Below are 54550 nucleotides of genomic sequence, written 5' to 3' on the forward strand. Positions count from 1 at the left end.
GGTGATGGACGGTGAGTTCGTCGCGCAGGAAGACACGCCCGTGGTGAAGGCCGTGGGCGGCGGCAACCTGCTGCTGCTGGCGCAGGGCACCGATGCCGCGCTGGCCGCCGCCGAGGCCGCGGTGGCGGCAATGAAGCGGCTGCCCAACGTGGTGATGCCGTTTCCGGGCGGCGTGGTGCGATCGGGCTCGAAGGTCGGCAGCCGCTATGCGAACCTCAACGCCTCGACCAACGATGCCTTCTGCCCCAGCCTCGTCGGGCTGGTGGCGCACAGCGAACTGGCGGGCGGAACTTCCGCACAGGAGATCGGCTGCGTGATGGAGATCGTGATCGACGGCCTGACCGAGGCCGACGTGGGCGCCGCCATGCGCGTGGGCATGGAAGCGGCCATTGCCATCGGACCGGCGGGCGGCCTGCTGCGCATTTCGGCCGGCAACTACGGCGGCAAGCTGGGGCCGTTCCATTTCCACCTGCACAAGCTGCTGGGCGCGGCGGGAGACGCGCCATGAGCGGTTGGCACTTCAGGCTGCGGCAGGCGCCCGCGCTGCGCGTCGATCTGCGCGGCATCACGCCGGCCGCGCTCGCGGAACTCTCGGCTGCGCAGGTCGGGCAGCTGCGCGTGGGCCATGGCAACGCGATGCTGGCGCTGGCCGAGCTGTTCGATGTTGCGCCCGGGACGGAGGAGGGCATGCTTCGCTTCGAAGGCGATCTCGGGCGCTTCGACCGCATCGGCTGGCAGATGGACGGCGGGCGCATCCGCGTCGAGGGCGATGCGGGCCACTATGCCGGCGGCTGCATGCGCGGCGGCGCGCTGCAGATCGATGGCAGTGCCGGCCTGCTGGCCGCCTGCGAAATGGCTGGCGGCAGCATCGACGTGAAGGGCGACGTCGGCGACTTCGCGGCCAGCACCTTGCCCGGCAGCATGGACGGCATGCGCGGCGGCACCCTCGTGGTCCATGGCCAGGCGGGCGAGCGCTTCGGCGACCGCATGCGCCGCGGGTCCGCGATTGTCCATGGCGACGCGGGCGCGTTCCTGGGCTCGCGCATGGTGGCGGGCACGATCGCCGTCGGCGGCAAGGCCGGCGCGCATGCGGGCTATGGCATGCGCCGCGGCAGCATCGTTTTTGCAGCGGCGGGCGCGAGGCTGCCGGCGGGCATCGAGGCGGCGTTGACCTTTGTGCCGAACCGCACCGCAACGCCGGCGTTCTGGGCCCTGCTCGCGCGGGATCTGGCGCGCCACGGCGGAGCTTTTGCGGCCTTGCCCGCACGCCGCATCGAACGCCACCTGGGTGATCTTTCAGCCGATGGCAAGGGCGAACTCATCGTGTGCCCGTGACCCGTCCCGGCCCTTTTTTTTCAAACCACTCCTGAATTCCTTTCCATGACGCATCCCTATCTTTTCCACGCCGGCGAAGCCACCGTCCTTGCCAAGGAAGGCCAGTTCACCGACGCCATGCCCGAGATCCTGATCGGCGCGACCGATGGCCCCGTGGGCCAGGCCTTTGCCAACATGATGGCGCAGAGCAAGGGCCACACCGCGATGTTTGCCATCCGCGCCTGCAACCAGCTCGTGCGGCCCGCGACCATCATGGTGCCCAAGGTCACGCTGAAGGACGCGGCCAACATCGACCTGTTCGGCGGCGTGGTGCAGAGCGCAACCGCCGATGCGGTGGTCGACTGCCTGATCGATGGCATCATTCCCCGGGAACATGCCAACTCGCTGTGCATCATCAGCCTGGTGTGGATCGATCCGCGCTGCGCCAAGGACCAGAACCTCGACAAGAAAGACATGTACCGCACCAACTACGAAGCCACCAAGCTCGCGATCCGGCGCGCGCTGAACAACGAGCCGTCGGTGGACGAGCTGATTGCCAACCGCCACCGCATCAAGCACGACATGGACGACTGGAGCTGACCTTGCCTTCGTTCGCGCTCCTCGACGACTGCGGCTCGACGCCCGCGCGGCCCACCAGCCGGCTGCACACCGGCTTCGTGCGCGAGCACCGCTGCGCGGATCCGGCCGAGCTCGATGCGGCCTGGGCGCGCGTCGATGCCGACCTGCGGCAGGGCCTGCACGCGGTGCTGCTGGCCGACTACGAATGGGGCGCCAGGCTGCAGCGCGCGGGGCATGCACGGCTTGCGACCGACGATGCCTCGGCGCTGCGCGTGCTGATGTTCCGCGACTGCGCCATGCTTTCGGCGGACGAGGTTGCCAGCTGGCTGGAGCAGCTCGAGGCGAGCGAGGCCAACCCGCCGCAGCCCGTCGGCGTGATGGACCTGCTGCCCAGCATCGACGCGCCGGCCTTCACCGAGGCCATCGCGCGCATTCACGGCGCCATCGCCGCGGGCGAGACCTACCAGGTCAACTTCACCTACCGGCTGCACGGCCAGGGCTATGGCTCGCCCGTGGCGCTGTACCGGCGCCTGCGCGAACGCCAGCCCGTGGCCTACGGCGCGCTGATCGCCCTGCCCGAAAGCAATTCAAAGGCGGGGGAGGGCGACGCCACCCACGTGCTCTCGTGCTCGCCCGAACTCTTCCTGCGCCACGATGCGGGCGTACTCACCGCGCGTCCCATGAAGGGCACCGCGGCCCGCGCCGATGCGCCCGAGGGCGACAGCGAAAGGGCGCGCCTGCTCTCGGTCGACACCAAGAACCGCGCCGAGAACGTGATGATCGTCGACCTGCTGCGCAACGACATCGGCCGCGTGGCGCAGATCGGTTCCGTCAAGGTGCCGACGCTCTTTGCCATCGAGCCCTATGCCACGGTGTTCCAGATGACATCGACCGTAGAGGCGCGGCTGCGCGCCGGCGTCGGCATGCCCGAGCTGCTGCGCGCGGTGTTCCCCTGCGGCTCCATCACGGGCGCGCCCAAGCACCGCACCATGGAATGGATCGGCGAACTCGAAAGCACGCCGCGCGGCCTCTACTGCGGCGCGATCGGCTGGATCGATGCGCCCGCGGAGGGCGCGGCCATCGGCGACTTCTGCCTGTCGGTCGCCATCCGCACCCTCACGCTGGGCGCGCAGCAGAAGGGCCTGCGGCCGCTGCGGCTGGGCATTGGCGCGGGCATCGTGCAGGACAGCATTGCGGCCGACGAATTCGAGGAGTGCCTGCTCAAGGCACGCTTTCTCACCGCGCTCGATCCGGGCTTCGAGCTCTTCGAGACCATGCTGGCCACGCCCGGCGAGGGCATCCGCTACCTGGACCGGCACCTGGCGCGGCTGGCGCACAGCGCACGCGCGCTGGGCTTCCGGCTCGATCGCGATGCCGCGATGCAGGCGCTGCGGGAGGCCTTGCCCGCGCTCGCGCCGGGCCAGCCTTCGCGCCTGCGGCTCGCGCTGGCGCACGGCGGGCGCATCGGCATCACGCATTCGCCGCTGCCGCCCTTGCCGCCGGGCGCAGTGAAGCTGCTGATTGCCGACCAGCGGCTGCCCAATGCGAACCCGCTGGCCGCCCACAAGACCACCGTGCGCCAGCACTTCGACGCCGGCGTGCGGGCGGCCGAACGCGCCGGCGCCTTCGACAGCCTGTTCTTCACCGAAGACGGCCGGCTCGTCGAAGGCGGGCGCAGCACGGTGTTCGCGCGCATCGGCGGACGCTGGTGGACGCCGCCCGTTTCCGACGGCGCGCTGCCCGGCGTGATGCGCGGCGTGCTGATCGAAGACTCGATCTGGGAGGCCACCGAACGCAGCCTGTCCCGGCAAGACCTGGAGGCCGCGCAGAAGCTGGTGGTGTGCAATGCGCTGCGCGGCGTGCTGCCGGCGCGGCTGGTTCAGCAAGCGCAGCCGCACGAGGCGGCCGCCGCTTGAGAAGCCGGGCCCGCGCCCCGCTCGACCGGGCTTGCCGATGAAGCTGGCGCTGTTCGACCTGGACCACACGCTGATTCCGTTCGACAGCGGCATGGCCTGGACGCGCTTCCTGGTGGCGCGCGGCGTGCTGCCGGCCGATGCCGAGACGGTCTACCTGGGCTACTGCCAGCAGTACGTGGACGGCACGCTGGACATCCATGCGCTGCACCGCGCGAGCGTGGCGCCGCTCGCAAGCTTCGGCATGGCCGCCCTGCGCCGATGGGCGTCGGAGTTCGAAGCCGAGATCGCGCCGCAGGTGCCCGAGCCGATGCGCGCGCTGGTGCGTCGCCACCAGGACGCGGGCCACGTCTGCGCCATCGTGACCGCCACCACCCGCTTCATCGCCGAGCCCTTCGGCCGCCTGTTCGGCGTGGCCGACGTGCTGGCGACGCGCTCCCTGGTGATCGACGACACGCTCGATGGCGCCATCGACGGCGACCCGTGCTACGGCGTGCACAAGCTGATGCATGTGAACCAGTGGCTCGCCACGCGCGGCACGCGGCTCGATGCACTCGAGCAATCGTGGTTCTATTCCGATTCGGCCAGCGACCTGCCGCTGCTGGGTGCCGTGTCCGATCCGGTGGCGGTGGCGCCCGACGATCGCCTGCGCACGCGGGCCGTCGAGGCCGGCTGGCCGATCATCGAACGGACGCCGCCCGGCGGCTAGCTAGACCTGGATCAGCCCCCAGCGCAGCGCCACCCACGTGAGCTCCGCCTGATTGGTGGCGCCCAGCTTCTGCTTGACGCGGTACAGGTGCGAACCCACCGTGCTGAGCGAAAGGTTCAGCGTGCTGGCAATCTGTGCCACCGTCATGCCGCGCGCGAGCTGGATGAAGACCGAGAACTCGCGCTCGCTGAGCAGGTCGGCCGGGTTGGCCTCGCCCTCGATCTGCGCCGTGGCCAGCGCCTGCGCGGTGTTGGCGTCGATGTAGCGGTCGCCGCGCGCCACGGCCTTCACCGCGGCAATCAGCGCATCGGGCGCACTGCGCTTGGCCAGGTAGCCGAGCGCGCCGGCGCGCAGCACGCGGCGCGGATGGATCGTGTCCTCGTGCGCCGACAGCGCCAGCACGCGCGCCTTGGGGTCGTGGGCCAGCAGGCGGCGCAGCGCCTCCAGGCCGCCCATGCCGGGCATCGACAGGTCCATCACCACCACGTCTGGCCGCACCTGCGGGTAGTCCTGGCAGGCCTGCTCGCCGGTGTCGGCCTCTGCCGCCACCTCGATCTGCGCATCGGCCAGCAGCATGCGAAAGCCCATGCGCACCAGCGCATGGTCGTCCACCAGCATCACTCGAATCGGCTGAATCGCCTGGGTGGTCATGTGTTCTCCGCAATGGCCGCCGGCAAGGGCAGGCGCACCGTCAATTGGGCGCCGCTGGGCGCGGCGGGTTCAAGGCGCAGGTCGCCGCCCAGGCTGTCGATCCGCTCGGCCAGCCAACGCAGGCCATAGTGCCCTGTGCTGGTTTCCCTGGCGGCATCAGGGCCGGGCAGGCCGCGCCCGTCGTCGGTCAGCGTGAGCTTCACCGTCTGTTCGTCGCCCTGCAGAGCCAGCACGATGCGCTGCGCTTCGCCATGGCGCAGCGCATTGGTGATGCCTTCCTGCGCGGCGCGGTACAGCACCAGCGCGGTGTCGGTGTCGAGCCGCAGGCGGTCGAGCTCGATCTCCAGGTGCCACTCGACCTGCACGCCGCCATGGCTGTTGCGGGTTCGCTCGACCAGGTCCTCGAGCGCGGCCACCAGGCCGAACTTGTCGAGCACCAGCGGCGTCAGGCGCGGGATCATGCCGTGCATGGCCGTGTAGAGCCGCCCCGATTCCTCTGCGATCAGCCGCGCCGCCTGCTCGGACTGCGGATCGAGCGCCTGTACGCGCTGCGCGATCGACAGGGCCATGCTGCGCATCGCGGTGACCGACTGGCCCAGCTCGTCGTGCAGTTCGCGGGCAATGAGACGGCGCTCCTGCTCGATCTTCTGGTCGACCCAGCGGCCCAGCTCGCGGCTTTCGGACAGGCGGCTCTCGGCGCGCACGGCGCGCCGCTCGGTCTCGATGTGCTGCTGCAGCATGCCGACCATGCGGTTGAAGGCGGCGCCGATGGCCGCCGCCTCGGTACCGGGCAGGGCGCGCAGAGAAACATCGAAGCGCCCGCTCTCGAGCTGGTTCAGTGCATGCACGATGTCCGCGAACGGGCGCGTCGCGCGGCCCACGAGCCAGAACACGCCCGCGTTGACGATCGCCAGCAGGCTCAGCGCGCTGAGCATGAGCAGCACGAAGTCGTCCCACGCGTCGAGCACGGCGCGCGACGCGTTGGAACTCACCATCAGCTTGCCCCCGGGAAAGGCAATCGACATTTGCGACGGCGGCGGCGAGACGAGGCGGTCGAACCAGTCGGGCGCATCGCGGCCCGCCTTGTAGACCGAGTTGGGCGAGCTGTAGAGCACATGCTCGTCGGCATCGAGCAGCGTGATGTCGTTGGAGCGCACACGGCCGACGCCCTGCAGGAACGACAGCATGGCCGGCGTGCCCTGGGCCGCGTAGAGCCAGGCGGTGCGGTTCAGCAGCTGCGCGGCCACGCGGTTGGCCGCAACGACTTCCTCGTGCACCGATTCGCGCATGGCGCGCATCTGCAGCGCGAGCATGGCCGCGACGAACAGCATCGTCAGCAGGCTGACGATCAGGTTGATCTTCAGGCGCAGCGTCATGGTGCGGATGCGTTGCCGAAATGGCCGTGCTGCGCGTAGCTGTCGAGCGCGGCGACCATGGCGGAGGCCATGGCCGGGTGCGTGGGGTCGTGGCCCGCGCCGTCGATCCATTGCAGCAGGCTGTGCGGAATGCGGTCGTGCACGGCCTGTGCGCCCTGCGGCGCGCAGATGCGGTCGTCGCGCGAATGCAGCAGCAGGGTGGGCACGCGCGGCAGCGCGGCCAGGCGGTCCAGCAGCGGGGATGAATCGAGCCAGCAGCGGTGCAGCAGGTAGTGGCTCTGCACGCGGTAGCGGTCGACCAGTGCGTCGAGCGTTTCGCCCTCGGGTTCGGCTTGGGTGGTCGGCGGCTCGCTGGTTGCGGCTCCCGCGCCGCGCGCCAGCGTTTGCTCCCAGCGCCACCAGGCGAGCGCGAGCTGGCGGACGCCATCGGCCGGCGCTTGCTGCAGCCCGCGGGCCAGGAAGCCCAGCATGTCATGGCGCTCGCCGGCCGGCGCCATCGAAGCGAAGCGCGCCCATGCGGCGGGTGCGCGGCCGGTGCTGTCCTGGAAGAAGGCGTCGATCTCCTCGGCGCTCGGCAGGAACACCGCGCGCAGCAACAGCGCCGCCACCGCTTGCGGTTCGGAGACCGCATGGGCCAGCGCCAGCGTGGCGCCCCACGAGCCGCCGACCACCAGCCAGCGCGGCACGCCGAGTTGTTCGCGCACGCGGCGCAGGTCGTCGAGCAGGTCGGCCGTGCGGTTGTGCACCGTCGCGCCGCGCGGGCGGCTTCGGCCGGCGCCGCGCTGGTCGATGCTGATCACGCGGTAGCGCGCCGGATCGAAGAAGCGGCGCAGCAGCGGCGAGCTGCCCGAGCCGGGCCCGCCGTGCAGGACCACGGCGCAGATGCCTTCCGGATTGCCACCTTCTTCTACATGCAGCACATGGTCATGCGGCACCTCCAATGCGTGGGTGCGCCAGGGAGGAGATTCGGGGTACAGGCCGGTGGGAAGCACGAGGCGATGGTACGCGGTGGCCCTGTTGCCGCTATTCATGAAAATCATGAAGTGCGAATCATGATTTCATGGCTGGGTCTGGCCGGTGCATGGGTTCAAGATGGGTACCGGAGCACACGAAGTTCCCGCAGCCGCCACGTGGCGCTGTGCAACCTTGCAGGAGACACCCTATGAAGTGGGAAACCCCGACGGCCACCGATCTTCGCTTCGGCTTCGAGATCACGATGTACGTCAGCGCTCGTTGAGCTGCGCCTCGCCGCAACCCGCCCCGGTACTCCCGGGGCGGGTTGTTTAGAGCCCCTGCGTTCTTCTTCTTTTTTCATTTCCCGATGCGCATCACCGTCCTGGGCTCGGCCGCCGGCGGCGGCTTTCCGCAGTGGAACTGCAACTGCCCCAATTGCGCCGGCGTGCGCAACGGCACGGTGCGCGCCAAGCCGCGCACGCAGTCGTCGATCTTCGTGCGCCCCGACGAGGGCGAGGACGGCGTGCTGTTCAACGCATCGCCCGACATCCTGGAGCAGATCCGCAGCAGCCCCATCTTGCAGCCGGCACGCGCGATGCGCGACACCGCGATTGCAGGCGTGGTGCTGATCGACGGCCAGGTCGACCATGCCACAGGCCTCTTCATGCTGCGCGAGCGCGGCACGCCGCTGCCGCTGTGGTGCACCGACCCGGTGGCCGAAGACCTGAGCGAGGGTAATCCCGTGCTGCGCGTGCTGTCGCACTACTGCGGCGTGGCGCGCCACGCGATCACGCTGGACGGCAATTCCTTCGAGGTGCCCGGCGTGCCCGGCCTCGTCTTCCGCGCGATGGCGCTCACCGGCAAGGCCGCGCCGTACTCGCCGCACCGCGAGCAGCAGGTGCCGGGCGACAACATCGGCGTGACCATCCTCGACCGCAGAAGCGGCAAGAGCCTGTTCTACGCACCGGGCCTGGGCGCCATCACGCCGCCCGTGTTCGATGCCATGGCCAGCGCCGACGCGGTCATGGTCGACGGCACCTTCTGGACCGACGACGAAATGGTCCGCCTGGGCGTGAGCAGCAAGCGCGCGCGCGAGATCGGCCACCTGCCGCAGTCGGGCGAGGGCGGCATGATCGAATGGCTGTCGAAGCTGCCCGCCACCACCGCGCGGCGCATGCTGATCCACATCAACAACACCAACCCCATCCTCGACGAAGATTCCGATGAGCATGCGGCGCTGCGGCGCGCAGGCATCGAGCCCTGCGAGGACGGGATGACGATCCAACTCTGAAAAAGGCACCGAGCCCGCCATGCACGCCGACAGGATCCAAGATTCACCGCGCCCGGCCACAGGCAGCGAGAAAGCCGGCCCGGCATGGAGCCGCGAGGAATTCGAAGCCAAGCTGCGCGAGCGCGGCCGCAGCTATCACATCCACCATCCGTTCAACGTCATGCTCAACAGCGGCCGGGCCACGCCCGAACAGATCCGCGGCTGGGTGGCGAACCGCTTCTACTACCAGATCGCGATCCCCATCAAGGACGCGGCCGTGCTCTCGAACTGCCCCGACCAGCAGGTGCGCCGCGGCTGGGTGCAGCGCATCCTCGACCACGATGGCTTCGAGCTCGGCGGCATCAAGGACGAAGGCGGCGTCGAAGCCTGGCTGCGGCTGGCCGAGGCCGTGGGGCTCACGCGCGAAGAAGTGCGCGACCTGCGCCACGTGGTGCCCGCGGTGCGCTTCGCGGTCGATGCCTACGTGAACTTCGCGCGCCGCGCGCCTTGGCAGGAGGCCGTGTGCTCTTCGCTCACCGAACTGTTCGCGCCCGAGATCCACAAGCAGCGCCTGGCCACCTGGCCCGAGCACTATGCGTGGATCGAGCCGGCGGGCCTCGGCTACTTCCGCAATCGCGTGAGCCAGGCGCGGCGCGACGTGGAGCAGGGCCTGGCCATCACGCTCGACCACTTCGACACCCGCGCGCTGCAGGAGCGCGCGCTCGAGATACTGCAGTTCAAGCTCGACATCCTCTGGGCCATGAACGATGCAATGGCGACGCGCTACGGCGTGAACGGCGCATGACCGCGAACAAAACCATGCTCAGCGCCGAAAGCAAACCCCGCGTCGGCCCCGGTTTCCGCCTGCAGTGGGAGCCGGCGCAGGAATGCCATGTGCTGCTCTACCCCGAGGGCATGGTGCGGCTCAACGGCAGCGCGGGCGAGATCATGAAGCGCTGCGACGGCGAGCGCAGCGTCGCGGCCATCGTGGCCGACCTGGAGCAGGCCTTCGACACCACCGGGCTCGAACCCGAGGTGCGCGGCTTTGTCGAAATGGCGGCGCAGCAGAACTGGCTGCGCTGGGACCCCGCATGAGCACCGCCGCGCCGCCGCGCCCCGGGCCGCCGCTCTGGCTGCTGGCCGAGCTGACCTACCGCTGCCCGCTGCATTGCGTGTTCTGCTTCAATCCGGTCGACTTCGCGCAGCAGGAGAACGAACTGGGCACCGAGGACTGGCTGCGCGTGCTGCGCGAAGGCCGCGAGCTCGGCGCGGTGCAGTGCGGCCTCTCGGGCGGCGAGCCGCTGCTGCGCGACGACCTCGAGATCATCATTGCCGAGGCCGCGCGCCTGGGCTACTACACCAACCTGCTGACCTCGGGCGTGGGCCTCACGGCGCAGCGCGCCGCCGCGCTCAAGGCCGCGGGCCTGGACCACGTGCAGCTGTCGTTCCAGGACTCGACGCGCGAGATGAACGACTTCCTCTCGCACACCAAGACCTTCGAGCTCAAGAACCGGGTGGCGAAGATCATCAAGGACCAGGGCTGGCCGATGGTGCTGAACGTGGTGATCCACCGCATGAACATCGACCACATCGACCGCATCATCGAGATGGCGCACGAGATGGGGGCCGAGTACCTCGAGCTTGCCAACACCCAGTACTATTCCTGGGCCTTCGTCAACCGCGACCAGCTGCTGCCCACGCACGAGCAACTGCGCCATGCGGAGGAGGTGACCGATGCCTGGCGCAAGCGGCTCGGCGAGCGCATGCGCATCTTCTTTGTGGCGCCCGACTACCACGAGGGCAAGGCCAAGAAATGCGTGAACGGCTGGGGCAGCATGTTCCTCACCGTGGCGCCCGACGGCACCGCGCTGCCTTGCCACACGGCCAAGATGCTGCCGGGCCTCGAATTCCCGAACGTGAAGGCGCACAGCCTGCGGGAGATCTGGTTCGATTCGGAAGGCTTCAACCGCTACCGCGGCACCGGCTGGATGAAGGAGCCCTGCGCGAGCTGCGACCAGCGCGAGCAGGACCTGGGCGGCTGCCGCTGCCAGTCCTACCTGCTGGCGCAGGACGCGGCCGCGGCCGATCCGGTGTGCGCGAAGAGCCCGGACCACCACCGCGTGGTCGAGGCGGTGGAGCGTGCGGCCGCGCGCGACCCGGCGGCGCCGACGGAGCATCCGCTGGTGTTCCGCGATCCCGCCAATTCGCGGCGGCTTTCCTCCGTGGCGCTCGTCACGCCGGACGCGTGAGGCCGCGCGGCGCGGCGCCGCGATCGGTGGCCTTTTCTTTTCGCTTCACTGGGCGCCGCGCACGCAGCCAGCCCAGATCCGGCGCGAAGCGCCACGCCAGCAGCAGCAGCGCCAGCAGCGCGGGAATCCACCGCAGGTCCGTATCCGCCGGCTGATACTGGGCGTAGCGGCGGTCCAGCATGGCGGTCTTCAGGGCCTCGGGCGTGTTCAGTCGCCGGTAGTTCACGCCGACCAGTTCGGCCAGCGCACGCAGATGGTCCTGCCGCAGCTCGGAAAGATGTTCGTGGTTCAGCGCGCTGCCGATGGCCGAGCCCTGCACCACCTCGTCGGCGCGCCAGTAGCCGGCGGGCTCGCCGTTGCTGCCGGTCTTGGGAATCGGCATCGGCACGTCGCCGCCCACGCCGATCAGCCAGCCCTGGACCTCGCCGGGCTTGATGTCCGTCATCGGCGGTGTCTCGTTGATGCGCAGCGGCGGCGATTCCTGCCCGTCGCTGATGAAGACGAAATGCGTGTCGGGCCCCACGCTGCGGGCGCCGCGCACGGCCCAGGTCACGCCCTTGCTCACGTTGCTGGCGTTGGCCCAGCGCATGCGGCCGTCGATGCGTTCGAGCGAAGCCAGCAGTTCTTCATAGTGGCTGCAGACCTCGACCGGCGAAAGGATCACCACCGAGCGGTAGTCCGCGAAAACGCTCCAGCCCACCTTGGAGCCGCAGGGCAATGCGCCCAGCACCTCGCGCATGGCGGCGCGCGCGAGGGTGAGGCGGCTCACGGCCGCGTGGTCGAGCTCCACATCCTCGACATTCATGCTTTGCGTGATGTCGAAGCTGACCTGCCAGTTGAACACCGGCCGCTGCAGCTGCACGCGCGGCGGCCAGACCGCGAGCGCCAGCAGCAGCAGGGCGAGCACCAGCGGCCAGCTGCCGGTGCTGCCGCCGATGCGCCGCCAGGCGGCGTGCCACTGCTGCGGCAGCGGCGGTTTCACGGCAGGTCCCCGGCAACGAAGCCCGGCACCCGCACGCGGCGCTGCTCGTGCGCCGGCTGCTGCTCGGCCGAGAAGGCTTCCTGGTCCTCAGGCGCGAGCCGCAGTGCGCGCTCCAGGTTGTAGCGCGCGTCCCAGTCCTCGGGCGCGGCGCGCAGCAGGTCGCGCAGCCGCTGCTTGCCGAGCTCGAACAGCGGCAGCGCACCGGCCTCCTGCGCCATGCCTTGGCGCAGGTACATGTTGCCCAGGTTGAACAGCGCCTGCCGCGCGACCGGGTCGCGCTCACCGGCCTGGATCAGGCTCGCGTAGCCCTTGAGCGCGGCGTCGTGCGCGCCGGCCTTCGAGAGCGCCAGCGCCTGGGCCAATTGCAGTTCGCGCGGCGCCGAGATCGGCGCAGCCGCCGCGTCCTTGCCGACCGGCGCGGCGGCGATGCGCGCGATCTCGGTGTTGAGGTGCATCGTCTGGCGCAGCCGCAGCCCGCGCTCCAGCGCCACGCCCACGCAGCACAGGCTCAGCACGCCGAAAACCAGGTGAACCGTGCGTCGCTTCATGAAGTTTCTTTCCGCCAGCTCTGCAGCTGCACGGCGCGGCAGGCGAGCAGGCCCGCGCAGCACAGCATGGCTGCCAGGTAGAACGCCGCGCCGTGGTCGCGCCGCGGCACCCGCTCGTGGATGGTGAGCGGGAAGTTCTGCTGCCGGTCGATCTCGGCCATGGCGGCGGCCATGGCATTGGAATCGTCCACCTGGTAGAGCCGGTAGGGCGTGCTCAACGTCTTGAAGAACTGGTGCAGGGCCAGTTCCTCGCCGAGGCCGTAGGCCGAGACCGTTTCGGTGTTGAGGTTGGGCGAATTGGGGCCGCTGCGCACGTAGATCCAGTACAGGCCGATCTTCTCGCGCGCGAGGCCGGCGTGGACGCGCTGGCGCGTCGGCTCGTCGAGCTGGGCCCCGCCGTCCGAAACGATCAGGATCACGCGGCTGCCCGAATAGCTGCGGCCCTCGAACTCCTCGATTGCCGCGAGCAGCGCCAAGCCCATGCGGGTTTCGGGCAGGCCGCGGCCGATGGCGGTGGCGGCAAGCGCAGCCTGCACGGTGTCGGCCTTCTGCGTGAACGGCACCACCGCGATCGGCACCGTGCTGAAGGTCATGAACGCAAAGCGGTTGTCCGGCCGCTTGGCGACGAATTCGCTCAGCAGGTCGCGCACGACCTTGGCCTTGGGCTCCTGCGACATGCGGCCCGCGGTCTTGAGGCCGTTGGTGTGCACCGTCGCATCCATGCTGCTGCTGCGGTCCATCAGGATCAGCACCTCGGCGCCGCGCCCGGCGCGCTCGACCACCGCGCCCGACTGCCCCGGCCCCGCGAGCCCGAGCACTGTGAAGGCCAAGGCGCCGACCGCGAACGCGCGCCACAGAAAGCCGACCAGGCGGCCGACGCGGTCAGCCGGCAGCCAGGCCACATACGAAAAACCCAGCGTGTCGCTTCGCTTGCGCAAGAGCGGCAGCAGCGCAAGCGGCAGCAGCGCGAGCATCCAGGGCTGGGCGAGGTCGAAGCGCATGGCTTTGTCCGCCGGTCAATGCCGGTGGCGTTTTTCCGCGTTGCGCAGCGCGCGGCACAGCGGCTTGAGCGGATAGGCGGCCTGGGCCTCGGCCGGTGCGGCCGTGCTTTCGGCGAAGAAGAAGCGCCGGGTCGACTCGCGATAGAAATCTTCCAGCCGCGGCTGCAGCGGGCGCAGGTAGGGTGCGTCGGCCAGCAGCTGCGGCAGGCTGGCGCCGTGCACGACGCGGCCGGCGCTCCGGTTGAGCGCGCGGTGCAGTACGCGCCATGCCTCGGGGCTCGCGGGGTCGTCGATGCGCTTGAGTTCGCGCCAGGCATGCGCGAACGGAAGCTGCTGCGCTTCGCGCATGTTGCGCCAGGCCCACCAGGCGAGCCAGGCCAGCAGCACCGCGAGCAGCGCAAGCAGCGAGAACTTCAGATGCTGTTCGATGGGGTAGGTCGCAAGTGCCGCGACCGGGCGGTCCGGCCGCAGCGGCTGCAGGTCGCCCTGGCCGAAGGCTTCCGCCGGCGCCAGCGGCCCAATGCTCACCGGCCAGGCCGGCAGCGCGAGCGCGGGGCCCGAGGCAGTGGCGATCGTCAGGGCCGGCAGCGAGATGGCGGCCAGCGCGCGCGGGGCGTTGATGACCTGGTATTCGACGGCGAGCCAGCGCTTGCCCTGCGCATCGGTCTCGATGCGCGACGGCCTGCGTTCGAGCCAGAGATCGATGCGCGCCGCGGTGGGCAGCGCGCCGGGCTCGATCGGCCGGCCCTGGTGTTCGAGCAGCACGCGCTGCGTGAGCACGTCGCCGAGCACATGGCCGAAGCTGCGCGGCTGCTCGATGGTGGCGGCTGTGGTCGCGGCTGCGGCGGGTGTGGCGGGTGTGGCGGGATCGGCGGCGCGCGCAGAACCGGCGGGCAGGGCGGCCAGCACCAGCGCCAGTACAGCGGCATGAACGAGGCTCATGCCGCCGTCTCCAGGAAATAGCGCGTGAGCGCCTCGGCCTCGAAGCGGCCCTGCAGGTGAAAGGGCGGCATGCCGTGCGCGTTGAACAGCGCCGTGAGTTCAGCGCGGCGCGCCGCGACCGATTCGCGCCACCGCGTGCGCAGCGAATCGCGCATCCACAGGCTGCGCCGCGCGCCGGTTTCGGCGTCGCGCAGCGCGACCAGCGCGCGGGCATCGGGCGGTTCGATTTCGGCCGGGTCCCAGACCACCAACGGAACGACGCAGGCGGGCGAGAACTGTTCGAGCAGCTCGCCGAGCGCGCCGATCGGCCAGTGGAAGTCGGACGCGAGAAACACCAGCCCGCCGCGGCCCACCAGCCGTTCGGTGGCGCGGCGCAGGCCGGCCAGCGCGCGGTCGTCCGTCGGTGGCGCGCTGGAGGCCGCATCGCATTCGCGCAGCATCCGCGCCATCAGGCTGCCGTTGCCGCGGCTGTGGCGCGCCGGCACGAAGAGGTCCTGGCGCTCGCGCTGGTCGAAGGCCAGCAGGCCGACCGCGTCGCCGGCGCGAAAGGCGCTGTAGCCCAGTGCCTCGACCAGGTCGGCCACCACGTCGAGCTTGCGGCGCTCGGCGCCGAAATGCATCGACGCCGACACGTCCACCACCACGTGCACGGGAATCGCCACGCGCAGCCGATGGATGCGCACCAGCCAGTCGCCGCGGCCCTCGCGCAGGCTCGCGCGCAGGTCGATGCGGCGCGGGTCGGGGTGGTCGAACAGCCGCCGGTGCGCGGCGAATTCCTGCCCGCTGCCCTGGCTCAGGCCGCGCTGCGCGCCCGGGCGCCAGCCGCCGAAGCGGCGCGGCAGCTGGTAGTGGAATTCGTCGACGCGGTCCATGGCGTCAGGGGGCGGCGATCTTGTCCATGATCTGCGTCACCAGCGCTTCCGACAATTCGGCCCGCCGCAGTTCGTACACAGGCGTGAAGAAGACGCGGTGCCCCAGCACCGAGGGCAGCACCGCCGCCAGGTCGGCAGGTTCCAGGTGCGAGCGGCCTTCGAGCCAGGCCACGGTGCGTGCCGCGCGCAGTAGCGCGCTCATGCCGCGCGGGCTGGCACCGGCCAGGATCAGGCGGTCCATGTCCACGCCGTCGAGCCGGATGCCGAACTTCTGCGGCGCCTCGGTGGCCTCCCACACGTCGAGCACATAGCGCTCGATGGTCTCGCTGGCGCGCACGCTGCGCTGCACCTGCGCGCCGATGGCGTTGAGCCGGTCCCAGGGCAGGATGGCGGGCGCCACCTTGTCGATCAGGCTTTCGGTGTCGTGGTAGGCGGTGTCGAACACCAGCGACTGTCGAATGCCGCGGTCGGCCGGCTTGGGCATGTTCAGCTCGAACATGAAGCGGTCGCGCGCCGCCGAAGCCAGTTCGAAGGTCTCTTCGCGCTCGACCTTGTTGCGGTCGGCGAACACCGTCATGTGCGGAAAGCTGTACTCGCGGTCGAAGGCCGACACCGTGCGCTCGGCCATCGCGCGCAAGAGCAGCGACTGCACCTGCGGCCGCGCCCGGTTGATCTCGTTGAAGAAGAAGGTGACCAGGCGCTCGCCGTGGCGCAGCAGCGGCCCCGGATCGATGCGCGGCCGGCCTTCGGCGTCCACATAGGTGTGATAGACCAGGTCGCCGGGCATCAGGTCGACCGTGCCCTCGACGCGTTCGAAGTCGCCGCCGATGGCACGCGAGAAGGCGCGCAGCACCGTGGTCTTGCCCACACCCACGTCGCCCTCGAGCAGCACGTGGCCGCGCGCGAACAGCGCCACGTTGATGAGGCGGATCGTTTCGGCCTGGCCGATCACCGCCTTCGCGACTTCGCTTTCGACGCGCAGTGCGAGGCGGCGCCAGTCTTCGAGTTGTTCTTCGGTGCCCATGGTGGTGTCCGGTGCCCTGGGCTACTTCGACTCCATCATCTTCTTGAGGTGGGCGAGCCCGTCGCGGTAGACGCCGGTCACGGCCTTGATGGCGGCTTCGTCGTTCTTGTCCGGCGGCGGATCGTTGTTGGGGTAGCCGCGGTAGAAGGCGCCGCGCCATTCGACGACCGACTTGCCGCCGTCGGCCACCACCGAGAGCACGGAGGTGTAGTTGGTGACCGGCAGCGCGCCGCCGTCCTTGGCGCGGTAGTTGTATTTCATCTTCGCGTCGTCGTAGCCCTCGAGCGTTTCGACGAGCATGCCCCCGTCCTTGAGCTTGACGGTGCGCACCGAGCCTTCGGCATTGCCCTTGTCGGCCGCGCTGTCGGCCACCGCCGGATGCCAGTCCTTCAGCGCGTTGAAGTTCTTGATCTTGGCCCAGACGGCATCGGCCGGGGCCTCGATGGTGACTTTCTCGCTCACCTTCTGGCGCGTGGGCCCGTGGGCCTGGCTCGGGGCCGATGCGGCAAGCAGGATCGATGCGAGAAGAACGGAGAGCGCCCGTCGGCCGGAGGGATGTGTCAGCATGGAAATATCCGTGATGAGGTGGGAAGAAGAAAAGGTCGGTTCAAAAAAAAACAGGTCAGGGCTCCATCGGCGCGCCGATGAAGGCGCCGAAGCCGCGGCTGTTCTGTCCCGTGGCAATGGTCTTGAGCTTCTGTCCGCTCGCGGCGTCCAGCACCTGCACGTTGTCGTCCATCCAGTTGACGACGTAGACCCGGTCGCCGTGCGCGGCAATGCCTTCCGGGTAGGCAAAGCCGGGGAGGGTGCGCAGCAGCTTCAGCGAGGCGGCGTCGATCACGGTGACCGAGTCTTCGTGCTGGTTGGTCACGTAGAGCAGCGCGCCGCCCTCGGCCAGCGCCGCGCCGTAGGGCGCCTTGCCGACCTTCACGGTGGCAATCACGGCCGGGCGGACGATGTCGCGCATGTCCACCACCGAGACGTCGTTGCTCTGCACGTTGAGCGCGTAAAGGCGCGAGCGCGGCGCGTCGTAGAACAGCGCGAACGGATGGCTGCCGACGCGCACGCGCGCCAGCACGCGCTGCGCGGCGGTGTCGACCACGGCCACGCTGTCGTCGTCGCGCTCGGCCACGAAAACGGCGGCGCCGCCGGGATGCGCGGCCACGCCAGCGGGCGCGCGGCCGACCGCGATCGAAGCCAGCGGCTTGGCGGCGCCGGCGGCCTGCGCATCGAGCACCAGCAACCGGCTGCTGTACCAGTCGGCCACGTAGAGGCGCTGGCCGTCGGCCGAGATGTCGATGCCCACCGGCCCGTCGCCGGCCGGCAGCGTGTTCACGACCTTCTGCTGGCGCATGTCGATGACCGAGATGGTCTTGCTGTCGGGGTTGGAGACGAAGGCCCGGCCCGCGCGGCTCGACGCCACCACGCCGGCCGGCGAGCGGCCCACGGGCACCGTGGCCACCACCTGCTGCGAGGCGAGGTCGATCACCGACACGTCGTGGCTGCCCTGGTTGGTGATGTAGGCGAACGGCGAGGCCCAGGCCGGGCTGCACAGCAGCAGCATCGCGGCAAGCCCGGCGTGCACAGGTGTCGCGGTACCTGTCATGGCGCTGTGCCCGGGACGCGGCTCAGCGCGCGGTCGGCGGGCCGATGAAGCAGCCCTTGTTGGCCTTGGCCTGCAGCGCCTTGTAGCGCTTGATGTCGGCCTGCAGCTTTTCCGAATCGCGGATGTAGCCGCCGCGCTCGCCGCCGATGGTGGTGGCCTTGGCCGCGGTGCTCAGGTCCACGTATTCCGAGTATTTGATTTCCCTGGCCAGCGCATCGACCGCGCAGGAGCACTTGCTGGCCATTTCGAAGTGGCCGGCATCAGGGTGGGCCGCGATGCATTCCTGCACGTACAGCACGCGGTCCAGCGTGGGAAAGTCGTTGGCATGCGTCGCGCCATGCACGGCCATCGGCAGGCCGAGAAGACAGAGAAGAAGACGGACTGTTTTGTTCATGGCGTTCGCTGGAAGAATTTCTGGGGCGGCAACAGGCACCTAGCGCGCCGGCGCCTTGGCCCCGTCGATCAGGAGCTCCTCGACCATGAGGGGCTGGGCCGCGGCGCTGTCGCCCGGAATGGAGGTGCGAATGCCGTAGACGCCGCCCGGCACCGCGTCGGACAGCGTGAAGCGGTAGGTCTTGGTCGCGAACTTTTCGTACTTCGGCCGGTTCGGGTCGTCCAGGAAGGGACTGAAGACGATCTCCTTGCCCTTGATGGCGCGGCCCTGGTAGCGCAGCGCCACGTCGCGCACTTGGGCGTCCTGGTAGATCCCCATGCGGATGCGCTTGCGGAAGTGGTATTCGGAGCCGCGCGTGAGGCGCTTCATCTCGCGCACGTCGTGCTCCAGGAAATAGAGGATCACGGGATTGCCTTCGGCAGCCGGCACGTCGGGCACCGGGAGCTTGTGCGCACCGCTCAGGAACACGCCCTTGGCATCGCAGCAGCGGCCGTCTTCCTTGGCGCTCAGGGACACCGTCACGCTGTCGGCAAACGCTTCCTCGAAGCTGCCGGTCTTGCCGAAGGTGTAGCGCAGCAGCATGGGCGCCTGCAGGTCCTTCAGCTGCGGCGTCATGAACAGCAGGCGTTCGGCGGGCGAGAAGTCGCGCTTGTCGGGCTCGGCCTGCGAGGCCGGGGGAGACAAGAGAAGAACGCAGAGCGAAGCGGCGATGGCGAAGCGCATGGGAAAGAAGAACGAAGAGCGGCAACTCAGTTGGTGGGAACCCCGAACGATGCATCGACCACCGGCACGCCGAACTCCTTCAGGATGGCCTGGATCTCGGGTGCCTTGGACTCGATCAGCCCTTCGACCTGCTGCTTCCATTCGCGCTCTCCGTAGCGCACGCCCATGGCCATCTGGTAGTCGAGGCGCACGCCCTTTTCGGACTTGAGCGGCACCACGACGAGGGCCGGGTTCTTGACGCGCCGCGCGAAGTAGCCCGCGATCGGGCCCCAGACCACCACGGCATCGAGCTTGCCTTCGGCCAGGTCCTTCTCGACGATCTCGCCCGGGTACTGCGCGGGGTCGGCGCTCATGAGCTTGTAGGGCACGCCTTGCTCCAGCAGGCCGTGCTTGTTGAGCCATTGCGAGGCCGGCGAGCGGTCGTAGATGCCGATGCGCAGCGACTTGAGCTTGGCCGCATCGAGCTTGAGGAAGTCTTCCGCCGAGGCCACGTTGTCCATGCCCTTGCCCTTGGGAAAGACCAGCGCGTAGGTCGAGCGGTAGTAGGGCTTGGTGACCGAGACTTCGTCGAGCCCGACCGGCACGCCCATCACGATGTCGCAGGGATAGTCCTGCCCCGGCAGCTTGAAGCGCAGCGTGTTGCGGAAGAAGGCCAGCCGCTGCGGGAACGAGTAGTAGGTGACCGGCAGGCCGAGCGCCTTGCCGAACAGCTCGGCGATGCGGTTCTCGATGCCTTCTGCCTTGGTGTTGGAGAAGGGCATGTTGTTGGGGTCCTGGCAGACGCGCAGCGCCTTGCGCGGCGGGGTCTCCTGGGCCGCGGCCGGAACCAGCGCGCAGCAGCAGGCTGCGCCCAGGAGGCCCGCCCGCAGGCGGGCGCCGATCGAAAGGGGCTTGGCAGCACGCTGCCGGGTGGTCATTTGTTTTCTTCCACTCGGGCGCGGGTGATGGCGCCGTCGGACCGGCCCTTGAGGTAGGCGTAGAGCTGGTTGATGTTCTCCATCACCGCCGGGTTGTTGCCGAAGCTCTGCATGCCCTTGTCGAGCCTGCCGTCGCGCACGGTCTTGATGAAGTCTTCCTTCTTCATCGTCTTGAGGCTGTTGATGAGGGACGGTCCCACCATGCCTTCCTGGTTGGGCCCGTGGCAGCGGTCGCAGGCCGCGGAGCGCCAGGTGCGGAAACCCTTCATGGTTTCGGGATCCACCTTGTAGCCGTCGGTGACCTTGTAGGGGGCGGGGTCTGGCGCGGCAATGGCCAGTGTGCAGGCCACGCCGGCAAGCAGGACGAGGGAAGGCAGCAACGTTGACTTACGAAATTTCATGGCTCCTGGGTCTCCGGTATCTTTTGAAAGTGCGTGGGGGGAGAGCCCTCGAGCGAGTGCTCTCCCGGTTCGCATGTTGCGTCTATCTGTGCAATGGCGCCTCGGTAGTAACGCCTCAGTTGGGCAGCGCGAAGACAGTCAGCGAGCCGCCGAGCTCGGTGTACTGGGCGAGCTCCTTGTAGCCGCCGACGGCGCCGAGGCCTTCGGTGCTCTTCTCGGGGTCGATGCCCGCAGCCATGCCGATGCCGGCCCAGCCGCCAATGCCCGAGAACACGCCGACGTACTGCTTGCCCTTGTGCTCATAGGTGAACACGTTGCCGATGATGCCGGACGGGGTCTTGAACTTGAACAGTTCCTTGTTGATGTCCTTGGCATCCACGCACTTCAGGTAGCCTTCCAGCGTGCCGTAGCAGGAGATCCCGCCCGCGGTGTTCAGCGAACCGCTCCACACCGAGAACTTCTCGGCCTTGGTCTGCACGATCTTGCCGGTGCCCGCATCCCAGGCGATGAAGTTGCCCATGCCGCCATGGCTGCCCGGCGTGGGGTACATCGACAGCGTGGCGCCCACGTACGGCTGGCCTGCCGTGTACTCGACCTTGAACGGCTCGTAGTCCATGCAGACGTGGTTCGTCGGCACGTAGAAGAGCTTGGTGTTGGGGTCGTAGGAAGCCGGTTGCTGGTCCTTGCTGCCCAGCGCCGCCGGGCAGATGCCCTTGGTGTTGACGTCGGCGCCGTTCTGCGCGGTCGAGTACTTGGCCACCACCTGCGGCCGGCCGGTCTTCATGTCGACGTGCGTGGCCCAGTTCACCTTGGGGTCGTACTTCTCGGCCACCAGCAGCGCGCCGGTCACGCGGTCCAGCGTGTAGGCGAAGCCGTTGCGGTCGAAGTGCACCAGCGCCTTGGTCGGCTTGCCCTTGACGTTGATGTCCGCCAGGATCATTTCGTTGATGCCGTCGAAGTCCCATTCGTCATAGGGCGTCATCTGGTAGACCCAGTTGACCTTGCCGGTGTCGACGTCGCGCGACCAGATGCTCATGGACCACTTGTTGTCGCCGGGGCGCTGCGAGGGGTTCCAGGTCGACGGGTTGCCGGTGCCGTAGTACACGGCATTGGTCGCCTTGTCGTAGCTGTACCAGCCCCAGGTGGTGCCGCCCCCGATCTTCCACTGGTCGCCCTTCCAGGTCTTCAGCGAAGAGTCCTTGCCCACGGGCGCCATCTTGCCGTCGGTCCAGGTCATGGTCTTGGCCGGGTCCATCAGCATTTCTTCGTCGGGGCCGGTGCTGAAGCCCTTCCACGCCAGCTTGCCGTCCTTGATGTTGTAGGCCGCCAGGAAGCCGCGCACGCCGAACTCGCCGCCGCTGATGCCGGTGATGACCTTGTCCTTGAAGACGTGGGGTGCGTTGGTGTTGGTGGCGCCGACCTTCGGATCGCCGTTCTTCACCGTCCACACCACCTTGCCGGTCTTGCTGTCGAGCGCCACCAGGGTGGTGTCGGCCTGTTGCAGGAAGACCTTTCCTTCCGCATAGGCAAGCCCGCGGTTCACCGTGTCGCAGCACATGACCGCGATCACCGACTGGTCCTGCTTGGGTTCGTACTTCCACAGGATCTTCTGGGTCTCGACGTCGAGCGCGAACACCTTGTTCGGGAACGGCGAGTGCAGGTACATGACGCCATCGACCACCAGGGGCGAACCCTCGTGGCCGCGCAGCACGCCGGTGGAGAAGGTCCACGCGACCTGCATCTTGCCCACGTTGCTCTTGGTGATCTGATTCAACTTGCTGTATCGCTGGTTGAACATATCGCCCGCTTGCGTGGCCCAGTTCTTGGAGTTGGCGATGTTTTTCTCGACGTCGGCATTGGCGAGCGCCAAGGCCGGAAGAGCCAACATCGCGACGCCGATATGCCGTACGAGACGGCCGGCGATCTGCCTGGAAAACTTCATAGATGTCTCCTCACATTTCAGTGGGTTTTGAACATGGTCAATGGCGGCAGCCTGCGGATCTTTCGATCACCTTGGCGAATGCTGCGGTCCGCAACATCCATGCCTGCCGGTTCCAGCGTGGAGCACTTCGGCAGCCGATGCGCGCTCCATGCAAAGACAGGCGGCTCCACTCGGAAGAGGCATGCACGCGGCGGCTTTCGCACAGCACGCGGCGGCGTGCGGCAACGCGGTCCGGACCTAGGGAAATCCCGAGCGTTCGGTGCGCTGGCCGGGGCCGCCCGCCACGCATTGCCGTGGCCCTGCATCGTGTGCGCATCAAATTTGACGCAAAGTGTCTCGCACGGCGTGACGGATGTCGTGCGGGCATGGCCTGCATCGGGCTGCGCAGGCCTTCGCGCGGGCCAACGAATGGCAATGCATCACAGTGAAAACCCTCGACTTCCAGAGGCACGGAATTTGCGGCTCGAAGACAAACGGCCCCTACCATTGAGACACCCAAAGCCCGGCGAATCCCATCGATCTACATGCTGCGAACCATCGACTTAACCAAGCGCTATGGCACGCGCACGGCGCTGCAGTCGTTGTCGCTGCATCTGCCTGCGGGCCAGTTCGTGGCGCTGCTCGGGCCCAACGGCGCGGGCAAGTCGACGCTGTTCCAGGTGCTCACGGGCATGTTCGCCGCCGACGAAGGCGAGGTCGAGGTGGCCGGCCATTCGCTGCGCCGCTCGGCAACGGCGGCGCTGCGGCACATCGGCGTCGTGTTCCAGCAGATGTCGCTCGACCTGGACCTGAGCATCCGGCGCAACCTGCTGTTCCAGGCCGACCTGCACGGCCTGCCGCGCCGGCTTGCGGCCGAGCGCATCGCGTCGGCCTGCGAGCGCCTGAACATCGACGCCAATCTCGACCGCAAGGTGCGCGAGCTCTCGGGCGGCAACCGGCGCAAGGTCGAGCTGGCGCGCGCCGGGCTGCACCGGCCGGCCGTGCTGTTGATGGACGAAGCCACCGTCGGGCTCGACCCCAGGTCGCGCCAGGACCTGCTGGCGGCCCTGCATGCGGACGTGCGCGAGCGCGGCGTGTGCGTGCTGTGGGCCACGCACCGGGTCGAGGAGGCCGAGGAGGCCGACCGCGTGCTGGTGCTGCACAAGGGACAGCTGCTGGCGGACGGCACGCCGGCGCAGGTGGGCCAGAGCCTTGGCGGCGCCACGCTGGAGGCGGGCTTCATCGCGCGCACCGCCTGAACCAAGAACGATCCGAGCCAAAAAGAATGGAGACATCGCATGCCGCAACCCTTCCTGCCCCCGCCTGCGCGCACCCTGGTCCGCGCGGCCGCTAGCGCGCTCGCGCTGGCCGCCGCGAGCGCCGCCGCGCTGGCGCAGGGCACCGCCTATGTGTCGAGCGAAAAGGACAGCGCGCTGACGATGATCGACCTGGCGACCCTGGCCGTGAAGGGCACGATCCCGACCTGCAAGCGCGCGCGCCACATCCAGCTGACGCCCGAGCGCCAGATCATGGTGGCCTGCACCGATTCCAACCAGGCCGACCTGATCGACCCCGCGAGCGGCAAGTCGGTGCGGCGCATTCCGCTGGGCGACGAGCCCGAGGCCTTCGACCTGTCGCCGGACGGCAAGGTCATCTATGTCTCCAACGAGGACGCGGGCGAGGCCAGCTTCATCGACGCGGCCAGCGGCAAGAAGCTGCGCTCGGTCAAGGTGGGCGCGGAGCCCGAAGGCGTCAAGGTCAGCGCCGACGGCAAGACGCTGTACGTCACGTCGGAGGTGGCGAGCCTGGTGCACGTGATCGACACGGCCAGCGGCAAGGTCGTGAAGAACATCAAGGTCGGCAAGCGCCCGCGGCGCATGGCCATCACGCCGGACGGCAAGGAGCTCTGGGTCACCAACGAACTGGGCGCGAGCGTCAGCATCGTCTCCACCGCCACCCACGAGGTGATCGACACGCTCAAGTTCGAGGTGAAGGGCGCGCGCGCCGAGGACATCACGCCCGTGGGCATCCAGATGACGAGCGACGGCAAGCGGGCTTTCGTGGGCCTGGGCCGCGCCAACCACGTGGCCTTCGTCGACGTGGCCAGCCGCAAGGTCGGCTCGCTGGTGCTGGTCGGCAAGCGGGCCTGGAACGTCACGCTCGACAAGGCGCAGGCGCGGCTCTACGTGGTCAACGGCTTGAGCGACGACGTGACGGTGGTCGACGTGGCCGGCGCCAAGGCCATCAAGAGCGTTCCGGTAGGGCGCGTGCCCTATGGGCTCGTGATCGTCGAATGAGGATGCGCGCAACGGCTTCCTGGCTGGCGGGCGCGTGGTGGATGGCCGTGGCGCTCGTGGCGCCGGCGGCGGCGGGCGCGGCCGTGCTCAAGGCCACGCTGATCACGCCGGACGACGATCCCCGCCTGGAGCGTTCCCGCGTGGAGCGTGCCTACCTGGGGCACCCGGGCGGCCCGCTTTCCGATGGGCTCGAAGTTGCACTCGAGGAGACGAAGTTCGAACTCGAGGCCGCTGGCGCCGAAGTGGCGCTGGCCAGCGCGCCGGCCGCGACCCTCGAGGCGGCGCGCGCCGCGGCGGTGGCGGCCGAGAAGAGCGGCGCCGCGGTGCTGCTGACCGACCTGCCGGCCGAATGGACGCTGGCCGTGGCCGATGCCGTGAAGCTGCCGGTGCTGAACCTGGGCGACGCCTCCGACCGGCTGCGCCAGCAGGATTGCCGCGCACGCGTGTTCCATTTGATTCCCAGCGAACGCATGCGCAGCGATGCGCTGGCGCAGACGCTGGTGTCGCGCAAATGGAGCAAGCTGCTGCTGCTGGTGGGCGGCAGCCCGCAGGACGCGCTGCGCGCGGCCACCGTGCAGGCGTCGATCAAGCGCTACGGCCTGCAGGTGGTGGCCAGCAAGCCGTTCAAGCTCTCGGCCGATCCGCGCGAGCGCGACCTCGCCAACCCGCTGCTGCTCACGGCCGGCAACAACTACGACGCCGTGTGGGTGGTCGACAGCGACGGCGAGTTCGCCCGCATGCTGCCCTACCGCACCGTGCTGCCGCGGCCGGTGGTGGGCGACGGCGGGCTGGTGGCGCTGGCCTGGCATGCGCAGTTCGAGCGCTATGGCGCGCCGCAGGTCTCGCGCCGCTTCGCCAAGGCCGCAAAGCGCCCGATGACCGCGCAGGACTGGGCCGCCTGGATGGCCGGCAAGACCCTGGCGGCCGTGGCCATTGCCGCGCCCAAGGGCCCGAACGCAGCCTGGGCCCAGGCCATCGGCAAGAGCACGCTCGACGGCTCCAAGGGCACCAGCCTGAGCTTCCGCGCCTGGGACGGCCAGTTGCGCCAGCCCATGCTGCTGACGGACGGGCAGGGCGTGATCGCGCAGGCGCCGGCCGAAGGCGTGCTGCACCCGCGCAACGTGCTCGACACGCTGGGCGCCGATGCCCCGGAGAAGCTATGTCCGATCGCGCGCTAGAAACCCCCAAGCCCGCGGACGGGCAGGCCGAACCGCTGGCGCGGCGCGGCATGGGCCACGCGCTGCAGGCGATGCGCGCGATCATGCTGCGCGAGCTCTACAAGTTCTCGCAGCAGACCGGGCGGCTGGTGTCGGCGCTGGTGCGGCCGCTCCTGTGGCTGGCGGTGTTCGCGGCCGGTTTCCGCAACGTCTTCGGCGTGGCGATCGTCGAGCCCTATGACACCTACATTCCCTACGACGTCTACATCGTGCCGGGGCTGGTCGGCATGGTGCTGCTGTTCAACGGCATGCAGTCGTCGCTGGCCATGGTCTACGACCGCGAGATGGGCCTGATGCGCCTGTTGCTCACCGCGCCGCTGCCGCGGCCCTGGCTCCTCTTCTCCAAGCTCTGCGCCACTGCGCTGCTGTCGGTGCTGCAGGCGTTGGTGTTCGTGGTGGTGGCGGCGCTGATCGGCACCGAGCTGCCGCTGCTGTCGCTCTCGGCCCTGCATGCGCTGGTGGCGCTGGCGGCCGGTGCGCTCATGCTGGGCGCGCTCGGGCTGCTGCTGTCGGTGCACATCAAGCAGCTGGAGAACTTCGCGGGCACGATGAACTTCGTCATCTTCCCGATGTACTTCCTGTCGACCGCGCTCTATCCGCTGTGGAAGCTGCAGGAATCGGGCGCCGAATGGGTGTACCAGCTCGCGCGCTTCAATCCCTTCACCTACGCGGTGGAGTGGGTCCGCTTTGCGCTCTACGGCAAGGACCCGGGCGTGGCGCCCTATGTTGTGCTGGGCTGCCTGGTGGTTTTCTTCGGGCTCGCCTGCTGGGGCTACGACCCGCAGCGCGGCTTCGGCGGCCTTACCAAGCGCGGCGGAGGCGGGCCATGAGCCGGAAGCGGGCCACCACGCACGGGCAGGGCGATTCCACCCGGCGCAGTTGGCTGCGCGGCGCCGGCGCACTGGCGCTGGGCGCGCTGCCCTTGGCCCGGGCGATGGCCTCGACCGAGCCCTTTCCTTCGCGCCCCGTCACGCTGTGGGTGCCCTGGCCCGCGGGCGGCGCCACCGACATCTCGCTGCGGATCCTGGCCGAGCTGGCCTCGGTGCCGCTCGGGCAGCCGGTGCTGACCGAAAACCGCGGTGGCGCCGGCGGCACGCTGGCCATGCCGGTGCTGCAGCAGGCGCGGCCCGACGGCTACACCATCGCCCAGATGCCGCAGCCGGTGTTCCGCGCGCCGCACACGCAGAAGGTGCTGTGGGACCCGATCCGCGACGTGACGCCGATCATCCAGGTGTCCAGCGTCACCTTCGGCATGCTGGTCGCGGCCGGCAGCCCGATGCGCTCGCTCGAAGACATGTTCGCGTTCGCACGCGCCCGGCCCGGCGAGCTGACCGTTGCCACCAACGGCATCGGCACCACGCCGCACATGGTGCTGGAGACGCTGTTCACGGCGCGCGGCCTGCGCTACATCCATGTGCCGTACAAGGGCACGTCCGAGCAGCTCAACGCGATTGCGGGCGGGCAGGTGATGGCCGGCGTCAACTCCACCGGCTTCGGGCCGGCCGTCGATGCAGGCACGCTGCGGCTGCTGGCCATCTTTTCGGGTGAGCGTTCGAAGCGCTGGCCACAGGTGCCCGTGCTGCGCGAGCTCGGCTTCGACATCGTGGCCAAGTCGCCCTACGGGCTGGCGGGGCCGCGCGGCCTGCCGCGCGGCGTGGTGGCGGTGCTGCACGATGCTTTCAAGAAGGCCATGTTCGACCAGCGCTTCAAGGACGAACTCGCCAAGTACGACCAGGAGGCCGACTACCTCGGCCCGGAGGCCTACGCGCAGTCGTGCCGCGAAATCTTCGCGCAGGAGCGCGCCATCGTCGAAAAGCTGGGCCTCGCGCGCACCGGCACTTGAGGGGGAGAACACCGTGCGCCGACCGAACAAGCCGAGATCCCGTCGCCTGATCGGCCTTGCCGTGGCGGCCGCTGCCTGCCCCATGCCCGGCCAGGCGCAGGAGGCCGCCGCCGCCCAGCCGGGCAGCCTGCCGGCCGTCGAGGTGGTGGCCACCACGCCCGTGCCGGGCATCGAGGTGCCGAAGGACCAGATCCCGTCCAACGTGCAGACCGCCGACGACCGGCACCTGCGCCGCGCGCAGAGCCTGAACCTGCCGGACTTCATGGCCACGCAGCTGCCCAGCGTGAACGTGAACGAGATCCAGGGCAATCCGTTCCAGGTCGACGTGAACTACCGCGGCTTCAGCGCGAGCCCGGTGCTCGGAACGCCCCAGGGCCTGTCGGTGTACCAGGACGGCGTGCGCATCAACGAGCCCTTCGGCGATGTGGTGAACTGGGACCTGATCCCCAAGGCCGCCATCTCGAGCATCACGCTGCTGCCGGGCTCCAACCCGCTGTTCGGCCTCAACACGCTCGGCGGTGCGCTGTCGCTGCAGACCAAGCGCGGCGACACGCATCCGGGCACCGAGCTGGAACTGCAGGCCGGCTCCTTCGGCCGCGTGAGCACCGAGCTCACGCACGGCCGCAAGCTGGCCGAAGGCGGGCACCTGTTCCTTGCGCTCGGCGGCCTCAACGAGGACGGCTGGCGCAACTACTCGCCCTCGCGCGTGCGCCAGCTGTTTGCGAAGGTGGGGCAGGACAGCGGAAAGCTCTCCTGGGACCTGAGCTTCACCCATGGCGACAACCGGATGATCGGCAACGGCCTGCTGCCCGAGTCGATGCTGATGCAGAACCGCAAGCAGGTGTACACGCGGCCCGACCGCACCGAAAACCGCATGTCGATGCTCACGCTCAATGCCAGCTACCGCCTGAGCGACGTGCAGACGATCTCCATGACGGCTTACACGCGGCGCTCGCGCTACAGCACGCTCAACGGCGACCTCAACGACGGTTTCAATCCGCCGGACAACGAAGCCACGGGCGTGGAGAACCGCACCTACACGCGCCAGCGCAGCGAAGGCGTGGCGCTGCAGTCGACCTATACCGCGGGCATTCACCAGCTCACTTTCGGCGCCTCCGTGGACCGTGCGCGCACGCACTTCCGCCAGACCGAGGCCGAGGGCCTGCTCGACTCCACGCGCGCGGTGGTGCCGCAGGAAGAAGCCGAAGTCGATGCGCTGCTCGCGGGCAAGAGCCGCACCGCGAGCATCTATTTTTCCGACCTGGTGAGCCTGCGGCCGAACCTGCAGCTGAGCCTTTCGGGCCGCTACAACGACACCCGCGTGACCACCCGCGACGACGGGCGCGCCTTGCTCGGGCTGTCCACCCGGCTCGATGGCGAAGGCCATTACAAGAAGTTCAATCCTGCCATCGGCCTCACCTGGCAGGCCACGCCGCGGCTCACGGCCTACGCGGGCTGGAGCCAGGGTAGCCGCGCGCCGAGCCCGATCGAGCTCGGCTGCTCCGATCCGGCCAACGCCTGCGTGCTGCCCAATGCGCTGCAGTCCGATCCGCCGCTGAAGCAGGTGGTGTCGCAGACCTTCGAAACCGGGCTGCGCGGCACGCTCGAGCCGGGCATGCGCTGGAATGCCTCGGTGTTCCGCACCGTCAACAAGGACGACCTGCTGTTCGTGAGCAGCGGGCTCTCGCGCGGCTACTTCAGCAACTTCGGGCGCACCCTGCGCCAGGGCGTGGAACTGGGGCTTTCGCAGCAGACCGAGCGCGTCGACTGGTCGCTGTCGTACAGCTACCTGCGCGCGAGGTACGACTCGCCGGCCTGCCTGGTGGCCGAGGCCAACAGCAGTGCCGAGACCAGCCCCGCCTGCACCGGCGAGGGCGAGATCGCGGTGCGCCGCGGCGACCGCCTGCCGGGGCTCCCGGCGCATTCGCTCAAGCTCAACGTCGACTGGCGCGTGACGCCCGAGTGGACGCTGGGCGCGCAGTACCGCGTGTATTCGAAGCAGACGGTGCGCGGCAACGAGAACGGCCTGCACGCGCCCGACGGGGCCGACTTCAGCGGCAGCGGCCGCATCGGCGGCTACGCGCTGCTCGACCTCACGACGCGCTGGAAGCTCGGGCCCAACGTGGAGCTCTTTGCCAAGGTGGCGAACGTGTTCAACCGCCGCTACGCCACCGCCGGCCAGCTGGGCCGCAGCGGCTTCGATGCGAGCGGCGCGGTGCTGGCGCCCGATGCATGGCGCAACGTGCAGTTCGTGGCGCCCGGCGCGCCGCGCGCGGTGTGGGTCGGCATGCGGGTACAACTGGGCGTCTGAACCGGCGCGTCCGAAGATTCAGGCCGCGCGCCGCACGCTGCGTTTCCTGGCCGCGGTACGCGCCGCCGGCAGCGTGCCGAGCTGCTGCTGGATCTGCGCCTGGCCATGCGTGCGCAAATACTCCTCGAAGGCCAGCGCCACCTGCGGCAATTGCCGCGACGCGAGGTGCATCACGTACCAGTCGCGCACCACCGGATTGCCCGGCACCGGCAGCACGCCCAGCAGGCCGGCGTTCATCTCGAGCACGCAGGTGTGCATCGACAAGAACGCAATGCCGAAGCCCGCGGCGCACATCTGCTTGATGGCCTCGTTGCTCGACAGCTCGGAGCCGATGCGCAGCGGCAGCCCGTGGTCCTTGAAGAAGCGCTCGACCGTGGTGCGCGTGCCCGAGCCGCGCTCGCGCACCAGCATGCGCGTGTCCGAGAGCAGGGCGATGCTCGGCTTGGCCGCGGACATCAGCGGGTGCGAAGGCGCCGCGAGAAAGGCCATCGGGTGCTTGGCGAAGGCGCTGGAGTCGGTCTTCAGTTCCGCGGGCGGGCGGCCCATGATGGCGATGTCGATCTCCTGGCCCGCGAGCATGCGCACGATCTCGTCGCGGTTGCCGACCTGCAGCTTGACCTTCACCTTCGGATGCTCCTTGGCGAAGTTCACCAGGATGGGCGGCAGCAGGTACTCGGCCGTGGTGATGGCGCCCACGCGCAAGGTGCCCGAGAACACGCCCTGCAGCATCGCCATTTCGTCGCCGGCCTCGCGCCACAGGTCGAGGATGCGGCCGGCATAGCCCGCCAGCAATTCGCCCGCTTCGGTCAGCCGGATGCCGCGGCCCGTGCGCTGCAAAAGCGGCGTGCCGGCCGACTCCTCGAGTGTGCCGATCTGTATCGACACCGCCGGTTGCGTCAGGTGCATTTCATCTGCAGCAAGTGAAACGCTGCCGAGCCGCGCCACGGCATGGAAGGTGGCGAGCTGCCTGAAGCTCGCGTGCTTGGAAAGGGGCATCGAGAGATATTAGGTTTGGCAAATGTGAATGTCAAAAGATTTAATTTTTCTTTATCTATCACGCGGCCTACATTCACTTCACCAGACAGCACCACACCCCTTCTTTTTTCGAGAGGCACTCCATGGGCAACATGAATGAAGCAATCCAGATCACCGACGCCAAGAAGCGCTACTCGGCCGGCGTGCTCAAGTACGCGCAGATGGGCTACTGGGACGGCGACTACGTGCCCAAGGACACGGACATCCTCGCGCTCTTCCGCATCACGCCGCAGGAAGGCGTGGACGCCATCGAGGCCGCCGCGGCCGTGGCCGGCGAATCGTCCACCGCCACCTGGACGGTGGTGTGGACCGACCGCCTCACGGCCTGCGACATGTACCGCGCCAAGGCCTACAAGGTGGAGCCGGTGCCCAACAATCCGGGCCAGTATTTCTGCTACGTGGCCTACGACCTCTCGCTGTTCGAGGAAGGCTCGATCACCAACGTGACGGCTTCCATCATCGGCAACGTCTTCAGCTTCAAGCCGCTGAAGGCCGCGCGGCTGGAGGACATGAAGTTCCCGGTGGCCTACGTCAAGACCTTCCCGGGCCCGCCGACCGGCATCGTGGTGGAGCGCGAGCGGCTCGACAAGTTCGGCCGGCCGCTGCTGGGCGCGACCACCAAGCCCAAGCTCGGGCTCTCGGGCCGCAACTACGGCCGCGTGGTGTACGAAGGCCTGCGCGGCGGGCTCGACTTCATGAAGGACGACGAGAACATCAACTCGCAACCCTTCATGCACTGGCGCGACCGCTTCCTGTTCGTGATGGACGCGGTCAACAAGGCCAGCGCCGCCACCGGCGAGGTCAAGGGCAGCTACCTGAACGTCACGGCCGGCACCATGGAAGAGATGTACCGCCGCGCGCAGTTCGCCAAGGAGCTGGGCTCGGTGATCGTGATGGTCGACCTCGTGATCGGCTACACGGCCATCCAGTCGATGAGCCACTGGTGCCGCCAGAACGACATGATCCTGCACCTGCACCGCGCGGGCCACGGCACCTACACGCGCCAGAAGAACCACGGTGTGAGCTTCCGGGTGATCGCCAAGTGGATGCGCCTGGCGGGCGTGGACCACATCCATGCGGGCACGGCCGTGGGCAAGCTCGAGGGCGACCCGATGACGGTGCAGGGCTACTACAACGTCTGCCGCGACACGCACACCAAGGTCGACCTGCCGCGCGGCATCTACTTCGACCAGGACTGGGGCGCGCTGCGCAAGGTGATGCCGGTGGCCTCGGGCGGCATCCATGCGGGCCAGATGCACCAGCTGCTCGACCTGTTCGGCGACGACGTGGTGCTGCAGTTCGGCGGCGGCACCATCGGCCACCCGCAGGGCATCCAGGCCGGGGCCACGGCCAACCGCGTGGCGCTCGAAGCCATGGTTCTGGCGCGCAACGAAGGGCGCGACATCGCCAACGAGGGGCCGCAGATTTTGCGCGACGCGGCCAAGTGGTGCACGCCGCTCGCGGCCGCGCTCGACACCTGGGGCGAGATCTCCTTCAACTACGCCTCCACCGATACCTCGGACTACGTGCCGACGCCGTCGGTGGCCTGAACCCGCCTTTTCCAGTTCCAGGAGCAACAGACATGCGAATCACACAAGGCACCTTTTCCTTCCTGCCCGACCTGAGCGACGAGCAGATCAGCCGCCAGGTCGAGTATTGCCTGGGCAAGGGCTGGGCCATCGGCCTCGAATACACCGACGACCCGCATCCGCGCAACACCTTCTGGGAGATGTTCGGCAACCCGATGTTCGACATCAAGGATGCGGCCGGCGTCATGCTCGAACTCGCGGCCTGCCGCAAGACTTTTCCGCAGCAGTACATCCGCGTGACGGCCTTCGATTCGACGCACGGCACCGAGTCGGTCGTGATGTCCTTCATCGTGAACCGGCCGTCCAACGAACCGGGCTTCCGCCTGATCCGCTCCGAGGAGCCGGGCCGCACGATCCGCTACAGCCTCGAAAGCTATGCGGTGCAGGCGCGGCCCGAAGGCAGCCGGTACTGATCGAAACCCGCCACACGGAGATTGCCGGAGCCACGCATGGACGCCACCGAAACCCCCGCCACCACGGCCGCCGTCGCGACCGCGCCGAGGCAGCTCTTCGAGTCCTCGGGCGTGAAGGCGCTGCTCGACCAGCTCGATGCCGAGCTGATCGGGCTGGCGCCGGTCAAGGGCCGCATCCGCGACATCGCGGCGCTGCTCCTGATCGACAAGCTGCGCCAGGAACAGGGGCTGCAGTCGCAGCCGCCTTCGCTGCACATGTCGTTCACGGGCAACCCGGGCACCGGCAAGACCACGGTGGCCATGCGCATGGCCGAGGTGCTCAAGCAGCTGGGCTATGTGCGCAAGGGCCACCTGGTGGCGGTGACGCGCGACGACCTGGTGGGCCAGTTCATCGGCCACACGGCGCCCAAGACCAAGGAAGTGATCAAGAAGGCGATGGGCGGCGTGCTGTTCATCGACGAGGCCTACTACCTCTACCGGCCCGAGAACGAGCGCGACTACGGGCAGGAGGCCATCGAAATCTTGCTGCAGGTGATGGAGAACCAGCGCGACGACCTGGTGGTGATTCTTGCGGGCTACAAGGACCGCATGGAGACCTTCTTCGGCAGCAACCCGGGCATGGCCTCGCGCATTGCGCACCACATCGACTTTCCGGACTACAACGAGGCCGAGCTGATGCAGATCGCGCAGCTCATGCTGGGGCGGCTGAACTACAGCTTCGACGACGGCGCGGCCTCCACCTTCTCGCGCTACGTGAGCCTGCGCCGGCAGCAGCCGCACTTTGCCAATGCGCGCTCGATCCGCAACGCGCTCGACCGCATCCGGCTGCGCCACGCCACGCGCCTGTTCGGCAGCGACGCGGCCCTGACGCGCGAGCAGCTCTGCACGCTGCAGGCGCAGGACATCCTGGCCAGCCGCGTCTTCCATCCGGCGGCGGAGGCCGCGCAGGCCGAAGGAGAAAAGAGATGAGCATCGAAGCCCTGGTCTTCGACGTCGACGGCACCCTGGCCGACACCGAGGAAGTGCATCGCATGGCCTTCAACCTGGCGTTCGAGCAGCTCGGGCTCGGCTGGCATTGGAGCCAGGCCGAATACCGCGCGCTGCTGGCGATCACGGGCGGCAAGGAGCGCATGAAGGCCTATGTCGATTCGCTGCCGCTGGGCGCATCCGAGAAGAAGCGGCTGCATGAACGCGTGCCGGCCATCCATGCGGCCAAGACGCAGCACTACACCGACATCGCGCGGCGCGGCGGCATCGAGCTGCGCACCGGCGTGCTGCGCTTCCTGGAGGAGGCCCAGCGCGCCGGCCTGCGCCTGGCCATTGCCAGCACCACCACGGCCGTCAACATCGACGCGCTGCTGCAGGCCACGCTGGGCCCGCGCGGCCTCACGATGTTCGACGTGATCGCCTGCGGCGACCAGGTGCGCGCGAAAAAACCCGCCTCCGACATCTACCTGCTGGCGCTCGACACGCTGGGCGTGCCGCCCGAGCGCGCCATCGCCATCGAAGACTCGCCCAATGGCCTGCGCTCGGCGCTTGGTGCCGGGCTCTGGACGCTGGTCACGCCCACCTTCTGGACCGAGGGCAGCGACTTCAGCGGCGCCGGCCTGGTGCTGCCGAGCCTGGGCGACCCCACCCAGCCGCTGCCCGGCGAGCCCGGCGGGCGCCTCGAATCCGCGGCGTTTCTCGGCATCGACGAGCTGTTGCAAATGGCCACGGTGGCCCCGCCCTTGAATGCCGTGCAGGCGCTTTACCGCGAGAACTCCTAGATGCAGAACACAAGAAACGCCATGCGCATCGCACCCAGCCTGCTGTCGGCCAACTTTGCGCGGCTCGGCGAAGAGGTCTCGGCGGTCATCGAGGCCGGTGCCGACCTGATCCATTTCGATGTCATGGACAACCACTATGTTCCAAATCTGACAATCGGTCCGCTGGTCTGCGAGGCCATCAAGCCCTATGCGACGGTGCCGATCGACGTGCACCTGATGGTCAAGCCGGTCGATGCGCTGATCCCGATGTTCGCGCATGCCGGCGCCTCGATCATCTCCTTCCACCCCGAGGCCAGCGAGCACATCGACCGCACGATCCGGCTGATCCGGGACAGCGGCTGCAAGGCCGGCCTGGTGCTCAACCCCGCCACGCCGCTCGGGGTGCTCGACCATGTGCTGGACCAGCTCGACCTGGTGCTGCTGATGTCGGTCAGCCCGGGCTTCGGCGGCCAGAGCTTCATCGAGAGCGTGCTGCCGAAGATCGAGGCAGTGCGCCGCCGCATCGACGCGAGCGGGCGCGAGATCTGGCTGGAGGTCGATGGCGGCGTGAAGCCCGACAACGCCGCGCGCGTCGGCGCCGCCGGGGCCGACACGCTGGTGGCGGGCTCGGCCGTGTTCAACGGCGGCCGCTACCGCGAAGCGATTGGCGCCATCCGCGCAGCGGCGCTGCAGGGCCGCGAGTCCATGGAAGGGCGTCCCGCATGACGAAAGAAGAGCTGTGCGGCATCGATGCGATCGCCTTCGACCTCGACGGCACGCTGGTCGACAGCGCGCCCGACATCCGGCATGCGCTGAACCTCGCGCTCGACGAAGCCGGGCTCGCCTGCTTCGAGCTGGACACCGTGCGCGCATGGATCGGCGACGGCCCCGACGCGCTGATCCTGCAGGCGCTGCGCGAGCACGGGCTCGGCGGCAGTGAGGCGCTGCGCGGCCGGCTGCGCAAGTCCTTCGATGCCGCCACGCTGGCGGCGCCCTTGAAGTTCGGCAGCGTGTTCGAGGGCATCGCCGCACTGGTCGCGGGCCTGCGCCGCACGCTGCCGATGGTGGTGGTCACGAACAAGCCGACGCCGCTGGCACGCGCCGTGCTGGATGCAGCGGGTCTGCTGCCGGCCATGGCGGGGGTCCATGGCGCCGACACCGCGGCGCAGCGCAAGCCCGCGCCGCTCCTGCTGCAGGCCGCGGCGCGCCAGCTGGGCGTGGAACCCGCGCGGCTGCTGATGGTGGGCGACGGCCCGGCCGACCTGCTCGCGGCGCAGGCCGCGGGCTGTCCGGCGGCGCTGGTGGCCTGGGGCTATGGCGGCCATGCGGCGGGGAATGCGGCTGAAGCGGCGCGCGCGTGGCGCGTCTCGACGCCGCAGCAGCTGCTGCTAAGGGCATGCGAGTCGCGCGCCGCGGTACGCCGAGACGAAGAAACGACGACCCGGATTTTTTGATTCAACCAGGAGACGATCATGCCCATTGCAGGCAAGGCCACGCTGACCCAGTACATCATCGAGGAGCGCCGCCGCCACCCCGGTGCCACGGGCGCGCTCAACGCGCTCATCACCGACGTCTCCCTTGCCTGCAAGGCGATCTCGCGCAAGGTGGCGCTCGGCGCGCTGGGCGATGTGCTCGGCAGCGCGAGCACGCAGAACGTGCAGGGCGAGGAACAGAAGACGCTCGACGTGCTGAGCAACGACATGTTCCTGCGCGCCAACGAGTGGGGCGGCCACGTGGCGGGCATGGTCTCGGAAGAGATGGAAGAGCCCTACCTGCCGCCGCAGCAGCAGTACCCGCGCGGCAAGTACCTGCTGCTGTTCGACCCGCTCGACGGCTCGTCGAACATCGACGTCAACGTGGCGGTGGGCAGCATCTTCTCGATCCTGCGCGCGCCCACGCCCGAGGCCGACGCCAAGCCTGAAGACTTTCTGCAGCCCGGCACCGAGCAGGTTGGCGCCGGCTATGCGATCTACGGCCCTTCGACCATGCTGGTGCTGACGCTGGGCAACGGCACGCACGCCTTCACGCTCGATCCGCAACTGGGCGAATGGGTGCTGAGCCATCCGAACCTGAGCATTCCGCGGCAGACCAGCGAATTCGCGATCAACGCCTCGAACAGCCGCTTCTGGGAGCCGGCCGTGAAGCGCTACGTCGACGAATGCCTGGCCGGCAAGGAAGGCCCGCGCGGCATCGACTTCAACATGCGGTGGATCGCCTCGCTGGTGGCCGAGACGCACCGCATCCTGATGCGCGGCGGCGTCTTCATGTACCCGCGCGACAGCAAGGAAGCGGGCCGCGACGGGCGCCTGCGGCTGCTCTACGAGGCCAACCCGATCTCGTTTTTGATCGAGCAGGCCGGCGGCATGGCCAGCACCGGCCGGCGGCGCCTGATGGCGGTCGAGCCGGAGTCGATCCACCAGCGCATCGGCTTCGTCTTCGGATCGTCCGACGAGGTGGCGCGCGTGGAGGCTTACCACAGCGAGGAGCCGCAGGACACCTACCAGGCGCCGCTGTTCGGCAAGCGCGGCCTGTTTGCGACTGCCGCCTGAACCACGAGGCCCTGCCGCCCGCACGATTTCTTCATCTCCCCGAGGCCACCATGTCAGCCAAACATCCCATCGTTGCCATCACCGGTTCGTCCGGCGCGGGCACCACGTCCGTCACGCGGACCTTCGAGAACATCTTCCGCCGCGAGAGCGTCAAGGCGGCCATCGTGGAGGGCGACAGCTTCCACCGCTACGACCGCAATTCCATGAAGGTGGCCATGGCCGAGGCCGAGGCCGCCGGCAACCGCAACTTCAGCCACTTCGGCGAAGACGCGAACCTGTTTGCCGAGCTCGAGGCGCTGTTCCGCGACTACGGCGAAGCGGGCGTCGGCCAGAGCCGCAAGTACCTGCACGACGCGGTGGAGGCGGCGCCCTACAAGCAGGAGCCCGGCACCTTCACGCCGTGGGAAACGCTGCCCGACAGCGAGCTGCTTTTCTATGAAGGCCTGCATGGCGGCGTGACCACCGAGAAGGTCGACATCGCGCGCCACGTCGACCTGCTGATCGGCGTGGTGCCGGTGATCAACCTCGAGTGGATCCAGAAGCTGCACCGCGACAAGAACACGCGCGGCTATTCGACCGAGGCCGTGACCGACGTGATCCTGCGCCGCATGAACGAGTACGTGCACTACATCTGCCCGCAGTTCACGCGCACCCACATCAACTTCCAGCGCGTGCCGGTGGTCGACACCTCCGACCCGTTCATTGCGCGCACCATCCCGAGCCCGGACGAAAGCCTGGTGGTGATCCGCTTCGCCAACCCGACGGGCTTCGACTTTCCGTACCTGCTGAGCATGCTGCACGACTCCTTCATGTCGCGTGCCAACACGCTGGTGGTGCCGGGCGGAAAGATGGAGCTCGCGATGCAGCTGATCTTCACGCCGATGATCCTGCGCCTCATGGAGCGGCGCAAGAAGTCCTACGCAATCTAGCGCGCGAGCGTCTCGACCGCATCTCTCACACAAACGAAACCAACCGGACCTTCGCATGACGATCGACAACCTCGCCTTGCGCACGCAGTGCGCCAACGCCATCCGCGCGCTGGCCATGGACGCGGTGCAAGCCGCCAACTCGGGCCACCCGGGCATGCCGATGGGCATGGCCGACATCGCCGAGGCCTTGTGGCGGCACCGCCTGCGGCACGACCCGGCCGATCCGCGCTGGATGAACCGCGACCGCTTCGTCGTTTCCAACGGCCACGGCTCGATGCTGCTGTATGCGCTGCTGCACCTGAGCGGCTATGCGCTGCCGATGGAGGAGCTGCGGCGCTTCCGCCAATTGCATTCGCGCACGCCGGGCCACCCCGAGGTCGGCGTCACGCCCGGCGTGGAGACCACCACCGGGCCGCTGGGGCAGGGCATCAGCAATGCGGTGGGCATGGCGCTGGCCGAGAAGCTGCTGGCCGAGGAATTCAACCGCCCCGGCCACGAGGTGATCGACCACCGCACCTATGTGTTCCTGGGCGACGGCTGCCTGATGGAGGGCATCAGCCACGAGGCCTGCTCGCTCGCGGGCACCTGGCGCCTGAAAAAGCTGGTGGCGTTCTACGACGACAACGGCATCTCGATCGACGGCGAGGTCGGCGGCTGGTTCAGCGACGACACGCCGGGCCGCTTTGAAGCCTACGGCTGGACCGTGCTGCGCGACGTCGACGGCCATGACGCCCCGGCGCTCGACGCAGCCATCGAACGCGCCACGGCCGCCGACCGCCCGGTGCTGGTGTGCTGCAAGACGCGCATCGGGCAGGGATCGCCGAACCGCGCCGGCACCGCCAAGGCACACGGCGAGGCATTGGGCGAGACCGAGATCGCGCTGACGCGGCAGGCGCTCGGCTGGAGCGCCGCGCCCTTCGAGGTGCCGGCGGATGTTGCAGAGGCCTGGTCGGCGCGCGAATCGGGCGCCGCGCTGCACAAGGCTTGGCAGGAGCGCTTTGCCGCCTACGCACAGGAACATCCGGCGCTCGCACGCGAGCTGCTGCGGCGCCACCGCACCGATGCGCCGCTCACTGCGAAGGCCGAGGCGGCCTTGGCATCGGCCGCGTCGGGCGCGGAACAGCGCAAGGCCTCGGTCGCCACGCGCAAGGCCTCGCAGCAGGTGCTCGACGAGGTCGGCCCCGCGATGCCCGAATTGATCGGCGGCTCGGCCGACCTCACGGGATCGAACCTCACCGACTGGAAGGGCCACCGCGCGCTCAAGGGCACCGGCACCGGCAACCACGTGCACTACGGCGTGCGCGAGTTCGGCATGGCGGCCATCATGAACGGGCTCGCGCTGCATGGCGGCTTCCGTCCCTTCGGCGGCACCTTCCTGACTTTTTCCGACTACGCGCGCAACGGCGTGCGCATGTCGGCACTGATGAAGCTGCCGGTCATCTACGTCTTCACGCACGACTCCATCGGGCTCGGCGAGGACGGCCCGACGCACCAGCCGGTGGAGCATGCCTCGAGCCTGCGGCTGATTCCCGATGTCGATGTCTGGCGCCCCGCCGATGCCACCGAGACGGCCGTGGCCTGGCGCCAGGCCCTGCGCCGCGTCGACGGGCCGAACTGCCTGCTGCTGACGCGCCAGGCGCTGCCGCATGCGGGCGACGGCGAAGAGCGCATCGAGTCGATCGCGCGCGGTGCCTATGTGCTGCGCCGCCCGGAGGCCGAGTGCGTCTGCCTGCTGGCGAGCGGCTCCGAAGTGGGCGTGGCGCTTGCCGCCGCGGCCCTGCTGGCGCAGGAGGGTATCGAGGCGCGCGTGGTGTCCGTGCCGTGCATGGACGTGTTCGAACGCCAGGACGCCGAGTGGCGCCACGCGGTCATTCCGCGCCACCTGCCGCGCGTGGCGGTGGAAGCCGGCAGCACGGGCCTGTGGTGGAAGTTCGTCGGCGAATACGGCGACGTGGTCGGGCTCGACCGCTTCGGCGAATCGGCGCCGGCCGGCGAGCTCTTCAAGCTGTTCGGCCTCACGGCCGAAGTGGTGGCCGAGCGCGCCCGCCGCCTGCTCGCGAACGCCGCGCTGGCCAACGTGAAAGAGGCCGCATGAGCTTCAACACGCTCGACCAGATCGACCTGCGCGGGCAGCGCGTGTTCATCCGCTGCGACCTCAACGTGCCGCTCGATGCCTCGGGCCGCATCAGCGACGACACGCGCATCCGCGCGAGCCTGGGCGGCATCCGCCATGCGCTGTCGCAAGGGGCGCGCGTGATGGTCGCCTCGCACCTGGGCCGCCCGAAGGAAGGCCGGCTTGCACCCGGCGAATCGCTGGCGCCGGTGGCGAAGCGGCTCGGCGAGCTGCTGGGCGCGCCGGTGGCGTTGGTCAGCGACTGGATCGACCGCCCCTTCGACGTGGCGCCCGGCCAGGTGGCGCTGCTCGAGAACTGCCGCGCGAACGTCGGCGAGAAGGCCAATGCCGAAGCCCTGGCGCGGCGCATGGCGGCCCTCTGTGACGTGTACGTGAACGATGCCTTCGGCACCGCGCACCGCGCCGAGGCCACCACCGAGGCGCTGGCCCGACTCGCGCCCATTGCCTGCGCCGGGCCGCTGATGGCGTCGGAACTCAACGCGCTCGGCCGTGCGCTCGCGAATCCCGCGCGGCCGCTGGCCGCGATCGTCGGCGGCGCCAAGGTGTCGACCAAGCTGTCGATCCTCGAATCGCTCGCCGCGCAGGTCGAGTGGCTGGTGGTGGGCGGCGGCATGGCCAACACCTTCCTGCTCGCGGCGGGCCATCCGATCGGCCGATCGCTGTGCGAGCCCGAGATGGTGGACACCGCGCGCGCCGTGGCCGCGGCGCTCGCGGCGCGGGGCGCACAGCTTTTCATGCCGACCGACGTGGTCACGGCCACCGAGTTCTCCCCAAACGCGACGGCAACCGTGAAGGCCGTGGCCGACGTGGCGCCCGACGACATGATCCTCGACTTCGGCCCGGACTCGGTGGCGCGGCTCGTCGCGATGCTCGGCCAGTGCAAGACCATCGTCTGGAACGGCCCGCTCGGCGTGTTCGAGATCGAGCAGTTCTCGCACGGCACGCGCACGCTGGCCCACGCGATCGCGCGCATGGACGCGTTCTCGCTCGCGGGCGGCGGCGACACCGTGGCCGCCATCAACCAGTTCGAGGTGGAGGAGTGCATCGACTACGTCTCGACGGCGGGCGGCGCCTTCCTCGAATTCCTCGAAGGCAAGAGCCTGCCGGCGGTCAAAGCGCTCCAGGACCGGCGGCATTGACGCCCCATTACCGATTTTTCACATCCACAGGAGCTTCCCATGGCCATGATTTCGCTGCGCCAATTGCTGGACCACGCCGCCGAGCACCAGTACGGCGTGCCGGCGTTCAACGTCAACAACCTGGAGCAGATCCAGGCCATCATGCAGGCCGCGCGCAAGACCGACAGCCCGGTCATCCTGCAGGCCTCGGCCGGTGCGCGCAAGTACGCGGGCGAAGCCTTCCTGCGCAAGATGGTCGAGGCCGCCGCCGAGATGTACCCCGAGATCCCGATCGTGATGCACCAGGACCACGGCGCGAGCCCGTCGATGTGCATGCAGGCCATCCGCTCGGGCTTCACCAGCGTGATGATGGACGGCTCGCTGATGGAAGACGCGAAAACGCCTGCGAGTTATGACTACAACGTGGGTGTGACGAGCCGCGTGGTGGAGATGGCGCATGCGGTCGGCGTCTCGGTCGAGGGCGAGCTGGGCTGCCTCGGCTCGCTCGAGTCGGGCATGGCGGGCGAGGAAGACGGCAGCGGCGCCGAGGGCGTGCTGACGCACGACCAGCTGCTGACCGATCCGCAGCAGGCGGTCGACTTCGTCTCGCGCACCGGCGTGGATGCGCTGGCCATTGCCATCGGCACCTCGCACGGCGCCTACAAGTTCAGCCGCAAGCCGACCGGCGACATCCTTGCGATCGACCGCATCAAGGAGATCCATGCGCGCATTCCGAAGACGCACCTCGTGATGCACGGCTCCTCGTCGGTGCCGCAGGAATGGCTGGCCGTGATCCGCGACTTTGGCGGCGACATCAAGGAAACCTACGGCGTGCCGGTGGAGGAGATCCAGGAGGGCATCCGCCATGGCGTGCGCAAGGTCAACATCGACACCGACATCCGGCTGGCGATGACCGGTGCCATGCGCCGAGCGATGGGCCAGGACCGCAGCGAATTCGATCCGCGCAAGTTCCTCAAAGAGGCGACCGCGGCCGCGCGCGACGTCTGCATCGACCGCTTCCAGGCCTTCGGCACCGCCGGCATGGCATCGCGGATCAAGCCGGCGGCGCTGCAGTAAGCGCGGTGCGGCGCTGCTATTCGAGCAGCGCCCGGTGCACGCGGATCGCCTCGGCCGAAACGGGGTTCAGCTCGCCCGGTCCGCCGGCATCCAGGTGCGCCAGCAGCTCGCGCCGCATGCGCGGTTCCCAGAAGCGCTTCAGGTGCAGCGCGAGGTCATGCAGGGCTTCGCTGCGGTCGGGCATGGCTTCGAAGAAGCTGCCCATCTGGTTCACCATGCGGATCAGCTGGTCGACGTGCATTGCAGAAAACCTCAGGCGTTGGCGGGCAGGCCGTTGAGCCGCCACGGGTGGGTGTAGATGACCAGGTCGTCGCCGCGCACGAAGCCTGCCAGCGTCAGGCCCGCGTCTTCTGCAATGGCCGTGGCCAGCGAGGTCGAGGCCGATACGGCGGCCAGCAGCGGCACGCCGGCGGCGACGGTTTTCTGCACCATCTCGAAACTCGCGCGGCTGGTCACCGCGATGAAGCCGGTGGAGGCGGGCACGGTGCTTCTCGCGAGCGCGCCGACGAGCTTGTCGAGCGCGTTGTGGCGGCCGACGTCCTCGCGCACCAGCAGGGCCTCGCCCTCGGCGCTGCACCAGGCCGCCGCGTGCACGGCGCCGGTGACCTTCTGCAGCACCTGCATCGATGCGAGCTCCCGCATGCCGCGCGCGACAGCGCGGGTCGAAAGCGCCGGGCCCTCGGGCAGCGGCGGCAGCGCACGCGTGACATGCGCCAGGCTCTCCGTGCCGCACAGGCCGCAGCCCGTGCGTCCGGCCATCGAGCGGCGGCGCGCCTTCAGCCGCGCGAAGGCCGCGCTCGCCACGTCGAGCTTGAGGGTGATGCCCTCGGGCGCGTACGCTTCCTCGACGCCGTAGAGCTCATTGCGCCCGAGCAGGATGCCCTCGCTGAGCGCGAAGCCCAGCGCGAAGTCGGCGAGGTCGGTGGGCGTTGCAAGCATCACGGCGTGCGCAATGCCGTTGAACTCCAGCGCGACCGGCACCTCCACGGCCACCCAGTCGCGGTTGTCGAAGGCCTGGAGCGCGCGCACGCCGCGCACGGGCAGAAGTTCCGCGCTTCCGGGGCGCAGCGGTACGTCGGACAGGTTCACTTGGCGGCCGCCGTTTCTTCGATACGCTTGCTCAGCAGCTCTTCCTGCAGCGCGTTGAACCGGCTGTATTCCTGCTGCCATTCGGAAGGCTGCATCACCGGCATCACCTGCACCGCGGTCACCTTGAACTCGGGACAGTTGGTGGCCCAGTCGGAGTTGTCGGTGGTGATCACGTTGGCGCCCGATTCGGGGAAGTGGAAGGTGGTGTAGACCACGCCCGGCTGCACGCGCTCGGTGATGGTGGCGCGCAGCACGGTTTCGCCCGCGCGGCTCCGGATGCCGACCCAGTCGCCCTCGGCAATGCCGCGGTCCTCGGCGTCGGCCGGATGGATTTCGAGCCGGTCCTCGCTGTGCCACTGGTTGTTGTCGGTGCGGCGCGTCTGCGCGCCCACGTTGTACTGCGACAGGATGCGCCCGGTGGTCAGGATCAGCGGGTACATGCGCGTGACCTTCTCGTCGGTCGGCACGTACTGGGTGATGATGAACTTGCCCTTGCCGCGCACGAACTCGCCGATGTGCATGGTCGGCGTGCCTTCCGGCGCGGCCTCGTTGCAGGGCCACTGCACGCTGCCCAGCTTCGCGAGCTTGGCGTAGCTCACGCCCGTGAAGGTGGGCGTGAGCGCGGCGATCTCGTCCATGATCTCCTCGGCGCTCGCGTAGTTCATGGGGTAGCCCAGCGCGTTGGAGAGCAGCTGCGTCACCTCCCAGTCGGCATAGCCGGCCTTGGGCGGCATGACCTTGGTGACGCGCGAGATGCGGCGCTCGGCGTTGGTGAAGGTGCCGTCTTTTTCGAGGAACGACGCGCCCGGCAGGAACACGTGCGCGTACTTGGCGGTTTCGTTCAGGAACAGGTCCTGCACCACGATGCATTCCATGGCCATCATCGCCTCGGCCACGTGCTGGGTGTTGGGGTCCGACTGGACCACGTCCTCGCCTTCGCAGTACAGGCCCTTGAAGCTGCCGGTGATGGCGGCATCGAACATGTTGGGAATGCGCAGCCCCGGCTCGGCCCGCAGCGCCACGCCCCAGGCGTCTTCGAAGCTGCCGCGCGCGGTGCTGTCCGACACATGGCGGTAGCCCGGCAGCTCGTGCGGGAACGAGCCCATGTCGCAGGAACCCTGCACGTTGTTCTGGCCGCGCAGCGGATTCACGCCCACGCCTTCGCGGCCCACGTTGCCGGTGGCCATGGCCAGGTTGGCGATGCCCATCACCATGGTCGAGCCCTGGCTGTGCTCGGTCACGCCCAGGCCGTAGTAGATGGCGGCATTGCGCTTGCCGTCATGGCCCTTGGCAAAGAGCCGCGCGGCGGCGCGCAGCTCGGCGGCCGGCACGCCGGTCACGGCTTCCATGGCCTCGGGCGAGTTGGCCGGTCGCGCGACGAATTCGCGCCACTCGTTGAACGACTTGGGCTCGCAGCGCTCGGCCACGAAGGCCTCGTCGACCAGGCCTTCGGTCACGATCACATGCGCCATGGCGCTGATCACCGCCACGTTGGTGCCGGGCCTGAGCTTGAGGTGGTGGTCGGCCTTGACGTGCGGCGACTTCACCAGGTCGATGGTGCGCGGGTCGATCACGATCAGCCGGGCGCCGGCGCGCAGGCGCCTTTTCATGCGCGACGCGAACACCGGGTGGCCGTCGGACGGATTGGCGCCGATCACCATGATCACGTCCGACTTCTCGACCGACTTGAAGGTCTGCGTGCCGGCCGATTCGCCCATGGTCTGCTTCAGTCCGTAGCCGGTGGGCGAATGGCACACGCGCGCGCAGGTGTCGACGTTGTTGTTGCCGAAGGCGGCGCGCACCAGCTTCTGCACCAGGTAGCCCTCTTCGTTGGTGCAGCGCGAGGACACCAGGCCGCCGATGGAATCGGTGCCGTACTTGGCCTGGATGCGGCGGAACTCGCTGGCGGCATAGTTGACGGCTTCGTCCCAGCTCACTTCCCGCCACGGATCGGTGATCTTGCTGCGGATCATGGGCTTGAGCACGCGGTCCTTGTGGGTGGCGTAGCCCCAGGCGAAGCGGCCCTTGACGCACGAGTGGCCTTCGTTGGCCTTGCCGTCCTTCCAGGGCACCATGCGCACCACTTCGTTGCCCTTCATCTCGGCCTTGAAGCCGCAGCCCACGCCGCAATAGGCGCAGGTGGTGATGGCGCTGTGCTCGGCCTGGCCCAGCCAGATCACCGATTTTTCCTGCAGCGTGGCGGTGGGACAGGCCTGCACGCAGGCGCCGCAGCTCACGCATTCGGATTCCATGAAGGGCTGGTCCTGGCCTGGCGACACGCGCGACTCGAAGCCGCGGCCGCTGATGGTGAGCGCGAAGGTGCCCTGCGTTTCTTCGCACGCGCGCACGCAGCGGTTGCAGACGATGCACTTGGACGGGTCGTAGGTGAAGTAGGGGTTGGACTCGTCCTTGGCGCTCTTCAGGTGGTTGGCGCCGTCGTAGCCATAGCGCACGTTGCGCAGGCCCGTGACGCCGGCCATGTCCTGCAGTTCGCAGTCGCCGTTGGCGGCGCAGGTGAGGCAGTCCAGCGGATGGTCGGAGATGTAGAGCTCCATCACGCCCTTGCGCAGTTCCTGCAGCCTCGGGCTTTGCGTGCGCACCTTCATGCCGGCTTCGGCCGGCGTGGTGCACGACGCCGGATAGCCCTTGCGCCCGTCGATCTCCACCAGGCAGAGCCGGCAGGAGCCGAAGGGCTCCAGGCTGTCGGTTGCGCACAGCTTGGGCACCTGCACGCCCGCATCGACCGCGGCGCGCATCAGCGAGGTGCCCTTGGCCACCGTCACCGGCATGCCGTCGATCTCGAGCGTGACTTCCTCGGTGGACTCGCGGCGCGGCGTGCCGTGGTCGATGTCTTGCGATGGGTTCAGCATGGGGTGTCTCCTCTCTGTTCGGTCAGGCTGCGGCGCGGTCGGGGGCTTCGATGCCGAAGTCCTCCGGGTAGTGATTGATGGCCGAGAGCACGGGGTAGGGCGTCATGCCACCCATCGCGCAGAGCGAGCCGTGCAGCATGGTGTCGCACAGGTCGCGCAGCAGAATGACCTGCTGCGGCCGGTTCTGGTTGCTCGTGATCTTGTCGATCACTTCCACGCCGCGCGTGGAGCCGATGCGGCAGGGCGTGCACTTGCCGCAGGACTCGATCGCGCAGAACTCCATCGCGTAGCGCGCCAGCTGCGACATGTCGGCCGTGTCGTCGTGCACCACGATGCCGCCGTGCCCGACCACCGCGCCCACGGCCGCATAGGCCTCGTAGTCCAGCGGCAGGTCCCACTGCGATTCGGGCACGTAGGCGCCCAGCGGACCGCCCACCTGCACCGCCTTGATCGGCCGGCCGCTCGCGCTGCCGCCGCCGAAGTCGTAGAGCAGCTCGCGCAGGCTCAGGCCGAAGGCCTTCTCGACCAGGCCGCCGTGCCGGATGTTGCCGGCCAGCTGGAACGGCAGCGTGCCGCGCGAACGGCCCATGCCGTGGTGCTTGTAGAAGTCCGCGCCGCGCGCCAGGATGAGGGGCACCGACGCCAGCGTGATCACGTTGTTGATCACGGTCGGCTGGCCGAACAGGCCCTGCAGCGCCGGCAGCGGCGGCTTGGCGCGCACGATGCCGCGGCGGCCTTCCAGGCTTTCGAGCAGCGCGGTTTCCTCGCCGCACACGTAGGCGCCGGCCGCCTTGCGCACGGTCAGTCGGAAGGCGTGGCCCGAGCCCAGGATGTCGTCGCCCAGGAAGCCCGCCTGCTCCGCGTTGCGGATGGCCTCGCCCAGCGTGGCAATGGCATGCGGGTATTCCGAGCGAACGTAGATGTAGCCTTCGGTCGCGCCCGTTGCAATGCCCGCGATGGCCATGCCTTCCACCAGCATCAGCGGATCGCCTTCCATCGTCATGCGGTCCGAGAAGGTGCCCGAGTCGCCTTCGTCGGCATTGCAGACGATGTATTTCTGCGGCGCCTCCGCGGCCAGCACGGTCTTCCATTTGATGCCGGCCGGGAATGCGGCGCCGCCGCGGCCGCGCAGTCCGGAGTCGAGCACCTGCTGCGCGATTTCGGCCGGTGCGAGGGTGAGCGCGCGGCGCAGTCCCGCGAAGCCTTCGTGCGCCTCGTAGTCGGCCACGGACACCGGGTCGGTCACGCCCATGCGCGCGAAGGTCAGGCGCTCCTGCTTCTTCAGGTACGCAATCTCTTCGGTCAGGCCCAGGTTCAACGCATGGGCGCCGCCCGAAAGAAAGCCGGCATCGAACAGGCCCGCCACGTCGGCACCCGTGACCGGGCCGTAAGCCACGCGGCCTTGCGGCGTGGCCACCTCGACCAGCGTCTCCAGCCAGAACAGGCCGCGCGAGCCGTTGCGCACGATGCGCACGTCGGCGTTGCGCGCACGGGCTTGCGCTTCGATCTGCCGAGCCACCCGGTCGGCGCCGACCGCCAGCGCCGCGGAGTCGCGCGGGACATAGATGATGGCGGTGGTCATGAGGCGCTCCGTGCTTGCCGCGCGATGTCGTCGAACAGCGCCGGCGTGATGCGCGCATGCACCTCGCCGTTCACCGCGATGGCGGGCGACGAGGCGCACAGGCCGAGGCAGAACACCGGCTCCAGCGAGCACTGGCCGTCGGCCGAGGTGCCGTGCACGCCGCAGCCCAGGCGTTGCTCGGCATGCGCGAGCAGCGCGTCCGCGCCCATCGCCTTGCAGGCCTCGGCGCGGCAGACCTGCACCAGCAGCCGGCCCGCCGGGGCCGAGCGGAAGTGGTGGTAATAGCTCACCACGCCATGCACCTCGGCGCGCGACAGGTTGAACTGCTCGGCGATGAGCGGGACCGCGTCGGGCGGAACATGCCCCAGCGCGTCCTGGATGCCGTGGAGCGCAGGAAGCAGCCCGCCCGGCGTGTCCTTGTGCGCGGCGGCGATGGATGCCGCGATGCCCAGATTGTTCATATGCCTTGAATCTCCTAAAGTTGGAGCTGCAGTACTCGTGGTGGCGCGAGTCTATGGAGAGGCATCGAATGCCACAATATGAAGCGTTCAGCCCAATAAATATGCTTTGGAAAGCCGAAACTCATGCATGAAGTGCACATCAGGCCGCAATGGACCATCCGCCAGACCGACGGCGCGGCACTGGCGCCGCGGGTGATCGAGCTGCTGGTGCAGGTGCTGGAGCACGGCAGCCTTTCGAGCGCCTGCACCGCGTCCGGCGTGTCCTACCGCCATGCCTGGGAGCTGATCCGACAGGGCGAAGCCATGTTCGGCCAGCCGCTGGTGGTGATGCAGCGCGGCAAGGGTTCCAGCCTCACGCCGCTTGGCGAAAAGCTGGTGTGGGCCGACCGCCGCATCACCGCGCGGCTGTCGCCGCTGCTGGATTCGCTGGCCTCCGAGCTGGGCGCGGAAATCGAGAAGCTGATTCCCACCGCGCCCACGCTGCTGCGCATCCACGCGAGCCATGGCTTCGCGATCGAGGCGCTGCATGGCTTCCTGGCCGCGGCGCAGGTGCCGGGCGATCTGCGCTACTGCGGCAGCGAGGAGGCCGTGGCCTCGCTGCACCACGGCAGCTGCGACGTCGCGGGCTTCCATGTGCCGCTGGGCGCGTTCGAGGCCGAAGCCGTCGCGCACTACGGGCCCTGGCTCAATGCCGATACGCAGAAGGTCATCGGCATGGCGACGCGGCACCAGGGCCTGATGGTGGCGCCCGGCAACCCGAAGAAGATCTACACGCCGGCCGACCTGGCGCGTTCCGATGTCCGCTTCATCAACCGGCAGGCGGGCTCGGGCACGCGCTACCTGTTCGACCTGCAGCTGCGCGAGCAGGGCATCGCGCCCGAGGCCATCAAGGGCTACGAGCAATGCGAGTTCACGCATGCGGCCGTGGCGGCCTTCGTGGCCAGCGGCATGGCCGACGCGGGCTACGGCGTGGAAACGCCGGCGCGCCAGTTCAAGCTGGACTTCATCTCCAACCAGGTGGAGCGCTACTTCCTGCTGTGCGAGGAGCGCTCGCTCGCCGCACCCATCGTGCGGCGGATGCTGGACATCCTGCAGAGCGAGGCCTACCAGAGCGCCGTGAACCGGCTGCCGGGCTACCAGGCGGTGAACTGCGGCCGCGTGCTGTCGCTGCCCGAGGCCTTCGAGTCGCTTCGCCCCGCGCCGGCCGGCAAGCGCCGCACGGCCACGCGGTCCTGACAGCAGGGTCGCTCTTTCGCTGTCAGCCAAAAGCACTCAGCAACGCGTTCGTCGCAACTTCGCGACAAATCAGGCTCAAAAGTAACCATCTGTATGGTTAAATCGCCCGAACTATCGCGAAAGAGGACGAGGGATCTCCATGAAGCTGCTGCTGAGCATCGTGTGCGCCGTTGTTGCGTTGGCAGGGTGCGTCAGCACGCCGCCCACACCGACGCAACCCGGCACCGGAACCGGGCTGTCGTACGTGCCCATGGTCGCCATGGAAGGCGTGGACCGGGCCCGCTACGACAGCGACGTGGCCGATTGCCGCACGGCGGCAATGCGGATCACCGCGCGCAGCGAGACCGGCGACGCCATGTGGCTCGCCCTGGGCCTGGGCCTGATCACGGTGCACGGGCAGGGCATCGTGGCCGCGGCCTCGTACACCGGCATTTCGGCCGCGGTGATCGACATGTCCTACCGGCCCAGCGCGGAGCTGATTGCCGAGCACCAGCAGATCGCCGTGGTGCACTGCATGGCCAAGCGCGGCTATCGCAACCTCGACCCGAACGTACGCGACACCTTCTACGGCCATGCCTTCAATCCGGAAGTGGTGCTGGCGCCACGCCGGACCGGGGTCGACACCTACAACGCCGAAGTGCTTGCCAAGGCCGGGCAGTGCAGCATCCAGCCGCGCGCCGAGCTCACGGCCAAGGGCCCGGGCTACGAGTCATACAGCGTGCCGTGCTCGAACGGCACGGCCTGGGCCGTGCGCTGCGAATTCGGCAAGTGCCGCGTGCTGGGCCAGTCGGCCGTCCGGCGCTCCTCCTGACGGCGCGGGCGCCGCTCGTCACTTGATGAGCATGCCCTTGAGGGCGGGGTCGGCGGGCGGTGCCTTGAGCTTCATCTGCCGCAGGATCTTCATCAGGAGCCGCGCGATCATCAGGTTGCGGTGCCGCTTGTTGTTGGCCGGTATCACGTACCAGGGCGCGTGCTCGGTCGAGGTGGCGCGCAGCGCCTTGTCGTAGGCCTGCTGGTAGGCGCTCCACTTGGTGCGCACCTCGAGGTCGCCCACATTGAACTTCCATTGCTTGCCGGGCGTGTCGATGCGCGCCTGCAGGCGTTCGCGCTGCGTGTCCTTGTCGATGTGCAGCATGCACTTGACGATCACCGTGCCGGTCTCGACGAGCAGGCGCTCGAAATCGTTGATCTGCGCATAGCGCCGCTGGGTCTCGGCCTTGTCGATCCAGCCTTCGACCACGGGCACCAATACGTCTTCATAGTGGCTGCGGTTCCATACCGCGATCTCGCCGCTGCGCGGCACCACCGCATGGCAGCGCCAGAGATAGTCGTGCGCGCGCTCGTCGTCGCTGGGCGCCTTGAAGGCGGTGACGCGCACGCCCAGCGGCGAAGTGCGCGAGAAGACCCAGCGGACGGTGCCGTCCTTGCCGCTGGTGTCCATGCCCTGCAGCACCAGCAGGACCTTGCGGCGGCCCTCGGCGTGCAGCAGGTTCTGCATTTCGTCGAGCTCGATGGCCAGGGCGTCGATCTCGGCGAGCTGGTCGGCTTCGTTGCCGTCCAGGAACGGAGATTCGCCGGGGTCCACCTGCGAAAGTTTGAACTTGCTGTCGACGCGGTATTTCTTGAAGCTGGCCATGAATCCGGACTCCGTGCAAAAGCACGCAGCGTACGCGATCAGCGCCGGGTCAGCGTTCGCTCTCGTCCGGGTCGATGGAAGCGCTCCAGCGGCTGTCCCATTCGGCATGCCGCGCGGCGCCGTCGAGCTCGCGCCGGTCGCGCTTGGTGGGCCGGCCCTGCTCGATGGCCAGCGCCGGTTCGCTGCCCATGCGGCGCTGCTCGCGCATGGCCGCCTGCGCCGCAATGCTCTCGGGCGTTTCTTCGTAGAGCTGCTGCGCCACCGGCGCCGGTCCGCGCTGGCCGCTCAGGCCGCGCACCGTGACGGTTCGCGTCACGGCGCCCAGGCGGATGGCCACCGTGTCGCCGGGCTTGACCTCGCGCGAGGCCTTGGCGATGTCGCCGTTGACCTGCACCCGGTTCTTGCCGATTTCGTCCGCGGCCAGCGAGCGCGTCTTGAAGAAGCGGGCGGCCCAGAGCCATTTGTCGATGCGCAGGCGATCCATAGGTTCAGGCATTGTGGTGGAAGAGAGGCAGCCGCACGACAGCATCGAGGCCGATCACCTGTGCGGAATTTTCCTGCGCGCTGCGGTTGTCCAGGCTGATGCGCCCGCCGAGGGCGAGCACGATCTCGCGGCAGATGGCCAGGCCCAGCCCCGAGCCGCTGGCGGTGTCGCCGGCGGAAAATGGCGCGAACAGGCGCTGGCGCAGTTCGGCCGCAATGCCGGGCCCCTGGTCGCGCACCGTCAGCACGGCTTCTGGGCCGTCCGAGCGCACCATCACCAAAAGGGCGCCGCCGCGCGGGCTCTGCTTGATGGCGTTGTGCAGCAGGTTGCGCGTGAGCTCCTGCAGCATCCATTGGTGCGCGCGCACCGTCACGGGCCCGTCGATGGCCAGTTCGAAGTCCAGCGCCTTGTCGGCGATCAGCGGCGACAGGTCGAGCGCAATCTGGCGCACCACCTCGCCAAGCTCCAGCGGCATCGATTCCGGCCGCTGGCGCAGCTGCTCGACCTTGGCGAGCGACAGCATCTGGTTGGCCAGCGTGGTGGCGCGCTCCACGGTCTGGCTGATCTCGCCCAGCGCCTGCTCGGGCGGCACGTCGCCGCGCCGCGCCGATTGCACCTGCGCCTTGAGCACCGCGAGCGGCGTGCGCAGCTGATGGGCACTGTCGCGCACGAAGCGCTTCTGGTGGTCGAGCAGCCGCTGCAGCCGGCCCATGACCTCGGTGGTGGCGTCGACCAGCGGGCGCAGTTCGCGCGGCGCGTCGGGCGCGTCGATCGGGGAAAAGTCGTCGGCCGCGCGCTTCTCGATGGCTTCGCCGAGCTCGCGCACCGGCCGCGTGGCGCGCTGCACCACCAGCACGGTCACCAGCGCGATCACGCCCATCAGCAGCAGCTGGCGCCACAGCATGTCGACCAGCAGCTTGCGCACCAGCGTTTCGCGCAGCTCCAGGGTTTCGGCCACCTGCACCACGGCCATGCCGCGGCCGCGGCCGCTGGCCACGGGCTGCAACAACACCGCCATGCGCACCGGCTGGTCGCGAAAGCGCGCGTCGTAGAAGTCGACCAGTGCCGCATAGGCCCCGCGGTCGGGGATGCGGCCGCGCCAGAACGGCAACTCGGCAAAGCCCGAGACCATCTCGCCGTCGAGCGCGGAGACGCGATAGAAAAGGCGGCTGCGGTTGTCGGCCTCGAAGGCCTCGAGCGCCGAATAGGGCACGATGGCGCGCAGCCGCGCGTTCTCGTCGTAGCCTTCCACGTCGAGCTGCTCGCCGATGGTCTTGGCCGACGCGAGCAGCGTGCGGTCGTAGGCCGTGGTGGCCGCGGCCAGGCTCTGGCGGTACAGGCTCACGCTGTTGATCACGATGAACAGCGCCACCGGCGCGAGAATGCCCAGCAGCAGCCTCGCGCGCAGCGACAAGGCCCTCTTCATGGCTCGGCGCGCAGCAGGTAGCCCAGTCCGCGCAGCGTCATCAGCGCCGCGCCGGTGCCCGCGAGCTTCTTGCGCAGGCGATACACCACCACCTCGATGGCCTCGTACTGCACGTCGGTCTCACCCGGGAACACGAGCTCGAAGAGCCGCTCCTTGCTCACCGCGTGGCCGGGCTTCATCATCAGCGCCTTGAGCAGCGCCAGCTCGCGCGGCGTGAGCTCCAGGATGCCGGCGCGGTGGTAGATGGCGCCGCTTTCGGGGTCGAAGCGCAGCCCGCCCACCTCCTGCGGGTTCAGGACCGCGTCGGCACCGGCGTTCTGGTGGCGCCGGCGCAGTGCGCGGATGCGTGCTTCCAGCTCGTCGAGATCGAAGGGCTTGGGCAGGTAGTCGTCGGCGCCGGCGTTCAGGCCCATGATGCGGTCGCCGACCGTGCCGCGGGCCGTGAGCAGCAGCACCGGCGTGCGCAGCCCCGCGGCGCGCGCCTGGGCCAGCACCTGCAGGCCGTCGAGGTTGGGCAGGCTCAGGTCGAGCGCCACCACGTCGGGCTCCAGGGCGCGCCATTGTTCGACGGCCAGGGCGCCGTCGCCGCAGATGCGCACGTCGATCCTGCTGCGGGCGAGGGCGCGCTGCAGGGTGACCTGCATCGAGGGATCGTCTTCGACCAGCAGCAGCTTCATGGGGTGTGGTGGGGGAATGGTACTTCGGTGTTTTCCCCAGTCCGGTGGACAGCCAACTGACAGCAGGGCGGCGCATGATAGCGGCTCAGGTCCAAGTCAGGTTTTCTTTAGTTCTCAGGAGACAACGATGCGTCGCGACACCTTTTTGAAGTCATTGGCCGCGCTGGCCGCCGCCGGAGCCCTGCCGTTGTCGGCACGCGCCGCAGCCAACGTCAAGATGATGATTCCAGCCAACCCGGGCGGCGGCTGGGATACCACGGGCCGCGCGCTGGGCAAGGCAATGACCGAATCCAAGCAGGCCGACACGGTCACCTACGACAACAAGGGCGGCGCCGCCGGCGCGCTGGGCCTGGCCCAGTTCGTGAACGGCTCCAAGGGCGATCCGAACGCGCTCATGGTCATGGGCTCCGTCATGCTCGGCGGCATCATCACCGGCAAGCCGCCGGTCAACCTCTCGCAGGCCACGCCAATTGCGCGCCTGAC

Annotated in this window: 56 protein-coding genes (2 of these 56 cut by a window edge); 30 read left to right on the forward strand and 26 right to left on the reverse strand. The window is 68.8% G+C overall.

Annotation, left to right across the window (positions count from 1 at the left end):
• The 5 genes in view from fhcD to VPA02S_RS27955 are tightly spaced (at most 45 nt apart) and all read left to right on the forward strand, a layout consistent with a single transcriptional unit that may run on beyond the window.
• Positions 1-508, forward strand: the 3' portion of a protein-coding gene (fhcD, locus tag VPA02S_RS27935) for a formylmethanofuran--tetrahydromethanopterin N-formyltransferase (RefSeq protein WP_018904587.1). Its footprint begins 446 nt before the window's first position; 508 of the gene's 954 nt are visible here — the last part of the coding sequence; its start codon lies beyond the left edge, outside the window; its stop codon occupies positions 506-508.
• Complete coding sequence (locus tag VPA02S_RS27940) at positions 505-1335, forward strand: formylmethanofuran dehydrogenase subunit C (RefSeq protein WP_018904586.1); 831 nt, start codon at positions 505-507, stop codon at positions 1333-1335. The genes fhcD and VPA02S_RS27940 overlap by 4 nt, the downstream gene beginning before the upstream one ends.
• Before the next feature lie 45 nt (positions 1336-1380).
• Positions 1381-1914: a formaldehyde-activating enzyme gene (gene fae / locus VPA02S_RS27945; protein ID WP_012748162.1), complete on the forward strand. Its 534-nt coding sequence runs from the start codon at positions 1381-1383 to the stop codon at positions 1912-1914.
• A 2-nt stretch (positions 1915-1916) separates the two neighbouring features.
• A complete protein-coding gene (locus VPA02S_RS27950) occupies positions 1917-3809 on the forward strand; it encodes a chorismate-binding protein (protein WP_018904585.1) in 1893 nt (630 codons plus the stop codon).
• A 37-nt stretch (positions 3810-3846) separates the two neighbouring features.
• Complete coding sequence (locus tag VPA02S_RS27955; protein WP_018904584.1) at positions 3847-4515, forward strand: HAD family hydrolase; 669 nt, start codon at positions 3847-3849, stop codon at positions 4513-4515.
• Here the strand turns inward: VPA02S_RS27955 and VPA02S_RS27960 are convergent, their stop codons facing one another.
• Genes VPA02S_RS27960 through VPA02S_RS27970 form a run of 3 tightly spaced genes read right to left on the reverse strand, consistent with a single transcriptional unit; the run spans position 4516 to position 7582 of the window.
• Positions 4516-5166 (reverse strand): response regulator, encoded by a 651-nt coding sequence (locus tag VPA02S_RS27960; protein WP_018904583.1) that lies wholly within the window; start codon positions 5164-5166, stop codon positions 4516-4518. It abuts the gene before it with no gap.
• Positions 5163-6542, reverse strand: coding sequence for a histidine kinase (locus VPA02S_RS27965; protein WP_018904582.1), 1380 nt, complete (start codon positions 6540-6542; stop codon positions 5163-5165). Before VPA02S_RS27965 ends, VPA02S_RS27960 begins: the two co-directional genes overlap by 4 nt.
• Positions 6539-7582, reverse strand: a complete 1044-nt coding sequence (locus VPA02S_RS27970) for an alpha/beta fold hydrolase (protein WP_018904581.1) — start codon at positions 7580-7582, stop codon at positions 6539-6541. The genes VPA02S_RS27965 and VPA02S_RS27970 overlap by 4 nt, the downstream gene beginning before the upstream one ends.
• Before the next feature lie 122 nt (positions 7583-7704).
• On the opposite strand from VPA02S_RS27970, the gene pqqA reads away from it, so the two are divergent.
• The 5 genes from pqqA (at position 7705) to pqqE (ending at position 11015) form a co-directional block, all read left to right on the forward strand.
• Positions 7705-7779, forward strand: a complete 75-nt coding sequence (gene pqqA, locus VPA02S_RS31575) for a pyrroloquinoline quinone precursor peptide PqqA (protein WP_010100094.1) — start codon at positions 7705-7707, stop codon at positions 7777-7779.
• A gap of 84 nt (positions 7780-7863) precedes the next feature.
• Complete coding sequence (gene pqqB, locus VPA02S_RS27975) at positions 7864-8787, forward strand: pyrroloquinoline quinone biosynthesis protein PqqB (RefSeq protein WP_018904579.1); 924 nt, start codon at positions 7864-7866, stop codon at positions 8785-8787.
• A 19-nt stretch (positions 8788-8806) separates the two neighbouring features.
• A complete protein-coding gene (pqqC, locus tag VPA02S_RS27980) occupies positions 8807-9571 on the forward strand; it encodes a pyrroloquinoline-quinone synthase PqqC (protein WP_018904578.1) in 765 nt (254 codons plus the stop codon).
• The gene (gene pqqD, locus VPA02S_RS27985) at positions 9568-9861 is read left to right on the forward strand and encodes a pyrroloquinoline quinone biosynthesis peptide chaperone PqqD (protein WP_018904577.1); all 294 of its coding nucleotides are present in this window, start codon (positions 9568-9570) and stop codon (positions 9859-9861) included. The genes pqqC and pqqD overlap by 4 nt, the downstream gene beginning before the upstream one ends.
• Complete coding sequence (gene pqqE / locus VPA02S_RS27990) at positions 9858-11015, forward strand: pyrroloquinoline quinone biosynthesis protein PqqE (protein WP_018904576.1); 1158 nt, start codon at positions 9858-9860, stop codon at positions 11013-11015. The genes pqqD and pqqE overlap by 4 nt, the downstream gene beginning before the upstream one ends.
• Here pqqE and VPA02S_RS27995 read toward each other — a convergent pair.
• The 13 genes from VPA02S_RS27995 to VPA02S_RS28055 form a co-directional block, all read right to left on the reverse strand.
• Complete coding sequence (locus VPA02S_RS27995; protein ID WP_012748152.1) at positions 10999-11997, reverse strand: vWA domain-containing protein; 999 nt, start codon at positions 11995-11997, stop codon at positions 10999-11001. The two genes, pqqE and VPA02S_RS27995, sit on opposite strands and share 17 nt — an antisense overlap.
• A complete protein-coding gene (locus VPA02S_RS28000) occupies positions 11994-12545 on the reverse strand; it encodes an MxaK-like protein (RefSeq protein ID WP_012748151.1) in 552 nt (183 codons plus the stop codon). Before VPA02S_RS28000 ends, VPA02S_RS27995 begins: the two co-directional genes overlap by 4 nt.
• The gene (locus tag VPA02S_RS28005; RefSeq protein ID WP_012748150.1) at positions 12542-13546 is read right to left on the reverse strand and encodes a vWA domain-containing protein; all 1005 of its coding nucleotides are present in this window, start codon (positions 13544-13546) and stop codon (positions 12542-12544) included. The genes VPA02S_RS28000 and VPA02S_RS28005 overlap by 4 nt, the downstream gene beginning before the upstream one ends.
• A 15-nt stretch (positions 13547-13561) precedes the next feature.
• Positions 13562-14488: a hypothetical protein gene (locus VPA02S_RS28010; protein ID WP_018904575.1), complete on the reverse strand. Its 927-nt coding sequence runs from the start codon at positions 14486-14488 to the stop codon at positions 13562-13564.
• A complete protein-coding gene (locus VPA02S_RS28015) occupies positions 14485-15360 on the reverse strand; it encodes a DUF58 domain-containing protein (protein WP_018904574.1) in 876 nt (291 codons plus the stop codon). The genes VPA02S_RS28010 and VPA02S_RS28015 overlap by 4 nt, the downstream gene beginning before the upstream one ends.
• Positions 15361-15364: 4 nt before the next feature.
• Positions 15365-16384 carry an AAA family ATPase gene (locus VPA02S_RS28020; RefSeq protein ID WP_018904573.1) on the reverse strand — a complete coding sequence of 340 codons (1020 nt, stop codon included), beginning with the start codon at positions 16382-16384 and terminating at the stop codon, positions 15365-15367.
• Positions 16385-16405: 21 nt separating this feature from the next.
• Positions 16406-16951: an SRPBCC family protein gene (locus VPA02S_RS28025; RefSeq protein ID WP_018904572.1), complete on the reverse strand. Its 546-nt coding sequence runs from the start codon at positions 16949-16951 to the stop codon at positions 16406-16408.
• Between the two features lie 55 nt (positions 16952-17006).
• Entirely contained in the window at positions 17007-17990 is a 984-nt protein-coding gene (locus tag VPA02S_RS28030) for a YVTN family beta-propeller repeat protein (RefSeq protein ID WP_051128010.1), read from the reverse strand.
• Positions 17991-18012: 22 nt separating this feature from the next.
• A complete protein-coding gene (locus VPA02S_RS28035) occupies positions 18013-18384 on the reverse strand; it encodes a hypothetical protein (RefSeq protein WP_038107147.1) in 372 nt (123 codons plus the stop codon).
• Positions 18385-18423: 39 nt separating this feature from the next.
• Positions 18424-19107, reverse strand: coding sequence for a hypothetical protein (locus VPA02S_RS28040; RefSeq protein WP_012748143.1), 684 nt, complete (start codon positions 19105-19107; stop codon positions 18424-18426).
• Positions 19108-19133: 26 nt separating this feature from the next.
• Complete coding sequence (locus VPA02S_RS28045) at positions 19134-20024, reverse strand: quinoprotein dehydrogenase-associated putative ABC transporter substrate-binding protein (RefSeq protein WP_018904570.1); 891 nt, start codon at positions 20022-20024, stop codon at positions 19134-19136.
• The gene (locus tag VPA02S_RS28050) at positions 20021-20425 is read right to left on the reverse strand and encodes a c-type cytochrome (protein ID WP_012748141.1); all 405 of its coding nucleotides are present in this window, start codon (positions 20423-20425) and stop codon (positions 20021-20023) included. Before VPA02S_RS28050 ends, VPA02S_RS28045 begins: the two co-directional genes overlap by 4 nt.
• A gap of 115 nt (positions 20426-20540) precedes the next feature.
• Positions 20541-22313 (reverse strand): methanol/ethanol family PQQ-dependent dehydrogenase, encoded by a 1773-nt coding sequence (locus VPA02S_RS28055; RefSeq protein ID WP_370880671.1) that lies wholly within the window; start codon positions 22311-22313, stop codon positions 20541-20543.
• A gap of 578 nt (positions 22314-22891) precedes the next feature.
• Here VPA02S_RS28055 and VPA02S_RS28060 point away from each other — a divergent pair.
• From VPA02S_RS28060 to VPA02S_RS28085, 6 genes are read left to right on the forward strand one after another with little or no spacing between them, the layout of a single operon-like run.
• Complete coding sequence (locus VPA02S_RS28060; protein ID WP_012748139.1) at positions 22892-23605, forward strand: ABC transporter ATP-binding protein; 714 nt, start codon at positions 22892-22894, stop codon at positions 23603-23605.
• 39 nt (positions 23606-23644) lie between these two features.
• Complete coding sequence (locus VPA02S_RS28065; RefSeq protein ID WP_018904569.1) at positions 23645-24643, forward strand: PQQ-dependent catabolism-associated beta-propeller protein; 999 nt, start codon at positions 23645-23647, stop codon at positions 24641-24643.
• On the forward strand, positions 24640-25821 hold the full coding sequence (locus VPA02S_RS28070) for a type 1 periplasmic-binding domain-containing protein (protein WP_018904568.1): 1182 nt from the start codon (positions 24640-24642) through the stop codon (positions 25819-25821). The genes VPA02S_RS28065 and VPA02S_RS28070 overlap by 4 nt, the downstream gene beginning before the upstream one ends.
• On the forward strand, positions 25803-26690 hold the full coding sequence (locus tag VPA02S_RS28075) for an ABC transporter permease (RefSeq protein ID WP_018904567.1): 888 nt from the start codon (positions 25803-25805) through the stop codon (positions 26688-26690). The genes VPA02S_RS28070 and VPA02S_RS28075 overlap by 19 nt, the downstream gene beginning before the upstream one ends.
• Complete coding sequence (locus VPA02S_RS28080) at positions 26687-27703, forward strand: tripartite tricarboxylate transporter substrate binding protein (RefSeq protein ID WP_018904566.1); 1017 nt, start codon at positions 26687-26689, stop codon at positions 27701-27703. Before VPA02S_RS28075 ends, VPA02S_RS28080 begins: the two co-directional genes overlap by 4 nt.
• 13 nt (positions 27704-27716) lie before the next feature.
• Positions 27717-30014: a TonB-dependent receptor gene (locus tag VPA02S_RS28085; RefSeq protein WP_026283998.1), complete on the forward strand. Its 2298-nt coding sequence runs from the start codon at positions 27717-27719 to the stop codon at positions 30012-30014.
• An 18-nt stretch (positions 30015-30032) separates the two neighbouring features.
• Here the strand turns inward: VPA02S_RS28085 and VPA02S_RS28090 are convergent, their stop codons facing one another.
• On the reverse strand, positions 30033-31010 hold the full coding sequence (locus tag VPA02S_RS28090) for a LysR family transcriptional regulator (protein WP_012748133.1): 978 nt from the start codon (positions 31008-31010) through the stop codon (positions 30033-30035).
• A 131-nt stretch (positions 31011-31141) separates the two neighbouring features.
• Here VPA02S_RS28090 and VPA02S_RS28095 point away from each other — a divergent pair, with 131 nt between their 5' ends.
• From VPA02S_RS28095 to fba, 11 genes are read left to right on the forward strand one after another with little or no spacing between them, the layout of a single operon-like run.
• Positions 31142-32599 carry a form I ribulose bisphosphate carboxylase large subunit gene (locus tag VPA02S_RS28095; RefSeq protein WP_310649298.1) on the forward strand — a complete coding sequence of 486 codons (1458 nt, stop codon included), beginning with the start codon at positions 31142-31144 and terminating at the stop codon, positions 32597-32599.
• Positions 32600-32631: 32 nt separating this feature from the next.
• Positions 32632-33051: a ribulose bisphosphate carboxylase small subunit gene (locus tag VPA02S_RS28100; RefSeq protein WP_018904563.1), complete on the forward strand. Its 420-nt coding sequence runs from the start codon at positions 32632-32634 to the stop codon at positions 33049-33051.
• Positions 33052-33087: 36 nt separating this feature from the next.
• A complete protein-coding gene (gene cbbX / locus VPA02S_RS28105) occupies positions 33088-34020 on the forward strand; it encodes a CbbX protein (RefSeq protein ID WP_018904562.1) in 933 nt (310 codons plus the stop codon).
• Positions 34017-34820 carry an HAD-IA family hydrolase gene (locus VPA02S_RS28110; protein ID WP_018904561.1) on the forward strand — a complete coding sequence of 268 codons (804 nt, stop codon included), beginning with the start codon at positions 34017-34019 and terminating at the stop codon, positions 34818-34820. The genes cbbX and VPA02S_RS28110 overlap by 4 nt, the downstream gene beginning before the upstream one ends.
• Positions 34821-35525 (forward strand): ribulose-phosphate 3-epimerase, encoded by a 705-nt coding sequence (gene rpe, locus VPA02S_RS28115; RefSeq protein ID WP_018904560.1) that lies wholly within the window; start codon positions 34821-34823, stop codon positions 35523-35525.
• Complete coding sequence (locus VPA02S_RS28120; protein ID WP_018904559.1) at positions 35522-36253, forward strand: HAD-IA family hydrolase; 732 nt, start codon at positions 35522-35524, stop codon at positions 36251-36253. Before rpe ends, VPA02S_RS28120 begins: the two co-directional genes overlap by 4 nt.
• Before the next feature lie 18 nt (positions 36254-36271).
• Positions 36272-37348, forward strand: a complete 1077-nt coding sequence (locus VPA02S_RS28125; RefSeq protein ID WP_012748126.1) for a class 1 fructose-bisphosphatase — start codon at positions 36272-36274, stop codon at positions 37346-37348.
• 50 nt (positions 37349-37398) lie between these two features.
• Positions 37399-38277, forward strand: coding sequence for a phosphoribulokinase (locus VPA02S_RS28130; protein WP_012748125.1), 879 nt, complete (start codon positions 37399-37401; stop codon positions 38275-38277).
• Positions 38278-38332: 55 nt separating this feature from the next.
• On the forward strand, positions 38333-40372 hold the full coding sequence (gene tkt, locus VPA02S_RS28135; RefSeq protein WP_018904558.1) for a transketolase: 2040 nt from the start codon (positions 38333-38335) through the stop codon (positions 40370-40372).
• The gene (locus tag VPA02S_RS28140; RefSeq protein WP_062366820.1) at positions 40369-41550 is read left to right on the forward strand and encodes a phosphoglycerate kinase; all 1182 of its coding nucleotides are present in this window, start codon (positions 40369-40371) and stop codon (positions 41548-41550) included. Before tkt ends, VPA02S_RS28140 begins: the two co-directional genes overlap by 4 nt.
• Before the next feature lie 39 nt (positions 41551-41589).
• A complete protein-coding gene (gene fba / locus VPA02S_RS28145; RefSeq protein ID WP_018904556.1) occupies positions 41590-42606 on the forward strand; it encodes a class II fructose-bisphosphate aldolase in 1017 nt (338 codons plus the stop codon).
• Between the two features lie 16 nt (positions 42607-42622).
• Here fba and VPA02S_RS28150 read toward each other — a convergent pair whose 3' ends face one another.
• Genes VPA02S_RS28150 through VPA02S_RS28170 form a run of 5 tightly spaced genes read right to left on the reverse strand, consistent with a single transcriptional unit; the run spans position 42623 to position 48608 of the window.
• Entirely contained in the window at positions 42623-42847 is a 225-nt protein-coding gene (locus VPA02S_RS28150; RefSeq protein ID WP_012748121.1) for a formate dehydrogenase subunit delta, read from the reverse strand.
• 11 nt (positions 42848-42858) lie between these two features.
• Complete coding sequence (fdhD, locus tag VPA02S_RS28155; protein ID WP_018904555.1) at positions 42859-43695, reverse strand: formate dehydrogenase accessory sulfurtransferase FdhD; 837 nt, start codon at positions 43693-43695, stop codon at positions 42859-42861.
• Entirely contained in the window at positions 43692-46565 is a 2874-nt protein-coding gene (fdhF, locus tag VPA02S_RS28160) for a formate dehydrogenase subunit alpha (protein ID WP_018904554.1), read from the reverse strand. The genes fdhD and fdhF overlap by 4 nt, the downstream gene beginning before the upstream one ends.
• A gap of 22 nt (positions 46566-46587) precedes the next feature.
• The gene (locus VPA02S_RS28165; RefSeq protein WP_018904553.1) at positions 46588-48147 is read right to left on the reverse strand and encodes a formate dehydrogenase beta subunit; all 1560 of its coding nucleotides are present in this window, start codon (positions 48145-48147) and stop codon (positions 46588-46590) included.
• The gene (locus VPA02S_RS28170; RefSeq protein ID WP_018904552.1) at positions 48144-48608 is read right to left on the reverse strand and encodes a formate dehydrogenase subunit gamma; all 465 of its coding nucleotides are present in this window, start codon (positions 48606-48608) and stop codon (positions 48144-48146) included. Before VPA02S_RS28170 ends, VPA02S_RS28165 begins: the two co-directional genes overlap by 4 nt.
• A gap of 123 nt (positions 48609-48731) precedes the next feature.
• On the opposite strand from VPA02S_RS28170, the gene VPA02S_RS28175 reads away from it, so the two are divergent.
• Together VPA02S_RS28175 and VPA02S_RS28180 are read left to right on the forward strand one after the other, a co-directional pair.
• The gene (locus VPA02S_RS28175; protein ID WP_012748116.1) at positions 48732-49844 is read left to right on the forward strand and encodes a substrate-binding domain-containing protein; all 1113 of its coding nucleotides are present in this window, start codon (positions 48732-48734) and stop codon (positions 49842-49844) included.
• A 139-nt stretch (positions 49845-49983) separates the two neighbouring features.
• On the forward strand, positions 49984-50655 hold the full coding sequence (locus tag VPA02S_RS28180) for a hypothetical protein (RefSeq protein ID WP_018904551.1): 672 nt from the start codon (positions 49984-49986) through the stop codon (positions 50653-50655).
• Positions 50656-50673: 18 nt separating this feature from the next.
• On the opposite strand, the gene VPA02S_RS28185 is transcribed toward VPA02S_RS28180, so the two are convergent.
• Genes VPA02S_RS28185 through VPA02S_RS28200 form a run of 4 tightly spaced genes read right to left on the reverse strand, consistent with a single transcriptional unit; the run spans position 50674 to position 54067 of the window.
• Positions 50674-51480, reverse strand: a complete 807-nt coding sequence (locus VPA02S_RS28185) for a PPK2 family polyphosphate kinase (protein WP_012748114.1) — start codon at positions 51478-51480, stop codon at positions 50674-50676.
• 49 nt (positions 51481-51529) lie between these two features.
• Positions 51530-51964: an RNA-binding S4 domain-containing protein gene (locus VPA02S_RS28190; protein WP_018904550.1), complete on the reverse strand. Its 435-nt coding sequence runs from the start codon at positions 51962-51964 to the stop codon at positions 51530-51532.
• 4 nt (positions 51965-51968) lie between these two features.
• On the reverse strand, positions 51969-53390 hold the full coding sequence (locus tag VPA02S_RS28195) for a sensor histidine kinase (RefSeq protein ID WP_018904549.1): 1422 nt from the start codon (positions 53388-53390) through the stop codon (positions 51969-51971).
• Positions 53387-54067, reverse strand: coding sequence for a response regulator transcription factor (locus VPA02S_RS28200; protein ID WP_012748112.1), 681 nt, complete (start codon positions 54065-54067; stop codon positions 53387-53389). The genes VPA02S_RS28195 and VPA02S_RS28200 overlap by 4 nt, the downstream gene beginning before the upstream one ends.
• A 127-nt stretch (positions 54068-54194) precedes the next feature.
• Here VPA02S_RS28200 and VPA02S_RS28205 point away from each other — a divergent pair, with 127 nt between their 5' ends.
• Positions 54195-54550 carry the 5' portion of a Bug family tripartite tricarboxylate transporter substrate binding protein gene (locus VPA02S_RS28205; RefSeq protein WP_012748111.1) on the forward strand. It continues 604 nt past the right edge of the window, so only the first 356 of its 960 coding nucleotides appear in the window; it begins with the start codon at positions 54195-54197; the stop codon falls past the right edge of the window.

This window comes from Variovorax paradoxus NBRC 15149 (genome assembly GCF_001591365.1).
Lineage (GTDB): Bacteria > Pseudomonadota > Gammaproteobacteria > Burkholderiales > Burkholderiaceae_C > Variovorax > Variovorax paradoxus.

Bases quoted from the DNA above. Each gene is read 5' to 3' on its own strand.
- VPA02S_RS27940 (WP_018904586.1), top strand. From the start codon at position 505: ATGAGCGGTTGGCACTTCAGGCTGCGGCAGGCGCCCGCGCTGCGCGTC.
- fae (WP_012748162.1), top strand. From the start codon at position 1,381: ATGACGCATCCCTATCTTTTCCACGCCGGCGAAGCCACCGTCCTTGCC.
- VPA02S_RS27955 (WP_018904584.1), top strand. From the start codon at position 3,847: ATGAAGCTGGCGCTGTTCGACCTGGACCACACGCTGATTCCGTTCGAC.
- VPA02S_RS27960 (WP_018904583.1), bottom strand. From the start codon at position 5,166: ATGACCACCCAGGCGATTCAGCCGATTCGAGTGATGCTGGTGGACGAC.
- VPA02S_RS27965 (WP_018904582.1), bottom strand. From the start codon at position 6,542: ATGACGCTGCGCCTGAAGATCAACCTGATCGTCAGCCTGCTGACGATG.
- VPA02S_RS27970 (WP_018904581.1), bottom strand. From the start codon at position 7,582: ATGATTTTCATGAATAGCGGCAACAGGGCCACCGCGTACCATCGCCTC.
- pqqB (WP_018904579.1), top strand. From the start codon at position 7,864: ATGCGCATCACCGTCCTGGGCTCGGCCGCCGGCGGCGGCTTTCCGCAG.
- pqqC (WP_018904578.1), top strand. From the start codon at position 8,807: ATGCACGCCGACAGGATCCAAGATTCACCGCGCCCGGCCACAGGCAGC.
- pqqD (WP_018904577.1), top strand. From the start codon at position 9,568: ATGACCGCGAACAAAACCATGCTCAGCGCCGAAAGCAAACCCCGCGTC.
- pqqE (WP_018904576.1), top strand. From the start codon at position 9,858: ATGAGCACCGCCGCGCCGCCGCGCCCCGGGCCGCCGCTCTGGCTGCTG.
- VPA02S_RS28000 (WP_012748151.1), bottom strand. From the start codon at position 12,545: ATGAAGCGACGCACGGTTCACCTGGTTTTCGGCGTGCTGAGCCTGTGC.
- VPA02S_RS28005 (WP_012748150.1), bottom strand. From the start codon at position 13,546: ATGCGCTTCGACCTCGCCCAGCCCTGGATGCTCGCGCTGCTGCCGCTT.
- VPA02S_RS28010 (WP_018904575.1), bottom strand. From the start codon at position 14,488: ATGAGCCTCGTTCATGCCGCTGTACTGGCGCTGGTGCTGGCCGCCCTG.
- VPA02S_RS28015 (WP_018904574.1), bottom strand. From the start codon at position 15,360: ATGGACCGCGTCGACGAATTCCACTACCAGCTGCCGCGCCGCTTCGGC.
- VPA02S_RS28020 (WP_018904573.1), bottom strand. From the start codon at position 16,384: ATGGGCACCGAAGAACAACTCGAAGACTGGCGCCGCCTCGCACTGCGC.
- VPA02S_RS28025 (WP_018904572.1), bottom strand. From the start codon at position 16,951: ATGCTGACACATCCCTCCGGCCGACGGGCGCTCTCCGTTCTTCTCGCA.
- VPA02S_RS28030 (WP_051128010.1), bottom strand. From the start codon at position 17,990: ATGACAGGTACCGCGACACCTGTGCACGCCGGGCTTGCCGCGATGCTG.
- VPA02S_RS28035 (WP_038107147.1), bottom strand. From the start codon at position 18,384: ATGAACAAAACAGTCCGTCTTCTTCTCTGTCTTCTCGGCCTGCCGATG.
- VPA02S_RS28040 (WP_012748143.1), bottom strand. From the start codon at position 19,107: ATGCGCTTCGCCATCGCCGCTTCGCTCTGCGTTCTTCTCTTGTCTCCC.
- VPA02S_RS28045 (WP_018904570.1), bottom strand. From the start codon at position 20,024: ATGACCACCCGGCAGCGTGCTGCCAAGCCCCTTTCGATCGGCGCCCGC.
- VPA02S_RS28050 (WP_012748141.1), bottom strand. From the start codon at position 20,425: ATGAAATTTCGTAAGTCAACGTTGCTGCCTTCCCTCGTCCTGCTTGCC.
- VPA02S_RS28055 (WP_370880671.1), bottom strand. From the start codon at position 22,313: ATGTTGGCTCTTCCGGCCTTGGCGCTCGCCAATGCCGACGTCGAGAAA.
- VPA02S_RS28060 (WP_012748139.1), top strand. From the start codon at position 22,892: ATGCTGCGAACCATCGACTTAACCAAGCGCTATGGCACGCGCACGGCG.
- VPA02S_RS28065 (WP_018904569.1), top strand. From the start codon at position 23,645: ATGCCGCAACCCTTCCTGCCCCCGCCTGCGCGCACCCTGGTCCGCGCG.
- VPA02S_RS28070 (WP_018904568.1), top strand. From the start codon at position 24,640: ATGAGGATGCGCGCAACGGCTTCCTGGCTGGCGGGCGCGTGGTGGATG.
- VPA02S_RS28075 (WP_018904567.1), top strand. From the start codon at position 25,803: ATGTCCGATCGCGCGCTAGAAACCCCCAAGCCCGCGGACGGGCAGGCC.
- VPA02S_RS28080 (WP_018904566.1), top strand. From the start codon at position 26,687: ATGAGCCGGAAGCGGGCCACCACGCACGGGCAGGGCGATTCCACCCGG.
- VPA02S_RS28090 (WP_012748133.1), bottom strand. From the start codon at position 31,010: ATGCCCCTTTCCAAGCACGCGAGCTTCAGGCAGCTCGCCACCTTCCAT.
- VPA02S_RS28095 (WP_310649298.1), top strand. From the start codon at position 31,142: ATGAATGAAGCAATCCAGATCACCGACGCCAAGAAGCGCTACTCGGCC.
- VPA02S_RS28100 (WP_018904563.1), top strand. From the start codon at position 32,632: ATGCGAATCACACAAGGCACCTTTTCCTTCCTGCCCGACCTGAGCGAC.
- cbbX (WP_018904562.1), top strand. From the start codon at position 33,088: ATGGACGCCACCGAAACCCCCGCCACCACGGCCGCCGTCGCGACCGCG.
- VPA02S_RS28110 (WP_018904561.1), top strand. From the start codon at position 34,017: ATGAGCATCGAAGCCCTGGTCTTCGACGTCGACGGCACCCTGGCCGAC.
- rpe (WP_018904560.1), top strand. From the start codon at position 34,821: ATGCAGAACACAAGAAACGCCATGCGCATCGCACCCAGCCTGCTGTCG.
- VPA02S_RS28120 (WP_018904559.1), top strand. From the start codon at position 35,522: ATGACGAAAGAAGAGCTGTGCGGCATCGATGCGATCGCCTTCGACCTC.
- VPA02S_RS28125 (WP_012748126.1), top strand. From the start codon at position 36,272: ATGCCCATTGCAGGCAAGGCCACGCTGACCCAGTACATCATCGAGGAG.
- VPA02S_RS28130 (WP_012748125.1), top strand. From the start codon at position 37,399: ATGTCAGCCAAACATCCCATCGTTGCCATCACCGGTTCGTCCGGCGCG.
- tkt (WP_018904558.1), top strand. From the start codon at position 38,333: ATGACGATCGACAACCTCGCCTTGCGCACGCAGTGCGCCAACGCCATC.
- VPA02S_RS28140 (WP_062366820.1), top strand. From the start codon at position 40,369: ATGAGCTTCAACACGCTCGACCAGATCGACCTGCGCGGGCAGCGCGTG.
- fba (WP_018904556.1), top strand. From the start codon at position 41,590: ATGGCCATGATTTCGCTGCGCCAATTGCTGGACCACGCCGCCGAGCAC.
- VPA02S_RS28150 (WP_012748121.1), bottom strand. From the start codon at position 42,847: ATGCACGTCGACCAGCTGATCCGCATGGTGAACCAGATGGGCAGCTTC.
- fdhF (WP_018904554.1), bottom strand. From the start codon at position 46,565: ATGCTGAACCCATCGCAAGACATCGACCACGGCACGCCGCGCCGCGAG.
- VPA02S_RS28165 (WP_018904553.1), bottom strand. From the start codon at position 48,147: ATGACCACCGCCATCATCTATGTCCCGCGCGACTCCGCGGCGCTGGCG.
- VPA02S_RS28170 (WP_018904552.1), bottom strand. From the start codon at position 48,608: ATGAACAATCTGGGCATCGCGGCATCCATCGCCGCCGCGCACAAGGAC.
- VPA02S_RS28175 (WP_012748116.1), top strand. From the start codon at position 48,732: ATGCATGAAGTGCACATCAGGCCGCAATGGACCATCCGCCAGACCGAC.
- VPA02S_RS28180 (WP_018904551.1), top strand. From the start codon at position 49,984: ATGAAGCTGCTGCTGAGCATCGTGTGCGCCGTTGTTGCGTTGGCAGGG.
- VPA02S_RS28185 (WP_012748114.1), bottom strand. From the start codon at position 51,480: ATGGCCAGCTTCAAGAAATACCGCGTCGACAGCAAGTTCAAACTTTCG.
- VPA02S_RS28190 (WP_018904550.1), bottom strand. From the start codon at position 51,964: ATGGATCGCCTGCGCATCGACAAATGGCTCTGGGCCGCCCGCTTCTTC.
- VPA02S_RS28195 (WP_018904549.1), bottom strand. From the start codon at position 53,390: ATGAAGAGGGCCTTGTCGCTGCGCGCGAGGCTGCTGCTGGGCATTCTC.
- VPA02S_RS28200 (WP_012748112.1), bottom strand. From the start codon at position 54,067: ATGAAGCTGCTGCTGGTCGAAGACGATCCCTCGATGCAGGTCACCCTG.